The 56700-nt window shown below is 38.8% G+C and carries 60 protein-coding genes (2 of these 60 cut by a window edge); 8 read left to right on the top strand and 52 right to left on the bottom strand.

Going from position 1 to position 56700, the window contains the following annotated elements; all coding sequences use genetic code 11:
• Both AC3E7H_RS06055 and AC3E7H_RS06050 read right to left on the bottom strand, forming a co-directional pair.
• A protein-coding gene (locus AC3E7H_RS06055) for a DUF308 domain-containing protein (protein ID WP_490676245.1) crosses the window boundary here: on the bottom strand, positions 1–1031 show its 5' portion. 259 nt of this gene lie to the left of the window's left edge; the window shows 1031 of its 1290 coding nt (coding positions 1–1031); it begins with the start codon at positions 1029–1031; the stop codon falls past the left edge of the window.
• A 645-nt stretch (positions 1032–1676) separates the two neighbouring features.
• Entirely contained in the window at positions 1677–2333 is a 657-nt protein-coding gene (locus tag AC3E7H_RS06050; protein ID WP_075228753.1) for a hypothetical protein, read from the bottom strand.
• A gap of 238 nt (positions 2334–2571) precedes the next feature.
• On the opposite strand from AC3E7H_RS06050, the gene AC3E7H_RS06045 reads away from it, so the two are divergent.
• Positions 2572–3105 (top strand): hypothetical protein, encoded by a 534-nt coding sequence (locus AC3E7H_RS06045; RefSeq protein ID WP_060955215.1) that lies wholly within the window; start codon positions 2572–2574, stop codon positions 3103–3105.
• Positions 3106–3286: 181 nt separating this feature from the next.
• Here AC3E7H_RS06045 and AC3E7H_RS06040 read toward each other — a convergent pair whose 3' ends face one another.
• From AC3E7H_RS06040 to rpsL, 11 genes are all read right to left on the bottom strand, one after another.
• Complete coding sequence (locus tag AC3E7H_RS06040; RefSeq protein ID WP_490676244.1) at positions 3287–3847, bottom strand: DUF6287 domain-containing protein; 561 nt, start codon at positions 3845–3847, stop codon at positions 3287–3289.
• 219 nt (positions 3848–4066) lie between these two features.
• Entirely contained in the window at positions 4067–5095 is a 1029-nt protein-coding gene (gene queA, locus AC3E7H_RS06035; protein WP_490676243.1) for a tRNA preQ1(34) S-adenosylmethionine ribosyltransferase-isomerase QueA, read from the bottom strand.
• Positions 5096–5134: 39 nt separating this feature from the next.
• On the bottom strand, positions 5135–6043 hold the full coding sequence (locus AC3E7H_RS06030; RefSeq protein ID WP_049504432.1) for a LysR family transcriptional regulator: 909 nt from the start codon (positions 6041–6043) through the stop codon (positions 5135–5137).
• 171 nt (positions 6044–6214) lie between these two features.
• On the bottom strand, positions 6215–6445 hold the full coding sequence (locus AC3E7H_RS06025; protein ID WP_049504434.1) for a GlsB/YeaQ/YmgE family stress response membrane protein: 231 nt from the start codon (positions 6443–6445) through the stop codon (positions 6215–6217).
• 9 nt (positions 6446–6454) lie between these two features.
• Positions 6455–7696, bottom strand: a complete 1242-nt coding sequence (locus AC3E7H_RS06020; RefSeq protein ID WP_490676242.1) for an aminopeptidase — start codon at positions 7694–7696, stop codon at positions 6455–6457.
• A 20-nt stretch (positions 7697–7716) separates the two neighbouring features.
• Complete coding sequence (locus AC3E7H_RS06015) at positions 7717–7893, bottom strand: hypothetical protein (protein ID WP_490676247.1); 177 nt, start codon at positions 7891–7893, stop codon at positions 7717–7719.
• Positions 7883–8560, bottom strand: a complete 678-nt coding sequence (locus AC3E7H_RS06010; RefSeq protein WP_490676241.1) for a hypothetical protein — start codon at positions 8558–8560, stop codon at positions 7883–7885. Before AC3E7H_RS06010 ends, AC3E7H_RS06015 begins: the two co-directional genes overlap by 11 nt.
• Before the next feature lie 37 nt (positions 8561–8597).
• Positions 8598–12992 carry a PolC-type DNA polymerase III gene (locus tag AC3E7H_RS06005; RefSeq protein ID WP_075228760.1) on the bottom strand — a complete coding sequence of 1465 codons (4395 nt, stop codon included), beginning with the start codon at positions 12990–12992 and terminating at the stop codon, positions 8598–8600.
• A gap of 113 nt (positions 12993–13105) precedes the next feature.
• Positions 13106–15187, bottom strand: a complete 2082-nt coding sequence (gene fusA / locus AC3E7H_RS06000) for an elongation factor G (RefSeq protein ID WP_490676240.1) — start codon at positions 15185–15187, stop codon at positions 13106–13108.
• 277 nt (positions 15188–15464) lie between these two features.
• The gene (gene rpsG, locus AC3E7H_RS05995) at positions 15465–15935 is read right to left on the bottom strand and encodes a 30S ribosomal protein S7 (protein WP_000087876.1); all 471 of its coding nucleotides are present in this window, start codon (positions 15933–15935) and stop codon (positions 15465–15467) included.
• Positions 15936–15954: 19 nt separating this feature from the next.
• Positions 15955–16371 (bottom strand): 30S ribosomal protein S12, encoded by a 417-nt coding sequence (gene rpsL / locus AC3E7H_RS05990; RefSeq protein WP_001142333.1) that lies wholly within the window; start codon positions 16369–16371, stop codon positions 15955–15957.
• A gap of 342 nt (positions 16372–16713) precedes the next feature.
• On the opposite strand from rpsL, the gene AC3E7H_RS05985 reads away from it, so the two are divergent.
• Both AC3E7H_RS05985 and AC3E7H_RS05980 read left to right on the top strand, forming a co-directional pair.
• A complete protein-coding gene (locus tag AC3E7H_RS05985) occupies positions 16714–17154 on the top strand; it encodes a LytTR family DNA-binding domain-containing protein (RefSeq protein ID WP_000776713.1) in 441 nt (146 codons plus the stop codon).
• Complete coding sequence (locus AC3E7H_RS05980) at positions 17151–17609, top strand: DUF3021 domain-containing protein (protein WP_000744349.1); 459 nt, start codon at positions 17151–17153, stop codon at positions 17607–17609. The genes AC3E7H_RS05985 and AC3E7H_RS05980 overlap by 4 nt, the downstream gene beginning before the upstream one ends.
• A gap of 40 nt (positions 17610–17649) precedes the next feature.
• On the opposite strand, the gene mutS is transcribed toward AC3E7H_RS05980, so the two are convergent.
• Positions 17650–20184, bottom strand: a complete 2535-nt coding sequence (gene mutS / locus AC3E7H_RS05975) for a DNA mismatch repair protein MutS (RefSeq protein ID WP_490676239.1) — start codon at positions 20182–20184, stop codon at positions 17650–17652.
• A 47-nt stretch (positions 20185–20231) separates the two neighbouring features.
• Positions 20232–20678, bottom strand: a complete 447-nt coding sequence (gene argR / locus AC3E7H_RS05970; RefSeq protein WP_001231485.1) for an arginine repressor — start codon at positions 20676–20678, stop codon at positions 20232–20234.
• 141 nt (positions 20679–20819) lie between these two features.
• On the opposite strand from argR, the gene argS reads away from it, so the two are divergent.
• Together argS and AC3E7H_RS05960 are read left to right on the top strand one after the other, a co-directional pair.
• Positions 20820–22511, top strand: a complete 1692-nt coding sequence (argS, locus tag AC3E7H_RS05965) for an arginine--tRNA ligase (RefSeq protein ID WP_060955204.1) — start codon at positions 20820–20822, stop codon at positions 22509–22511.
• 478 nt (positions 22512–22989) lie between these two features.
• Positions 22990–23238 (top strand): hypothetical protein, encoded by a 249-nt coding sequence (locus AC3E7H_RS05960; protein ID WP_006146258.1) that lies wholly within the window; start codon positions 22990–22992, stop codon positions 23236–23238.
• 33 nt (positions 23239–23271) lie between these two features.
• On the opposite strand, the gene AC3E7H_RS05955 is transcribed toward AC3E7H_RS05960, so the two are convergent.
• The 13 genes from AC3E7H_RS05955 to AC3E7H_RS05895 all read right to left on the bottom strand — a co-directional run bounded on the left by AC3E7H_RS05955 (position 23272) and on the right by AC3E7H_RS05895 (position 32186).
• Positions 23272–23481 carry a hypothetical protein gene (locus AC3E7H_RS05955; RefSeq protein ID WP_060956354.1) on the bottom strand — a complete coding sequence of 70 codons (210 nt, stop codon included), beginning with the start codon at positions 23479–23481 and terminating at the stop codon, positions 23272–23274.
• A 69-nt stretch (positions 23482–23550) separates the two neighbouring features.
• Complete coding sequence (gene nrdI / locus AC3E7H_RS05950; RefSeq protein WP_049527317.1) at positions 23551–24018, bottom strand: class Ib ribonucleoside-diphosphate reductase assembly flavoprotein NrdI; 468 nt, start codon at positions 24016–24018, stop codon at positions 23551–23553.
• A gap of 72 nt (positions 24019–24090) precedes the next feature.
• Positions 24091–24624 (bottom strand): ABC transporter permease, encoded by a 534-nt coding sequence (locus AC3E7H_RS05945; protein ID WP_049510093.1) that lies wholly within the window; start codon positions 24622–24624, stop codon positions 24091–24093.
• A 62-nt stretch (positions 24625–24686) separates the two neighbouring features.
• Positions 24687–25973, bottom strand: a complete 1287-nt coding sequence (locus tag AC3E7H_RS05940) for a response regulator transcription factor (RefSeq protein ID WP_490676238.1) — start codon at positions 25971–25973, stop codon at positions 24687–24689.
• A 2-nt stretch (positions 25974–25975) separates the two neighbouring features.
• On the bottom strand, positions 25976–27649 hold the full coding sequence (locus AC3E7H_RS05935; RefSeq protein ID WP_075228771.1) for a sensor histidine kinase: 1674 nt from the start codon (positions 27647–27649) through the stop codon (positions 25976–25978).
• Positions 27627–28241, bottom strand: a complete 615-nt coding sequence (locus AC3E7H_RS05930; protein WP_075228764.1) for a YesL family protein — start codon at positions 28239–28241, stop codon at positions 27627–27629. Before AC3E7H_RS05930 ends, AC3E7H_RS05935 begins: the two co-directional genes overlap by 23 nt.
• Before the next feature lie 613 nt (positions 28242–28854).
• Entirely contained in the window at positions 28855–29061 is a 207-nt protein-coding gene (locus AC3E7H_RS05925) for a CsbD family protein (RefSeq protein ID WP_070459618.1), read from the bottom strand.
• Positions 29062–29098: 37 nt separating this feature from the next.
• Positions 29099–29716 carry an Asp23/Gls24 family envelope stress response protein gene (locus AC3E7H_RS05920; RefSeq protein WP_075228765.1) on the bottom strand — a complete coding sequence of 206 codons (618 nt, stop codon included), beginning with the start codon at positions 29714–29716 and terminating at the stop codon, positions 29099–29101.
• Positions 29717–29727: 11 nt separating this feature from the next.
• Positions 29728–29898 (bottom strand): DUF2273 domain-containing protein, encoded by a 171-nt coding sequence (locus AC3E7H_RS05915; protein WP_075228766.1) that lies wholly within the window; start codon positions 29896–29898, stop codon positions 29728–29730.
• Between the two features lie 11 nt (positions 29899–29909).
• Positions 29910–30473, bottom strand: coding sequence for an alkaline shock response membrane anchor protein AmaP (gene amaP / locus AC3E7H_RS05910; RefSeq protein ID WP_075228767.1), 564 nt, complete (start codon positions 30471–30473; stop codon positions 29910–29912).
• Between the two features lie 85 nt (positions 30474–30558).
• Positions 30559–30798: a GlsB/YeaQ/YmgE family stress response membrane protein gene (locus AC3E7H_RS05905; protein ID WP_006149342.1), complete on the bottom strand. Its 240-nt coding sequence runs from the start codon at positions 30796–30798 to the stop codon at positions 30559–30561.
• A gap of 423 nt (positions 30799–31221) precedes the next feature.
• Positions 31222–31560: a Cd(II)/Zn(II)-sensing metalloregulatory transcriptional regulator CadX gene (cadX, locus tag AC3E7H_RS05900; protein WP_490676237.1), complete on the bottom strand. Its 339-nt coding sequence runs from the start codon at positions 31558–31560 to the stop codon at positions 31222–31224.
• Between the two features lie 11 nt (positions 31561–31571).
• Positions 31572–32186, bottom strand: a complete 615-nt coding sequence (locus AC3E7H_RS05895) for a CadD family cadmium resistance transporter (protein ID WP_000615750.1) — start codon at positions 32184–32186, stop codon at positions 31572–31574.
• Positions 32187–32214: 28 nt separating this feature from the next.
• Between AC3E7H_RS05895 and AC3E7H_RS05890 the strand changes: the two genes are divergently transcribed.
• On the top strand, positions 32215–32388 hold the full coding sequence (locus tag AC3E7H_RS05890) for a FanG protein (protein ID WP_083936654.1): 174 nt from the start codon (positions 32215–32217) through the stop codon (positions 32386–32388).
• A gap of 203 nt (positions 32389–32591) precedes the next feature.
• Here AC3E7H_RS05890 and AC3E7H_RS05885 read toward each other — a convergent pair whose 3' ends face one another.
• The 8 genes from AC3E7H_RS05885 to AC3E7H_RS05850 all read right to left on the bottom strand — a co-directional run bounded on the left by AC3E7H_RS05885 (position 32592) and on the right by AC3E7H_RS05850 (position 38417).
• Positions 32592–33857, bottom strand: coding sequence for a tyrosine-type recombinase/integrase (locus AC3E7H_RS05885; protein WP_075228102.1), 1266 nt, complete (start codon positions 33855–33857; stop codon positions 32592–32594).
• Positions 33858–33953: 96 nt separating this feature from the next.
• A complete protein-coding gene (locus AC3E7H_RS05880) occupies positions 33954–34214 on the bottom strand; it encodes a MerR family transcriptional regulator (RefSeq protein WP_075228103.1) in 261 nt (86 codons plus the stop codon).
• An 81-nt stretch (positions 34215–34295) separates the two neighbouring features.
• Entirely contained in the window at positions 34296–35567 is a 1272-nt protein-coding gene (locus AC3E7H_RS05875; protein WP_075228104.1) for a replication protein RepA, read from the bottom strand.
• Between the two features lie 151 nt (positions 35568–35718).
• Entirely contained in the window at positions 35719–36474 is a 756-nt protein-coding gene (locus AC3E7H_RS05870; protein ID WP_075228105.1) for a helicase HerA domain-containing protein, read from the bottom strand.
• Positions 36474–37004 (bottom strand): hypothetical protein, encoded by a 531-nt coding sequence (locus AC3E7H_RS05865; protein ID WP_075228106.1) that lies wholly within the window; start codon positions 37002–37004, stop codon positions 36474–36476. Before AC3E7H_RS05865 ends, AC3E7H_RS05870 begins: the two co-directional genes overlap by 1 nt.
• Positions 37005–37010: 6 nt before the next feature.
• Complete coding sequence (locus AC3E7H_RS05860; RefSeq protein ID WP_075228107.1) at positions 37011–37442, bottom strand: hypothetical protein; 432 nt, start codon at positions 37440–37442, stop codon at positions 37011–37013.
• Between the two features lie 83 nt (positions 37443–37525).
• Positions 37526–37822, bottom strand: a complete 297-nt coding sequence (locus AC3E7H_RS05855; RefSeq protein WP_075228108.1) for a hypothetical protein — start codon at positions 37820–37822, stop codon at positions 37526–37528.
• A 139-nt stretch (positions 37823–37961) separates the two neighbouring features.
• Positions 37962–38417 carry a hypothetical protein gene (locus AC3E7H_RS05850; protein ID WP_075228109.1) on the bottom strand — a complete coding sequence of 152 codons (456 nt, stop codon included), beginning with the start codon at positions 38415–38417 and terminating at the stop codon, positions 37962–37964.
• A 225-nt stretch (positions 38418–38642) separates the two neighbouring features.
• Between AC3E7H_RS05850 and AC3E7H_RS05845 the strand changes: the two genes are divergently transcribed.
• Positions 38643–39596 (top strand): hypothetical protein, encoded by a 954-nt coding sequence (locus AC3E7H_RS05845; RefSeq protein WP_075228110.1) that lies wholly within the window; start codon positions 38643–38645, stop codon positions 39594–39596.
• Between the two features lie 25 nt (positions 39597–39621).
• Here AC3E7H_RS05845 and AC3E7H_RS05840 read toward each other — a convergent pair whose 3' ends face one another.
• On the bottom strand, positions 39622–39957 hold the full coding sequence (locus AC3E7H_RS05840; protein WP_047206714.1) for a helix-turn-helix domain-containing protein: 336 nt from the start codon (positions 39955–39957) through the stop codon (positions 39622–39624).
• 154 nt (positions 39958–40111) lie between these two features.
• Here AC3E7H_RS05840 and AC3E7H_RS05835 point away from each other — a divergent pair, with 154 nt between their 5' ends.
• Positions 40112–42808 carry an SEC10/PgrA surface exclusion domain-containing protein gene (locus tag AC3E7H_RS05835; protein ID WP_490676236.1) on the top strand — a complete coding sequence of 899 codons (2697 nt, stop codon included), beginning with the start codon at positions 40112–40114 and terminating at the stop codon, positions 42806–42808.
• 391 nt (positions 42809–43199) lie between these two features.
• Here AC3E7H_RS05835 and AC3E7H_RS05830 read toward each other — a convergent pair whose 3' ends face one another.
• From AC3E7H_RS05830 to AC3E7H_RS05760, 15 genes are all read right to left on the bottom strand, one after another.
• Entirely contained in the window at positions 43200–44465 is a 1266-nt protein-coding gene (locus tag AC3E7H_RS05830) for a tyrosine-type recombinase/integrase (protein ID WP_490676235.1), read from the bottom strand.
• 111 nt (positions 44466–44576) lie between these two features.
• Positions 44577–44834 (bottom strand): MerR family transcriptional regulator, encoded by a 258-nt coding sequence (locus AC3E7H_RS05825; RefSeq protein ID WP_000339502.1) that lies wholly within the window; start codon positions 44832–44834, stop codon positions 44577–44579.
• Between the two features lie 13 nt (positions 44835–44847).
• A complete protein-coding gene (locus AC3E7H_RS05820) occupies positions 44848–45951 on the bottom strand; it encodes a CHAP domain-containing protein (RefSeq protein WP_490676234.1) in 1104 nt (367 codons plus the stop codon).
• A gap of 16 nt (positions 45952–45967) precedes the next feature.
• Positions 45968–46192, bottom strand: coding sequence for a hypothetical protein (locus AC3E7H_RS05815; RefSeq protein ID WP_003005653.1), 225 nt, complete (start codon positions 46190–46192; stop codon positions 45968–45970).
• A gap of 1 nt (position 46193) precedes the next feature.
• Positions 46194–48077: a conjugal transfer protein gene (locus AC3E7H_RS05810; RefSeq protein WP_490676233.1), complete on the bottom strand. Its 1884-nt coding sequence runs from the start codon at positions 48075–48077 to the stop codon at positions 46194–46196.
• An 11-nt stretch (positions 48078–48088) separates the two neighbouring features.
• Positions 48089–50593 carry an ATP-binding protein gene (locus AC3E7H_RS05805; protein WP_490676232.1) on the bottom strand — a complete coding sequence of 835 codons (2505 nt, stop codon included), beginning with the start codon at positions 50591–50593 and terminating at the stop codon, positions 48089–48091.
• Between the two features lie 13 nt (positions 50594–50606).
• A complete protein-coding gene (locus tag AC3E7H_RS05800; protein WP_006149323.1) occupies positions 50607–51017 on the bottom strand; it encodes a conjugal transfer protein in 411 nt (136 codons plus the stop codon).
• Positions 51018–51019: 2 nt separating this feature from the next.
• Complete coding sequence (locus AC3E7H_RS05795) at positions 51020–51244, bottom strand: TcpD family membrane protein (protein ID WP_001095596.1); 225 nt, start codon at positions 51242–51244, stop codon at positions 51020–51022.
• A gap of 9 nt (positions 51245–51253) precedes the next feature.
• On the bottom strand, positions 51254–52249 hold the full coding sequence (locus AC3E7H_RS05790; RefSeq protein ID WP_414282476.1) for a conjugal transfer protein: 996 nt from the start codon (positions 52247–52249) through the stop codon (positions 51254–51256).
• A gap of 11 nt (positions 52250–52260) precedes the next feature.
• Entirely contained in the window at positions 52261–52818 is a 558-nt protein-coding gene (locus AC3E7H_RS05785; protein WP_490676231.1) for a conjugal transfer protein, read from the bottom strand.
• 1 nt (position 52819) lies between these two features.
• Positions 52820–53053 (bottom strand): hypothetical protein, encoded by a 234-nt coding sequence (locus AC3E7H_RS05780; RefSeq protein WP_045759896.1) that lies wholly within the window; start codon positions 53051–53053, stop codon positions 52820–52822.
• 14 nt (positions 53054–53067) lie between these two features.
• Entirely contained in the window at positions 53068–54300 is a 1233-nt protein-coding gene (locus AC3E7H_RS05775) for a replication initiation factor domain-containing protein (RefSeq protein ID WP_414282474.1), read from the bottom strand.
• Positions 54301–54507: 207 nt separating this feature from the next.
• The gene (locus AC3E7H_RS05770; RefSeq protein ID WP_490676230.1) at positions 54508–56196 is read right to left on the bottom strand and encodes an FtsK/SpoIIIE domain-containing protein; all 1689 of its coding nucleotides are present in this window, start codon (positions 56194–56196) and stop codon (positions 54508–54510) included.
• Between the two features lie 13 nt (positions 56197–56209).
• Positions 56210–56671, bottom strand: coding sequence for a conjugal transfer protein (locus tag AC3E7H_RS05765; RefSeq protein ID WP_277839082.1), 462 nt, complete (start codon positions 56669–56671; stop codon positions 56210–56212).
• Positions 56672–56692: 21 nt separating this feature from the next.
• Positions 56693–56700, bottom strand: the 3' end of a protein-coding gene (locus tag AC3E7H_RS05760; protein ID WP_224212471.1) for a cytoplasmic protein. Its footprint extends 289 nt past the window's final position; the window shows 8 of its 297 coding nt (coding positions 290–297); its start codon lies beyond the right edge, outside the window; the stop codon is at positions 56693–56695.

The raw sequence follows: 56700 nt of genomic DNA, 5'->3' as shown, positions 1-56700 counted from the left end.
TCTTCCGTTTTAATTTTATCTGCGCTTGGCTCCCAAGGAATCGTTAGTTGTTTTAATTCAGCTAATTTTTCCTGAACCGCTTCTTCCATTTCCGGTGTCAAATCTATTCCGTAACCAAATAGCGTTTTTTGACTCTCCCGTTTACATAAGTCAATGTACTTATCACGGTCACAGAAATATAAGACACCATCTCCTACCATACCAAATAAGGTCTCAGATGACGGATCATAGTTGCCATAAGAAATAACACGGCCCTGATAGAAGATATCCACATGACCAATAGCTGAAAACAGGGAGGTCTCAGCTGTATGAACAAAAATTTCTAGCTCTGCTGTCTTACCAGACTTCACTATTCCAAGATGGATATCTTCTTCCTCATCAGCATTTTCCTGCATGAATTTGTTGATTTTTGCTAAAGTACTTGCAGGGATGAGAGCGGCTAGGGCAATAGGTAAGCTCATTCTGACACGACGTTTGAGATGGTTTTTCCCAATTTCCTTTTCAAATAAGAAACCGTCACGGATATTGGACACACCATAAAGGCAAAAATAAGCCCCTAAAACAAAGAGTTGAAAGACAGAATTTCCCGTAGAGGACAAAAGACTAGTCCCACCAAGAAAAACTAGTACGAGTCCATCTAGTAAGAGACGAAAACGAGGTCGAATTTTGTTTTTGCGGTAGAGAACATAGGTGACAAGGTTGATACTAGCATGAAAAATCTGATAAACTCCAATCACAAGAGCAAGGACATAAATCGGCACATCCGTCGCAAGATTGGAACCAAGCAAATATCCCAGCACTAACAATTTAACCAGTGCAACTCCCAAGGTGTCCGTTGACTGACTTTTTTTGAAAATACGTAATACTAAATCTAAGACCGTTGCTATCCAAGCTAAAAACAGAACCAGTCGAATAACCGTCACTGGCAACCAAGTTCCCGTGACCATCAAGATAAGACCTAGCAGAACAAACAAGAAACCCTGAACAAGTAATTTCTTACCTGTCAGACCTAAAGAAAGAATTTTTTCCATAAAAGACCTTTCAAAAATAATAATTAAGCCCTTTGATCAAATTGACTGGTAAATAGCTGACGGCACAAACAGCCTGTGCCAGCAAGACATGGCGACTGACTGTAGCAATGTCACCATCTTGTCTTTTGCACTTCTGAAATTTGTTTTATTGAGTCGAAATCAGAGCTTTTAAAAACTAGCTAAACTTGAAAGCTAACCATAATTGCTAGATAAAAAAGGTGCAACCAATCCTTCTTGTAAAGGTAGGAAAGAATTATATCCATTCCATTAATTATTTATATATTACCTATTGTGACACAATACTCACTATAATTCAACTTTTTACCTATTTAAAACCATAAAGCCTACATAACTCTTTGAAGAGAACAAAAATCTGAATGTAATAAGATAGTACCCATTACCCATATTATAATTAGATTATGAATTGAAGCTTTTTGGAACTAAAATTAGGAATAATTGAGAAAGTAGGGAGGGAAATTTTGCTTTTACCCCATTTTGAAATAATTTCATTTTAGATTTTTCTAAGTTTCTTTCAAAGAGCCTGCAGGGGGCATCTAAACAACAGGAAAAAGCCTTGAAATCAAGGCTTTTTTGTTTTTCTAAAAGATTTTCTCTAGATATTTAGCAGAATCCCAAGATAGTTTCTCAATGTTCCACTTCTTCCTTAAATCGTACTTTTCCTTGACTATATAATCCCATAATCTTCACAAAGCGAACTGGATTGTTTTGGTTATACAAAAGAAATACTGAAAAGAATAGCAAGCCAGCCAACCACAAACCATAGCTTTCATTAATCGGTTGACCAAATTTTAGAGGAAGAGTCAAGAAATACAAAAAATAATAGATGGACACTATATTTACTGCAAAGCGGGCAAATCGAAAAGGTAAAGCAGACAGTTGTCTAGGATCAAACTGATTTTTCACAAACAAATTATGAGATGCGGCATAGTAAAAGACTTTCTCTGTCCTCGGCTGTGCTTTGCGAACATTTTTATAGAGTGCTCGTTCAAGTAAAGCAACCAACGAGAAAAACTGCATCAACCAAAATAGAAAAATACAAGCTAGACTAAACCAGTTGTAGACACCAATAAACTTGAGGGAAAAGAAACCCGAAATTGCAGGTCCACCTGCTAGTAAGAGAATGACCAATTCAGGAATAAAGGAATTCGTGTCACCAGCTTTTTCAGTATTGAGCAACTTACTCTTTGGAGCAGCTAAAGCCTCTCCTGTCTTTTGGTCATAATAAACAGCCTGTCCATCACATTCGCCGATAAAGACACGACGGCGTCCGAGAAAAAACATATTGACCTCTTTCTATTTATAAAAACAAGTCCTCAAAATTTGGAATGATTTTATCCTAGTATACCACAAACCAACTTGCTAGGTCATAGGATAACTAAGTATCGCAACTTGCTAAAAGGTTGACAGAACTTTGCTCCATAGGATATGATGGGAATACCTAGAATTTCAACTCTGCACGGCCTAGACTCCGTCTGCTGAAAAAACATTTGTGAGTTCAATTCTATATATGGAGGTTTCTATGAAAATCTATTATTCAAAATATGTCGGTGTCGGCTATCTAGTCTTTGCAGTGGGTGTATTCTTTCAATTTTTCTTTTTTCTCGCGCATGGATTAATCGACTTTTCCCAGCTTAGTCTTCTCACTGTGGTTCCAACCATTCTCTTTTTTGCTGCTATCTACGCAACGATTGCAGGTATCAAAAGACTTTCTAGTCGCAGACTCTCCTTTGAGTTCACCTTTGAAGGTATTTATGTCTATCCCGGGCTCTTCTTTTCCAAGGAAATCTTCATCCCAAAAGAAGAATTGTTGCGAGCATCGTATGTTGAAGTGGATGTCAGTGACCCTGACCATGCCAACAGCAAGGCTTACTATTTAGATTTTGACCTGAGAGAGGTCACCCAGCTAGAAGATATTTCTAAGTCAAATGTTATCGTCGATACAAGCGTCCTGATATTGCGGCTGGCCCTTAGCCTCTGTCGATTTAGAGAGGAAGAAAAAGCCGAGTTGGCAACCTATCTAAAAGAAAACTACGGCATTGATTTCTTATATTAGCAAGTAAAGAAAGCCCTAAAAACAGGGCTTTTTTGATATTATCCTTATTATCTTTCACTTTAACGTGAGCTTGCTAATTATCCAACTTAAACGTCGTATAAACTCGAATGATTTAAAATTTATGCTTCGAGAACATAAAAAAGCAAGGGCTACTCTCCACCCTCACTTCTTCTTTTCACTCTTAATTACGGTAAAAATGACTATCTTTGTCGCTTGGTGATTGGCCGATTGCCAAGACGTCTTGGCTGCCATCCGTACCAGTCAATTCATTTGCTACACCTGCTGGTGTAAAGATAAGGCGTGCACCTTCTCCACCATCGACAAGATGGATTCCTGTTGAGTAGTAGCCATCTTTTTCCTCTACTTGGCCCATTTCATATTGGAAGGTCCCTTTTGAACTTTGAATGGTTACAATTCCATCCGCTGTAACTGTCGCTGTTGTTCCTGCATAGTTTTCCCAAGTTCCCGCAAATTTAGAGTAAGCTTCTTGTGATTTTTGCTTATCTTCCTTTTGTTCTGCTTGAGTGGTTGTAGCTTCTGTCGCACTACTTGCCTCAGACTTTTGCCCCTCTTTTTGGCCAGCTTCTGTTTTACTTGCTGAAGCTGTCGTTACTTGAGTTGTTGTTTCCTTCTGGTTTGAAGCTGAAGTATTCTTGTCAGTCTTTCCTCCACAAGCAGCAAGTGTCACCACAGCCAACAAGGCAAGAGCTGAAAGACTGGTGTAGCTCAATGTTTTTTTCATGATAATCTCCTTTTAAAATGATGACCCAGTTTAGTCTGAGTCTAAAATGGCTAGTCCGAAATTACATATATTTTTGACGGCCAAGCCCTAGTCTTCAGTGTATCATTTATTTGTCTATAATTCAATAGTTATTTTGGTAACTTTGTGTAAGATCAAGCAAAAAACTGATCCAAGAATGAATCAGTCTCTCTTTATATCTTCTTTGATTTTTCAAAAGCTTTAATAGATAAACATGGCATCGCCAAAGCTAAAGAATCGGTATTTTTGGCCGATAGCATGCTGGTAGGCTTCGAGGACCAATTCACGGCCTGCAAAGGCAGAAACGAGCATGACCAAGGTAGACTTCGGCAAATGGAAATTAGTAGAAAAAGCATCCACCACTTTCCAATCATAGCCAGGCTTGATAAAGATATTGGTCCAGCCAGAGTCTGCTTGGATCTGACCGTCAAACTTGCTTCCGATGGTTTCTAGCGTACGGATTGAGGTTGTCCCCACGGCAATGACACGACCACCATTTTCCTTGACCTGACGCAAGGTCGCAGCAGCTTCCTCAGACAATTGGTAAAACTCTGAGTGCATCTCGTGCTCATCTAGATTGTCGACTGAAACAGGTCTAAAGGTTCCAAGTCCAACATGCAAGGTCAAGTAAACTAGGTGAACCCCTTTTTGCTGGATCTCTTCTAGTAATTCCTTGGTAAAATGTAGGCCTGCAGTTGGGGCAGCGGCTGAGCCACTTTCCTTGGCATAGACTGTCTGGTACCGTTCACGGTCATCCAACTTTTCGTGGATATAAGGAGGCAGCGGCATTTCTCCCAGACTTTCAAGCACTTCTAGGAAAATCCCCTCATACTCAAAACGGACAATACGACCGCCATGGGTTAATTCCTCGGTCACGATTGCGCTGAGGCGACCATCACCAAAGACAACTCGGGCACCAACCTTGAGACGTTTGGCTGGTTTCGCCAACACTTCCCATTCGTCTCCAGCTGTATTTTTCAAGAGTAAGAGTTCAACGTGTCCACCTGTTTCTTCCTTTTGACCATGAAGTCGTGCTGGCAAGACGCGGGTGTCATTCATAACTAGGGCATCACCTGGCTCTAGCATCTCGATAATAGAGTGAAAATGGCGATCTTGAAATTCTCCAGTCTGGCGATTGACCATCAAGAGCTTAGAGGCATCACGCTTTTCCAAAGGCGTTTGAGCAATTAGCTCCTCTGGCAAGTGAAAATCAAAATCATTGGTATTCATTGGTGTCATATTTCCTTTTCTTTTCTAATGTACTTATGATTAGCTATCAAAACGAACTTCTTCAAGCAAATACTCGATGAAACGTTCACCCATCTTAGACAAGCTTGTTTTCTCATGCTGGATATAAACCAATTCAATAGGATCATCAATATCAAGCGGAATCGAAACAATATTGTCTCCATTAAGATTACTGTTAAGGATACCTGTCGCGATGGTATAACCGTCCAAACCAATCAAGAGATTGAACAAGGTCGCACGGTCACTAACCACGATGGATTTCTTGTGGTGTTCCTGTGACAAAATCTCTTCTGAGAAATAGAAGGAATTATGGGTTCCTTGGTCATAGCTCAAGTATGGGAAGTCTTCTAGATCTGCCAACTGCACCTTGTCTCTTTTAGCAAGAGGGTTGGTCTTGCTGACAAAGATATGGGGTTGTGCTGTAAAGAGATGATGGGCAACCAGATGATTGTCATCCAACATCTTCGAAAGAACATCTCGGTTATAGCTATTTAAAAAGAGGACTCCGACTTCACTGCGGAAGTTCTTGACGTCATCAATGATTTCCCAGGTTCTGGTTTCACGCAAAAAAAGCTCGTACTTTTCCATATCGCTTTTCTTAAGCAAGGAAACAAAGGCATTGACCACAAAAGCATAGTGCTGCGAAGACACACTAAAAAGCTCGCGATGAGCGATTGGGTTCTTATAGCGTTCTTCTAGAAGTTGCGTTTGCTCGACAACCTGACGGGCATAGGATAGAAATTCCATCCCATCACGTGTGAGGGTGATTCCTTTAGGATTTCGGATAAAAATCTCAATTCCCATCTCATTTTCTAGGTCACGAACTGCATTTGACAGACTAGGCTGAGTAATGAAAAGTTGCTTGGCAGCTTCATTCATCGAACCAGTCTCTACAATTTTGATAATATAGTGTAATTGTTGAATTCTCATGCTTTTATTGTACCATACTTGAGGCAATATAAAAAGAACCAGTCACTGAAAGCTCTGTGGCAAAGCTTAGATGAGTGCTTTCAAATGACCTTATCTAGCACTTTAAAAAGAGGTTGAAACAATTCCAACCTCCTTTAATCTTTATTATTATACAAGCTTTTTAATCGAAACTTAGCTTCCTCTTTCCCAGAAAATGGCTAGCAAAATCATAGCCCCGAGAACTGATGGAATAATGGCTGTACCGCTTAGGCTTGGTCCCCAAGAACCAAAGATTAATTGTCCTAAAAAGGCACCAATCCAACCAAGAAACATTTTCCCGAAGCAGCCCATTCGTTCGCCACGATTGGTGATAGCTCCTGCTAGTAGTCCGATTAAAAGCCCGACAAACATACTTCCAATCATAGTTTCTCCTTAAATTGCCCAATCTCCATTGCGGAAGAGTGGTACGCGTGTTCCATCCTCACGGATACCATCGATATCCATTTGACTCGAACCAATCATAAAGTCAACGTGAACATCAGAACGGTTAAGTCCTGCAGCTTCCAGCTCTTCTTCGCTCATCTCTGCTCCACCAACAACGCTAGTTGCGTAAGCTGCACCTATAGCCAAGTGGTTAGAAGCATTTTCATCGAAAAGGGTGTTAAAGAAGGTAATCCCTGACTGAGAAATTGGACTTGGATCTGGTACCAAGGCACACTCACCCAAGGCACGCGCACCAGCATTCTTAAAGACAAGGTCCTTCATAACTTGATCACCTTTTTCAGCAGTGATATCAACGATTTGACCATTTTCAAAGGTCACTTTGATGCCTTCGATGATATTCCCATTGTAGCTAAGAGGTTTTGTAGAAGTGACATAACCATCTGCGCGACGGAAGTCAGGAGCTGTAAAGACTTCTTCTGTTGGCATATTTGGCAAGAATCCTTCACCTTGAGCATTGATGGCTCCGGCAGATTCCCAAACGTGGTTCTTAGGCAAGCCAAGTGTCAAATCAGTTCCAGGAGCAGTGTAGTGAAGGGCTGAGAATTGCTCTTTGTTGAGCATATCTGCCTTACTCTTAAGAATGGCAGCGTGTTCTTCCCAGGCCTTAACAGGATCTGCTTCGTAGACACGGCAAGTTTTGAAAATTTGGTCCCAAAGGAGATCAACTGCTTCTTCATCGCTTGCAGCATTAGGAAAGACCTTCTTAGCCCACTCAAGTCCAGCAGCGGCCGCCACAGTCCAGCTAACCTTGTTGGATTGAGTTGCGATACGCATTGGCTTCATGGCAATTCCCATAGCTTTTGCAGAAGCTGAGAGCTTTTCCGCATCCACTCCGTTCAAGGCACCTGGATCAGAAGAACGAACACCGAGACGACTTGCTTTGTTTTCAAGAAGGTAGTTCATCTCAGCAATCTTGTATTCTGGAACATTGTCCAAACGCTCCATCGGCGCGTGAAGGAATTTTTCACGGTTTACAAAGTCATCTGCCCATTGAACGATAACTTCGTGCGCTCCAAGTGCATAGGCTTCTTTGACAATTAAGTGAGCCAACTCACGTTGCTCCACATCGATGGAGAGAGCCAAGGTGTGACCAGGTTGCACGTTCACTCCGTTTGCAACCAAAAGCTTAGCGTATTTTTCTAGATTTTCTTTAAAATTTGGTAAAACCATCTTGTTTCTCTTTTCTATTTTTATTTTTCTTTCAAAGCAGAAAATAATCCTGCTAAAGCAATAGCACCTGACAAGAGTACTGTCGATAGAAGAATTGTCTGATCAGCAAGTTCCAATTGGTACTCAAATACCTTCTCAGCTGGCTTGTCTTCCGCAAAAATTCTTAGTTTCATGAAATGTCCTTTCTTATTCTTCATGCTCTCCTAGGTAGAGGCGTCGTGCCTCTGGACTATTTGTGAGGATATCTATATAGGTTTCATAGTCATCAGGTAGAGGCTTTCCTAAAGAGATATCTTGTTCTGGATTTATATTTTTCCCATAAAGAAAGCAAAGATAGAGACGTTCGTTGAGTGTTGGAAATACTTCAATAGACATATGTTCAGCCTGACCTACCCGATCCCAATCTTGTTCTTTGATATCTGGTATGATATAAGCTTGGAAAAGTCCCATAAGTGGATTATCTTCTGGTTGTCCACTGTCCTTATTCGCCAGAACCAAAGAACAACGTCTACCAAAACCAGCAAGTTGGCGCTCACTTCCCTTTACCGAAACAGTAATAGGATGCCCTCCAATATGGCTATAAATCCATTCTTTAGGCAGTTCATAATCTAACAGGGGGTTCACTTCTTTAACAATCGTTACAGGACTATAGCGTAGAAACTGGCGAGTAACAGCCTTACAAAAGAGGATATCTTCCTCTTTCAAGGTCACTCCCTTCCAATTATTTTCCTCGTTAAAATGGTTGAAAAATACCAGATAGGGATCACGCACCATTTGTGCTAATACGTAAACGCCATTTCGCAAACGTATGGAAATAACTTTCCCTGGTTTCCAGGGTGTTGCTCTTTTTTTCTTTTCCATCATGATACAACCTCAAACCTACACAAGACATTTCAAACTCTTAAAACAAATCATCAAACAAACTCAACTGATTATCCTCTGGCATATTGCCGAGAATTCCCATTTCATCCATCTTTTCAACCAAGGTTGATGAGAGTCCACCACGTTTGCGGAGTTCAGTTTTAGAGAGGAATTCTCCCTCTTGACGGGCACGAACCAGTTGCTTGGCAACGTTCTCTCCTAGTCCATCCATAGCGACAAACGGTGGGATGAGGGTATCTCCGTCGATGATGAATTCAGTCGCATCACTGCGATAGAGGTCTAGTTTCCCAAATTTGAAACCACGTTCCCACATTTCATTGACGATTTCAAGCGTTGTGTAGAGGTCAATTTCTACGTTGGAAGCTTCATTGTTCTTACGCTTTTCAGCAATTTCTTGCATCTTGCGTTTAATCGCATCCAAGCCTGCCCCCATGGTCTTAATGTCAAAGGCCTTGGCACGGATGGAAAAGTAAGCACAGTAATAATAAATCGGATGGTGAACCTTGAAGTAGGCTACACGCAAGGCCATCATAACGTAGGCTGCCGCATGGGCTTTAGGGAACATGTACTTGATTTTTCCACAAGATTCGATATACCACTCAGGCACATTATTGGCCTTCATGGCTTCGATATAACCATTGCGCTCTTCTTCTGAGATTTTAAGCCACAAGCCCTTACGCACTCGCTCCATGATGGTAAAGGCCATCTTTGGATCTAGACCAGCGTGCATGAGGTAAACCATGATGTCATCCCGACATCCGATAACGGTTGAAAGGTCCGCAATCCCTGCCTTAATCAAGTCCTGAGCATTTCCTAACCAAACGTCTGTCCCGTGAGACAAACCAGAAAGCTGAAGCAACTCCGCAAAGGTCGTCGGATGAGTTTCATCAACCATCCCTCGAACAAAGTTGGTTCCAAATTCTGGAATCCCCAGCATACCCGTCGGCGTCCCGATTTGTTCAGGAGTCACACCTAGCACATCCGTCCCAGAAAAGAGGGCCATCACGCCTTCATCATCCATAGGGATTTCATTAGGGTCAATCCCAGACAAGTCCTGCAATTTCCGAATCATAGTCGGATCATCATGTCCTAGGACATCGAGCTTGAGGACGTTCTCATCAATATCGTGGAAGTTAAAGTGAGTAGTCTGCCATTCAGCAGTGACATCATCTGCAGGATACTGTACTGGAGTAAAGTCATAGACATCCATATAATTAGGGATAACAACGATTCCTCCTGGGTGCTGACCAGTCGTCCGTTTGACACCGGCAGCCCCTTGGGCAAGGCGCTCTACTTCAGCTTCTCGGTAGAATTTGCCATAGTCACGCTCGTAACCCTTGACAAATCCATAGGCGGTCTTAGCAGCCACCGTACCAACCGTTCCTGCACGGAAGGCATATTCTTCCCCAAAGATATCACGAACATCCAAGTGGGCGCTCGGTTGGTCTTCACCTGAGAAGTTCAAATCAATATCAGGTACCTTATCCCCATCAAAACCAAGGAAGGTCTCGAAAGGAATATCCTGTCCATTCTTGCTGAGCTTGTGGCCACAGTTTGGACATTCTTTATCTGGCATATCAAAGCCTGAACCGTAGGAACCATCCGTGATAAATTCACTGTACTGACACTGACCACAGACATAGTGAGGAGAGAGAGGATTGACCTCGGTAATTCCAATCATAGTCGCAACGAAACTAGATCCGACAGACCCACGGGAACCAACCAAGTAGCCTCGTTCGTTTGAACGATGCACTAGCATCTGCGAGGCCAGATAAATCACAGCAAATCCATTCCCCAGGATAGAAGTTAATTCCTTTTCAATTCGTAAATCAACGATATCTGGCAGTGGATTTCCATAAATCTCAAAAGCTTTCTTGTAGGTCAATTCGGCGACCGTTTCCTCAGCCTTGTCAATGAAAGGTGTATACAAGTCTCCTTTAACGACCTCGACAGGCTCAAAGATCTCTGCCAAGGCATTGGTATTTTCAATGACAATCTTACGAGCCAAGTCTTCTCCTAGAAAGGCAAATTCGTCCAACATTTCATTGGTCGTTCTAAAATGTGCCTTGGGTAGCGGAGCTGGTTGGGCAGCTTCTCCATGACCGATCGTTCGGTTAATCATGGCTCCCTGACCTAGACTGCGGACGATGATTTCGCGATAAATTTCATCCTCAGGTTCGATATAGTGGACATTTCCTGTCGCAAGAACTGGCTTACCAAGACGGTATCCGACCTCAATCAAGCTCTTGATGATAGTGTGGAGCTCCTCCATATCCTTGACCTGCTCTTTGGCAATCAGAGGTGCATAGATAGCAGGAGGCATGACCTCGATAAAGTCATAGTATTTAGCAACTTCGACTGCCGCATCTACCCCTTGTGACACGACTGCATCAAAGACTTCTCCTTCTGTACAAGCGGATCCCAAGATTAAACCTTCTCGATGGGCATCTAGCACCGTACGTGGAATTCGTGGAACTCCTTCAAAGTACTGGGTATTTGAGAGAGAAACCAGTTTAAAGATATTTTTCAAGCCCACCTGATTTTTCACATAGATGGTCGCATGCTTGACTCGAGCTTTTTTATAAGAATCTGGACTGATTAAATCAAGGTTCAATCTAGCCAAATCTGTCACACCATGTTTTTCTGCTACTTCTTTGATAAAGATAAAGAGAAGACGGCCAGTTGCTTCCGCATCATAGTTGGCCATGTGGTGGTGTTCTAGAGCTACACCAAAACGTTTGGTCAAGGGTCCCAAACCATGTCGCTTGTACTCTGGATAAAGATTTCTAGCGAACTCTAGCGTATCGATGACAGGCTGAGTTATTTTTGGAAGACCATGACGTTCATAATTGGCATTCATAAAACCAACGTCAAAGCTTGCATTATGGGCGACAAGAACGGTATCCTTACAAAATTCTTGGAATTCTTTCAGAACTTGAACCAAGGGTTTAGCATTTTTTACATGGTCATCCGTAATTCCAGTCAACTCAGTAGTAAAAGCTGACAAGGGATGCCCTGGATTGATAAATTCATCAAACTCAGCGATGATATTGCCCTTATACATCTTGGAAGCCGCCACCTGAATCAAGTCATTATAGATAGCAGATAGACCTGTCGTTTCTACGTCAAAGACCACATAGGTCGCTTCTGACAAGTCCATCTCCACTTCGTTATAGACGATAGGGACACGGTCTTCAACGATATTGGCTTCCATCCCATAGATCAGCTGGATACCAGCTTTCTTAGCTGCCTTATAACCATGAGGGAATGACTGCACATTGCCGTGGTCTGTGATTGCCACTGCTTTGTGGCCCCATTTCGCTGCTGTTCCAACGATTTCCTCGACCTCAGGAAGTGCATCCATGGTCGACATGTTGGTATGGGCATGAAACTCAACGCGACGCTCACCTTCTGGCATCAAGTCCTTACGTTCATAGTGAACAACTTCCTGCACATCTTGCACATTCATGGTCAAATCTCGTGTAAAATTATTGACCTCGACATTTCCTCGAACACGGAGCCAAGAATTTTTCTTGATCATGTCAAATTTCTGAGCTTCTTCTTCATTTTTAACCCATTTTTGCATGGAGAAGCTAGATGTATAGTCCGTCATCTTGAAATTAATCAAGACACGCCCCGTTCTAGTCACCTTTTGCTCAACATCAAAGACAACACCTTCAAAAACCAGACGATTTTCCTCGGTATCGACCTCGATCATTGGAGTAATCTCCGCCTTGTCAAGTTTAGGTTTTGCAGCTGCCTTCTTGGCTTGAAAATCAAAGACAGGTTTGTCCTCAACTGGAGGAGGCGGTGCCATCTGTTCTAACTGTTCCATAGCCCGAAGAGTTTCTTCATTGGCTGCTTGGATAATCATTTGATTTTCAGAATGGAAAGCTTCCTGCTCTTCCTTTGTTAAATCTTCATTTTTCTCTAAATGGCATGTAAACTTAGGAAAACCAAAGAGCTCAAGTTGTTTGCTAAGATTTGGCAAATGGTTTTTTCTAAAATGCTCTGTATCTGCTGCTTCAGAGGCCTCAATAATCAACTGATCATTTTCAAATCGAACCTGAAAATTCTGATAAATAGAACGAAAACCTTGACTAGCACAAGGACCTTCCGAAAAAGCCTCTCGATAGTAGACTTGTAAAAGTTCTCTAGAAAATTCCTGATTTCTCGTTTTTATCTCAAAACTAGCCTGATTTCCTGTTTTCGAGAATTCTTCTTTCAAGCCCCTTTTCAACTCTAGAAAAAGTTCAAAAGGCAAGATATTTTCAAAAACAAAACGAAACTCCCAAACTTTGCTTCGTTTATGAACAATAACTTGTTCTATTTCAGCCTGAGAGAAGGCCTCATGATTTCTCATTGCAGCGGGTATTCCCAACTGATTCATTAAAATTTCAAAAGTGGTTGACATCCATTTTCCTCACAATATACTCCTTCTATTTTACCATATTTGAGGTACTTTTTCCTATTTCTACCAAACAGAAAAAGAAGCCACAAAGTGACTTCTTTTCTAGTGACGACAAATTAGTCTTCACCTTTGTTTTTCTTAATGATTTCTTCTTGTACTGACTTAGGTACATCTTCGTAGTGGTCAAATACCATCATAAATGTACCACGTCCTTGTGATGCAGAACGAAGAACTGTTGCGTAACCAAACATTTCAGCAAGTGGAACGTAAGCACGAACGATTTGGCTGTTACCGTGTGCTTCCATACCATCTACACGTCCACGACGAGCAGTTACGTGACCCATAACATCACCAAGGTTTTCTTCTGGAACAGTGATTGTTACAAGCATCATTGGTTCAAGGATAGCTGGTTGTGCAGTCTTAGCAGCTTCTTTAAGTGCAAGAGATGCAGCGATCTTGAAGGCAGTTTCAGATGAGTCGACATCGTGGTATGAACCATCGTAAAGCTTAGCTTTAACGTCAACCATTGGGTAACCAGCAAGAACACCGTTAGCCATAGATTCTACCAAACCTTTTTCAACCGCTGGGATAAATTCACGAGGAACCACACCACCGACGATTGCGTTTTCGAATTCGAATCCTTTTCCTTCTTCGTTTGGAGTAAATTCAATCCATACATCACCGAACTGACCTTTACCACCAGACTGACGTTTGAAGAATCCACGTGCTTGAGTAGAAGCGCGGAATGTTTCACGGTAAGATACTTGAGGAGCACCTACGTTCGCTTCAACTTTGAACTCACGACGCATACGGTCAACAAGGACGTCAAGGTGAAGCTCACCCATACCAGAGATAACTGTTTCACCAGTTTCAACGTTTGTTTCAACGCGGAATGTTGGATCTTCTTCAGCCAATTTTTGAAGGGCGATACCCATCTTGTCTTGGTCTGCTTTAGATTTAGGTTCAACCATCAATTGGATAACTGGTTCTGGAACGTTGATTGACTCAAGGATGATTTTAGCTTTTTCATCTGTCAACGAGTCACCAGTTGTAGTGTCTTTCAAACCAACGGCAGCAGCGATATCACCTGAGTAAACAGTGTCGATTTCTTGACGGCTGTTAGCGTGCATTTGAAGGATACGTCCGATACGTTCACGTTTACCTTTAGAAGTGTTCAATACGTAAGAACCTGATTGAAGAACACCTGAGTAAACACGGAAGAATGTCAAACGACCTACGAATGGGTCAGTCATGATCTTGAAGGCAAGAGCTGCAAATGGCTCTTCATCAGATGCTGGACGAGTTTCTTCTTCATCTGTATCTGGGTTGATACCTTTGATCGCTGGGATGTCAAGTGGGCTTGGAAGGTAGTCGATAACCGCATCAAGCATCAATTGAACACCTTTGTTCTTGAAGGCAGAACCACACAATACTGGGAAGAATTCAACGTTGATAGTCGCTTTACGGATACCAGCTTTCAATTCTTCGTTAGTGATTTCTTCACCTTCGAGGTATTTCATCATCAATTCTTCATCAGTTTCAGCAACTGCTTCGATCAATTTTTCACGGTACTCTTGAGCTTGGTCATGGTATTCAGCTGGAATGTCTTCTTCAAGGATATCTGTACCAAGGTCATTAGTATAGATTTCAGCTTTCATCTTGATCAAGTCGATGATCCCACGGAAGTCATCTTCAGCACCGATTGGCAATTGAATTGGGTGTGCATTTGCTTGAAGACGATCGTGAAGTGTGCTTACTGAGTAAAGGAAGTCAGCACCGATTTTGTCCATTTTGTTTGCAAATACGATACGAGGAACTCCGTACTCAGTTGCTTGACGCCAAACTGTTTCAGTTTGAGGCTCAACACCTGATTGTGAGTCAAGAACTGTAACCGCACCGTCCAATACACGAAGAGAACGTTGTACTTCGATTGTGAAGTCCACGTGTCCTGGTGTGTCGATGATGTTTACGCGGTGGTTGTTCCATTGAGCTGTTGTCGCAGCAGATGTGATAGTGATACCACGTTCTTGCTCTTGCTCCATCCAGTCCATTTGTGACGCACCTTCGTGAGTTTCACCGATTTTGTGGATTTTACCAGTGTAGTAAAGGATACGCTCAGTTGTAGTTGTTTTACCAGCATCGACGTGAGCCATGATACCGATATTACGAGTTTTTTCAAGTGAAAATTCGCGTGCCATGAGGTTTGTTTCTCCTATATTTTTTTATTTCTATTCTATTATAACACGATTTAATAAAAACGGATAGGCAGGACCTACCCGTTCTCAATGTTTTCATGTTATTGTTGGCTTCAACTTGCGGAATGGTAAGCTGAGTTGTACTCGAGCTAAAGTTAATTAGCCGATTTGAGCCGGAACGGGATGCTGTGTGAAAAAGATAAACTTCCTTGTATTCGTCGAATACTGCGCCAGTTTCCTATTTTCACTTTGCATCCTTGCCGTTCCTAGCATCATGATTTTACCAACGGAAGTGTGCGAAGGCACGGTTAGCTTCAGCCATACGGTGAGTGTCTTCACGTTTCTTAACTGCTGCACCAGTGTTGTTAGCAGCATCCAAGATTTCTTTTGCAAGACGATCTTGCATTGTGTGTTCACCACGAAGGCGAGCGATTGTTACCAACCAACGAAGTCCAAGTGTTGTACGACGTTCTGGACGAACTTCAACTGGGACTTGGTAGTTAGAACCACCAACACGACGTGCACGTACTTCAAGTACAGGCATGATGTTTTCCATAGCTGTTTCAAATACTTCAAGTGCATCGTTACCAGTAACTTCTTTGATTTGTTCAAAAGCACCGTAAACGATTGAAGCAGCTGTACCACGTTTACCGTCAAGCATAACGCGGTTGATAAGACGAGTAACTAATTGTGAATTGTAAAGCGGATCTGGCAATACGTCACGTTTTGGAGCTCTATTTTTACGACTCATTTCTCTTTATCCCCTTTCCTTATGCTTTTTTCGGACGTTTAGTACCGTATTTAGAACGGCCTTGTTTACGATCGTTAACACCTGCAGTATCAAGTGCACCACGGACGATATGGTAACGTACCCCTGGAAGGTCTTTTACACGTCCACCGCGAAGAAGCACCACACTGTGCTCTTGCAAGTTGTGTCCGATACCTGGGATGTAGGCAGTAACTTCGATAAGGTTGCTCAAACGTACACGAGCAAATTTACGAAGGGCAGAGTTAGGTTTTTTAGGTGTCATTGTCCCAACACGAGTTGCAACACCACGTTTTTGTGGTGAAGAAACGTTTGTTTGAACTTTTTTATGACTGTTGTAACCAACGTTCAAAGCTGGTGATTTAGATTTTTCTACTTTTGATTTACGCGGTTTGCGAACCAATTGGTTAATTGTAGGCATCTACATTCTCCTGTGTTTTTTTATTTTTGGTGATGATACACTTGGTGACAGCTATCATCTGTGTGTACTTTTGCAACATTTGTCAGCACGTCCCTGTACACTCTTGAGAGACCAAAAGTAAAAAGTACCGTCTATTATTGTACCACGTTTTTTCTATTTTTGTCAATATATTTCTTCTTATTTTTTGACTTCTTTACTCTAAAAATTCTATGAAAACGGTCACCTGCCAGATAGACTCTTCAACCGACCACATAGACAAAGCTTCTTGTAATTGTCTAAAAAATGGTGTTTAATAGATTTGTAAGCAAGAGATCTCTATTACAAATTTATAAAGGAGAAATTATGAAACTCAGACTTGATATTGATCAGCAATACACCGAAGAGCGAATCATCATAGAAGCACCATCTTTGTCCCCTAGAGTTCAAAAAGTTCAAGACTTTGTTCAATCACTGGATCAAAACGAAACTCTTAAAGGAAAATTCCAAGACCAGGTCTACTTGATTCAGATTAGTAAAATTCAACGTATATATATTGAAAATCGCAAGGTCTTAGCCGAGACTGATCAGCAGACATATACTCTTGATATCCGTCTCTACCAAGCAGTTGACATTTTGCCTGCTTCCTTTATCCAAATTTCCCAATCGGAAATTGTCAACATCGATGCTATTAGTCATCTAAAACTAACCTCTAACGGCTTGATTGAAATCTATCTAAAAAATGACAGTTTCACCTACTCATCTCGCCGTTACCTCAAAACTATTAAGGAGAAATTAGAACTATGAAAAAACAACTATTTCACGATGCCACAACTGGTATCCTCATCGGCCTCATCCTATCTATTATCTTTTCTTTTATCTTTTCACCAAGCAACTACGCACCACTTAGCCCCAACTCTTTGATTGGCCAATTCATGATCCAACAACAGGTACATGGCGCTCTAGTTTTGCTCTACTGTTCTATCATCTGGGCAGCTATCGGAGTCCTCTTTAGTTTTGGTAGCCGTCTCTTTGCCAAAGACTGGAGCCTTCTTCGTGCTACTGTCACTCACTTCTTCCTCATGCTATTAGGTTTTGTTCCTCTAGCAATTCTGGCAGGTTGGTTTCCACTTCGCTGGACTTTCATCCTTCAACTCATCCCAGAGTTTGCCATCGTCTATCTCATCATCTGGGCGATTCTCTATAAAAGAGAATCAAAGAAGGTTGCCCACATCAACCAATTATTGGCTCAGAAGAAATAATGCAACAGAAACCCACTCATAGGACTGAGTGGGTTTTTGCTTATAATTTTTGCTTCCATTCTAACAAGAGGTTCATGGCCTGCATCGGTGTCATATTGTACACATCTACTTTAGCCAATTCTGCTAGGATAGGATTTTCTTCCGCCGAGTCAAATAGGGAAATTTGTTCAGAGACTGCATGTATTTGTTTCATTGGAGCAGGACTTTCCTGACCTTGACTCTCTAATTGAGTTAAAATTTCATCTGCTCTTTTCAGCAAGTCTGCTGGCAAACCTGCAATCTTAGCGACGTGAATCCCGTATGATTTATCAGCTGGTCCTGGTTCTATCTTATGAAGGAAGGTAACCTGTCCATTTTGCTCAAGCGTAGCCACGTGAACGTTAACCAGATGTCCCAGACTAGTCTCCAAACTAGTCAATTCATGGTAATGAGTCGCAAAAAGAGTCTTGGCTCCAATATGCTCATGGATGTACTCTATGATGGCCTGAGCCAAGGCCATGCCATCATAGGTTGCCGTTCCGCGTCCTAGCTCATCAAAGAGAATGAGAGATTTCTCAGTCGCATGCGCAATGGCATTATTGGCTTCCATCATCTCTACCATAAAGGTGGACTGACCTGAAACCAAGTCATCTGCCGCCCCGATACGAGTAAAAATTGCATCAAAGATTGGCAAGTGAGCACTTTCTGCTGGCACATAAGAACCCAGCTGGGCCATAACTGCTGTCATAGCTAGCTGACGCATATAGGTTGACTTCCCGCTCATATTAGGCCCTGTAATCAGCTGGATGCTAGTATCTTCACCCATTTGGATACTATTGGGAATATAGGTTTGGGCTCCCATGACCTTCTCAACGACAGCGTGACGACCTTTTTGAATGTCAATTCGCGAATCCTGACCAAACCCTGGACGGATCAAGTGTTGATTTTCTGCTACTACCGCTAGTCCTTGTAAGACATCGACAGTAGCGATTCCTTGGGCCAGGGCTTGTAGACGTTGGATATACTTACCAACTTCTTCACGGATACGCATAAAGATTTCATATTCAAGGCTGGCTGACTTCTCACGCGCCTCTAGCATTTCTCCCTCGATACGCGCCAACTCCTCTGTCCCAAAACGCTCAGAGTTTTTCAACGTAGCCTTACGGAAAAAGTGGGCTGGTACATTACCTAGCTGCGAGTTTGTGACATGGAAATAGTAGCCATCCTTTTTATTGTAATCGATCTTGAGCGTACTGATGCCAGAGTTTTCTCGCTCCTTAGCCTCAATTTCAGCAATCCAGCTGGTTCCTTCTCTCAGTACCCGACGATACTTGTCCAAGGTCTCATCAAAGCCCGTTCGAATAATACCACCTTCGGTAATCACGTGAGGAGCCTCAGGAGCAATGGCTGCGCTAATAAGACTTTCCAATTCAGGAATAGGATCTAATTGTTCAATCAGATAGGCAAGCGCTGGTTGCTGCATTCCTTCTAAAATTGCTCGAATCCGTGGAACACTTCCCAAGGTAGTCGCTAATTGCAAAAGGTCCTTGGGATTGCTTTTCCCAAAAGAAACACGACTAGCAAGACGCTCGATATCGTAGACTCCCTTTAGGCTTTCCGTCAAATCACTACGTTCAAAGAAATAATCCAGAAAGACCTGTACAACTTCCTGACGTTCAAGGATACGGTCCTTATCAATCAAGGGACGATGGATCCAAGAGCGTAGGAGACGCATCCCCATGGCAGTCTTGGTTTCATCTAGCAACCAGAAAAGACTCCCTTGTTTCTTGCCAGAACGAGCATTTTCTACTAGATCTAAACTAGCCTTGGTTGCATAATCCATCTGCAAGAAATCCTTAATTTCATAACGGACAACTAGCTTCAAGTGATTCAACTCTCTCATCTGAGTCCGATGGACATACTGGAGAAGCTTACTGCTGGCAGCCTGTTCAACAGGTGCCAAGCGTGGATCCAGTAGATGGATGTCTTCGAATGATTCTTGCTCATAGGAAAGTACCAAATTCATTTGACGTCTGAGAATCTGTTCTTCCTCTTCAGTCAAGGCATAGCCGATGACGACTTCTCTTGCCTTAAGATTTCGAATTTCACCACAGACCAGGGTAAAATCCAATAAACCTGTCACATAAAAATCACCCGTCACCAGATCCATATAAGCCAAGCCAAATTGCTGACCGTCACGGTCGATAGCCACCAAAAAGTTGTTTTGACTATCTGGTTTACTACTATCGACGACTGTCCCAGGTGTAATCACCTGGACGACCTCACGTTTTACAACCCCAACAGCCTGCTTAGGATCCTCCATCTGTTCAGCGATGGCCACCTTGTAGCCACGCTCAACTAGGACATCAATATACTGTTGGGCTGAGTGATAAGGCACTCCAGCCATGGGAATAGGATTTTCAGCATTCTTATTGCGACTGGTTAGTGAAATTTCTAGTATCTGGGCAGCATTGACTGCATCTTCGTAAAATAACTCATAAAAATCACCCATACGAAAGAGCAAAAAAGCATCTGGATATTGTTTTTTGATATCCACATACTGTTGCATGCCAGGTGATAATTTTTCTGTCGTCATCCATTCTCTCCTTGTTAAAAATAGTCTTGAGAGAGACTCCCAAGACCTTATCTATCCTTCATCAAATCTAACAAACGATCTTCCATGAGTTTAGCAACATGCTGATCTCGGCAGATGACCAAGAGAGTATTGGCACCCGCAACTGTTCCCAAAATCCATTCATCCTTGTTGGCATCGACAACATTGGCTAAAACTGCAGCTTCACCCAATTTAGTGTGCAAAACTAAGGTAAACTCAGCTCTTGCTACACCTTCCAAATGATGGGACAAAAACTCAACCAGGTCAATCTTCTCCGTCTCATTTGCTAGTACGTAGTAGACCTTATCATTTTTCTTAACCTTGGTCAAGCCCAGTTCGCGAAGGTCACGCGACAAGGTCGTTTGCGTCACAAAAACATTGCGTGCTTCCAACCGATCCTGGATCTCCTTTTGAGTTCCTAATTTTTCCTCAGTGATCATTTGTTTGATTAACTGATGGCGTTCTCTTTTTCTCATAACATCCTCTCGAGTGAATATTTATAACATTTTCAACTATTTAATAAGAACATTATACCAAAAAAACCGAATATTTCAAAAAAATTCTTATCATTCCTCAAAATTGTGATAAAATAGAAGAAAAGTCCAAAGGAGTTTATAATGAATACAAAACAATTGATCGCTAGCGAATTGGCTAGCGTCATTGACAGCCTGGATCAAGAGGCTATTTTAAATCTACTAGAACAACCCAAAAACTCTGATATGGGAGACATCGCCTTCCCTGCCTTTACTCTAGCAAAAGTTGAGAGAAAAGCTCCACAAATGATCGCAGCAGATATCGCTGAAAAAATCAATAGCCAAGCCTTTGAAAAAGTCGTCGCTACTGGACCTTATGTTAACTTCTTCCTTGATAAAAATGCCATTTCTGCTCAAGTATTACATGCTGTTATCACTGAAAAAGAACACTATGCTGACCAAAATATTGGTAAACAAGAAAATGTTGTTATCGACATGTCTAGTCCCAATATTGCTAAGCCATTCTCTATTGGTCACCTGCGCTCAACTGTTATCGGAGATAGCTTGTCACATATTTTCCAAAAAATCGGTTATCAAACGGTCAAGGTCAACCATTTGGGAGACTGGGGTAAACAGTTTGGGATGCTAATCGTTGCCTACAAAAAATGGGGCGACGAAGAAGCTGTAAAAGCTCATCCGATTGATGAACTTCTTAAACTCTACGTTCGCATCAATGCTGAAGCTGAAAATGACCCTAGCTTGGATGAAGAAGCACGCGAATGGTTCCGTAAACTTGAAAATGGAGACGAGGAAGCTCTCGCACTTTGGCAATGGTTCCGTGATGAAAGTTTGGTGGAATTTAACCGCCTTTATAATGAATTGAAGGTTGAATTCGACAGCTACAACGGGGAAGCCTTCTACAATGACAAGATGGATGCAGTTGTAGATATCCTTTCTGAAAAAGGACTTTTGGTCGAATCAGAAGGTGCCCAAGTTGTTAATCTTGAAAAATATGGAATTGAACACCCAGCTCTTATCAAGAAATCTGACGGTGCAACTCTCTACATCACACGTGACTTGGCCGCTGCCCTTTACCGTAAAAACGAATACCAATTTGCCAAATCGATCTATGTCGTTGGTCAAGAACAATCTGCTCACTTTAAACAACTCAAGGCCGTCTTGCAAGAGATGGGTTACGATTGGAGTCAAGATATTGTCCATGTTCCTTTTGGATTGGTAACAAAAGAAGGCAAGAAACTCTCTACTCGTAAAGGGAACGTTATCTTACTAGAGCCTACTGTCGCAGAAGCCATCAGCCGTGCCAAAGCGCAAATCGAAGCCAAAAATCCGGAACTTGAAAATAAAGACCAGGTTGCTCATGCTGTTGGAGTTGGAGCCATTAAATTCTATGACCTTAAAACTGACCGTACAAATGGATACGACTTCGACCTTGAAGCTATGGTATCCTTTGAAGGTGAGACTGGTCCTTATGTTCAATACGCCTATGCTCGTATCCAATCTATCTTACGCAAAGCGGATTTCAAACCAGAAACAGCTGCCAACTATAGCTTGAATGATCCTGAAAGCTGGGAAATCATTAAACTCATCCAAGATTTCCCACGTATTATCAACCGTGCGGCGGATAACTTTGAACCTTCTATCATTGCTAAATTTGCAATTAGCTTAGCGCAAGCCTTTAATAAATATTACGCTCACACTCGCATCTTGGATGAAAGTCCAGAACGCGACAGTCGTTTAGCCCTCAGCTATGCAACTGCAGTTGTCCTCAAAGAAGCCCTTCGTTTGTTGGGTGTAGAAGCACCAGAGAAGATGTAAATCGTTACAAGAGACTGGAACTAAAGTTCCTAATTGTTGGACGCTAGCCGCTTTTATGCGGACTAGCTAACTGCTTCACTAGTCATGGTTCCTAAATTAATCGATTTAGAGGGCCACGACGTCGTAAATGAGGCGAATTGCCTAAACGCTTCACTAATTCACCTAACCAAATAATATCGATTTGGTTAGGCTCATGTCGTAGACTTTTAATCACTTTATTGTAAAGCAGTCTAAATAACTAACGCCAAATCCTATAGGGGTTTTGGCTCGGCGCTTCACTAGTCTTTCGATAGAAATATTATCGATTTCTACCGAAAGACGTCGTAATCTTAAAGTTACTGGAACTAAAGTTCCTAGTCTCTTGACGGCAATCGCTATATGGTGAATTGCCTAAACACTTTACTAGAATGACTTGAAAAGCGGAGACTCTTCGCTTTTCTCTTGCTATTCATTTCTTTATCACTTAGGGAGAATTTTTATGAGCCAATACGCTTATATCTTAGTTGTTATTAGTCTTCTTTTTCTCTTTCTTGTCAACAAATATGAAAAAGAGAAACTTCAAAGACTGCTTCAGGACCAACTATTGAAAGATCAAGATTTTCGTGCAACTATCAAAGAAAAAATCCAAACGATAGAAAATATCAACGATGTCATTGATTACGTGAATAAAGGCTACCGTTTAGGGATCCCCATTTCAAAAGAAATCGTTGACGAAATTCGCAACTAACAAAAAGACTCGAGATGCATTTCTCGAGTCTTTTTATTTATTTCTGACAGCTAAGATTTCTACCAGGATAACAATCCCTAAGGATACCATGGTTCCAAATGGTGCTGCATTTTCATCAAAAATTTTCTCAGAGAACCGTAGCAGAGCAATCGCTAATAGTAGCAAAGCACTGCATAGCATAATATCCTTGAAGCTTGGTTTGCGTTTTATATACTTTAAAAATGATTTCTGTAGTTTACTCATTTCGATTGTCCCCTTTGAAGTAAATCCTTTATCCATAGAATAAAACTCTTCCTCAGAAAATCTAGCCTCTTACAAAGCTTCTAATTCATAGAGTTCTGCAATAATCCCTGCGACCTTCTTGATATCTCCCAGCATTCCACGCATCTCAAAGTCAGCTAGAACGGGGAAACCAAAGCGCTGGCTGTATTGTTTAGCCGTCAAACAGTATTGGTTGTTAAAATTACGATTACCGGATCCTACAACACCAAAACACTTGCTGGCATTGTCACCGTAAGCGATAAAATCACCTACTGGAGTAGTCAAAATCTCCACATCACCATTATCAACACCATTGCCACCTTCTAGATAAGTCGGTAGAAAAGCCACATATGGGTTGGTCATTTCAAAGAAATCTTCTCCTTCCTTGACCAAATCTTTAATATGAATTTTTTCTACTTCAATGTTCTCATACTGTTCTAATAGGTAAGCCTTCAATCGTGTTACGAAACTCTCCGTATTGCCACTCAGACTGATGTAGACCAAGGAAATTTTTTTCATTTTCTCCTCCTTTTTTGAATCATAAAAAATAACTACCAAGATTGTATCTTGATAGTTATGCTTTGTCAACTCTTAGGCAAGTTCTTCCTCTTCTTGAGTTTCTGTTAATTCTTTTTGCTGACGCCACATTTTATAGAAGACGATTGCTAGGAAGATAACATTGAGTACGATCCCAAAAATAGCTGAACCTTTGGCACCAAGCTCCGCTCCCATACGGATGTTAGGGTCTGTAAAAAGTGAAACCGCATCCTGAACGCCGATAAAGTTGTAGATAGAACCAACGATGGCAACGAAGACATAAGCAAGATAAGTGTAGTTAGCCAATTGAAGGTTTTTACGAATAAGGAAAACCAAAGCCACAACAACCAGAATAACAGATAAGACAACCAAGAGAATGCTGAAGACAGAATGACCATGCTCCGATACCTTAATGGTGTAATCAACGAGCTCCTTAGCATAAGTAGCATTAACACCTGATGCTGATGTTTCTAGATTGTTCATACCCTCCGCAGTAGGTACTGGAGATATGATTCCAAATAGTGACATTGCTGAGAGTAAGGCTGAAAAAATCAGTAATACCCATAGATAGATTGGTTTCTTTTTCATCAAAGCAACCCCCTTATGTTTTTTTAGTTTATTATAGCATATTTTAACAAGCAAAACAAATCTTATAAGTTTGCTTCCACCTGTTTACGGTAGGCTTTAGGAGACTTCCCACATAGTTTTCGAAAGACCTTATAGAAATAACCAACATTACTGTAACCAACTGTATAACAGATATCCTCAATACTATCATTGGTAGATAGCAAGAGCTGCTGGGCAGCCTTAATGCGTTGCTTATTGAGAAGCTCCGCAAAGGTTGAATTGGTTTCCTTCTTGATTAGCTGGCCCAAATAAACGGGATTGATAAAGAGATCCTTGCTGATATCCTTGAGGGAAAGTTCTTTTTTGTAGTCTCTACCAATGACTTCAAGCACACTAACTACATTTTCATTCATGCGGTATTGGCCAAAGAAGGAAGTCAAGGTCTCCTTGGTATAAGCGACTAAGTCCTCAAAAGTTGTAATGGCATGGATGTTCTTGACAATATCTGTCATGTCGTCTGCTTTCAGATGTTCAAAGAGATGGAAAACATCCATAACAAACTGGGTAAAGAGCTGCTTGGTAATGGATACCCTTGGTGTATTTTCAAGGACAATCTTCTCAAGCAAGGTCAATTCATCAATAATCTGCTGAAGATTTCCCTGGATGATCACTCGATAAATGGGTTCGTAGTAAGAAAAGAGACTTTCAGACTGATCTAAATTGACCGAACCATAAAAGAGAGTCTTTTCAATATCACGCTTCCACTTTTCAAAGTTGATTTGATAAGAAGCTTCAAAAGGCATGACCAATAAGCCCTCAAATTCCTGATCAGCAAGGACGATCTGCCAGTCTTGACCTAGAACGTAGTAAGGAATGGCATAATTTCCTTGTTTTTCTTTTGAAAGTCCAATCCACCAGTTTTCTTTTTGGCTGAGATGAGTCTTGAAAGCTTCTTCATCGAGTTGCTGACTCAATATTTCGGGCTCATGAGATTGTTCACCAAGCTGACTGGCAATCTTTTCAAGCAAGCGTTCAAGCTCAACCTTATCGACTGGTTTGACCAGATAATCAACGACATTGAGATTCATGGCTTTTTTGACATAGTCAAATTCTTGATAGCCTGAAAGGAGGATATAGTAAGCATTTGGCAACAACTCCTTCATCTCTCCAATCATCTCAAGCCCTGTCTTGTCAGGCATATTGACATCAGAAATGACAATATCTACGGGATGTTCTCGAACGTAGTCCAGAGCGTCGTCAGCATGATTGGCTGTTGCAACGACTTCCATATCCCACTTATCAAAAGGAATCAAACGTTTGAGACCTTCTGTAATCATGTACTCGTCGTCCACTAAAAGTACTTTATACATCTTTATCCTTTCTCTTCATTTTGAATGGTGATTCGATAGCGAACACCTTCTTTTTCAACTGATTCTACATTGATATCATATCGGTCGCCAAAGTAGAGTACAAAGCGCTCATGCACATTGACAATCCCAATGGACTGGCGTTTCCCACTATAATCCACCGTATGTTCAAAGGTTCTCTGAGCTAATTTAGCTTGGATCTCTGCTAGCTTATCAGCAGGCATTCCGCGTCCATTATCCGTAAGCAAAATCTCAACATAGCCATCTTTTTTCAAAGCCTTGATACTGATCACATTATCTGTACGTCGATGATCAACTCCGTGGGCAAAATAATTTTCCACCAAGGGTTGGAGGGTGAATTTTGGAATGCGCATTTCTTCCAATCCAGGGTCGATTTTAAATCCGTAAGCAATGGATTTTGGATAACGCACCATACAGAGATAACTGTACTTCCGACAAAATTCCACTTCTTGCTTTAATGTTGTTTCTCGCTCATCAGAGATGTTGTTACGCAAGAGACTACTGAATTCGTAGATAATATCCGCTAGTTCATTTTGGTTCTCCATGACCGCGTACATCCGTAGAAACTCCAGAGTATTGTACATGAAATGTGGATTTATCTGAGCTTGTAGAGCGCGCATATGGGCATCTTTTTGACTCAGTTCAAGTTGATAAATATCATGGATATTTCTCTCCAATCGATCCAACATATCATTTGTCGTCTCAGCGATTAAAAGTAATTCCTGGTCTTTTTTCGTGAGATCAATTCTTTTACCTTGCTCCCCTTGCGCAATATCATGGATTGTTTCCACTAGATCAACAACTTGGGTTTGATACTTCGAAAATGTTTTTTTCAAGGTTACATATAAAATAACGATAAAGAGGAGACTCAAAGCAAGAATAAAAATCGAACTAAAGATACTCCCACTAAGGACATAATCCCTAGGAACCGCAACCTGAACCTGATATCCATGAGCTGTCTCATCTTGCAACCATTCCTCTCGATTACTTTTTTCACCTTGGTGAAACATATCCGTTTCAAAAGGAGAGGTGATGCTCACAGCAATTGGGATATTTCCTCTGGTATTGTCAATAGCCTTATAAAAAACATCGGAAGATACAGAGACATAAATAACACCAAGAGCTTGATCCGATACTGGATCGGATACGGGAATGGCGAAACTATTGGCATCTGGCTTGAAGGCATCTGCAGAAACCTTGTAACCACTACGATTGTCCCTCTTCGAAACATAAACTTCTGTCGAGTCTTCCAAGACAATGGCTACACCCGTTACAAAATCATTGCGCACATAAAGGTCATCGATATTTTCATAAATGGATACAGAAATATAGGGTGATGCTTTACGCTCCAGTTGCCAATAGAAATAATCTGGTGTACTGAGGCTAAAATACTTATAGATTCCCTCGATTCGCGCTTGATTATCTACTAGACTTTGGGCTGAACGCGCTGATTCTCGATAATAATACTCAACCTCGTTCACCGTCCGAGTCAAAACCCGCTGGGAAACCTGTCTTGCTTCTTTTTCGCGACTATCCCAGTTTACATAAGAAATCAAAAGAGCAAAACTAGCAATGATAACAATCATCACCCAACTATAGGTTCTAAGGAGCGAATGAAGCCAAAATTGTTTCATTCTATTTGGACGCCAATTTTTCATGAATGTTTTCATAAACAGGCTCCAATAAATCACTAATAAAGAAATGCCACATTCCAATCCCTACAAAAATGATAAGGGCTGGCATATAGAAGCCAATAATGGCTAACAAGACGCTACCAAGAAGAACTTTAGCCACTGCTGACAAGCTCATAAAAATTCCGATAAAGGCAAGCTTTAAGGTATTTTGATAGGATAAGTCAAAATAAACTTGCAATTTTAGAGAAACTGTATAAGCCAAAAATACCAAAGCTACCAGAAAGATATTCAGAAAAGTCGCTGCCAAGTGGATAATGGTCTGATGCGGCAATTGGATCATGAGATACAAACCATAAATCAAGATCAAGTCAAGTCCCATAAAGGTGTAGAAACTGAGATTGCTTTTAACAAAATTGCTCTTGTAAAGAGTCCAAGCCTCTTTAAAACCATAGGCACGGTAAGAATAGCCGTGTTCCGCAAATAAACTCATGAGAGTTGCACTAGCTGGCGCTATACCAAAAACCACACCTCCCGCTAGTGTCAATAACCAAAAATAAGCTGTAGCTATCATCCCCAAAAAGAAACGATGAAAGACTAGCTCAATAAAATTTCCCACGGTTTGCCTCCAAAAAAATAATCTAGAACTATTATAACATATTTCAAGCGCTCTCAAAAATAGGAGGAGAGAAAAGGCAGTGAGAGTTGAACTTGCTACCTTTTAGAAGCAAGTTCGGAGCAGGTATCCATCCTTGTCAAATAGCCAAATGTTAGTTTATAAAGGATAAATATAATTGTTTAATAATGTTATTTGTGCTATAATAAAGATAGATTGAGATACCGATTAATGACCAAAGGAGTTTTCGGAAAAGATAAACATATTTGCAGATTAAATACTTACTATTCAACTTATTTACTGGATTAACAAAATAACGAAAGGAGTATGAATCATAACTTTAAGAACTACTTTGTTTTGTGTTGCGCTTGTATTGACTCTTTTCTCTGATAAATTGTTCAAACAACAATATGTAAAAATCGGAAAAATAATTTGTGCTATAATCTTATTAGTCGCTTCATTATCATATCTGTTCTAAGTTATTTTAAGAATACAGGAATTTGTTTGTCCTGTATTCTTTTTTCTCTATAAAACGTGCATTGATAAAAACGAATAACAAAAACACCCCCTAACTGGGGGTGTTTTCGAGAAAAATAGCAAGATTACCTAAATTTAATTATTTAGCATCATCTTTATGAAGCATGTTTTTTACACCTTCAACGACACCTTCTACAGCATCTTTTGCATCTTCAGCAACTTCTTTCACTTTAGAAACAACTTTTTCAGCAGCTCCTTCTTTTTCAAGTTCTTTATCGCCGATCAATTTGCCAACGCCTTCTTTAACAGATCCTGCTGCTTGGTTTAATTTTTCTTCTGTAGACATAAGTATATCCTCCTTTTATTTTTTTCTAAATTAGTAATTAGTGAACACGTGGTTCTGCTTTGGCTGCAGCGTCTTTAACAGTTTCAACGCCTTCGCCAACTTTTTCTTGAACGAATTCAGCGCCTTCGCCAAGTTTTTCTTGTGCTGCTGCGACACCTGAACCGATACCAGATTTCACTTTAGACAATTGTTCTGACGCGAACTCACCTGTTGATTCTGCCACGTCAGTTACACGGTCTTGAAGGCTAACTGAGTCTGCTTCATATTGTTCTTTAGTTTTGATGTCAACAACATTAACGTTAACTTCAACTACTTCTAGATCAGTCATTTTCGCAACTTCTGATACGATAACGTCTTTGATTTCCTTGTATAGAGTTGGAACGTTTTTTCTGTACTCTACGATAACGTTCAAGTCAACTGCTACTTGTTCTTTACCAACTTCAACGTTAACACCGTGTGTTACATCGTTAGTATTGACAAGTTTTTCTGTAAGATTTGAGAAAAATCCGCCATCAACATGTAATAGTCCTGGGACTCTTTCTAGTGAAAGACCGATGATTTTTTGAATAACTTTATTTTCGTAAGTTAATTCTCCTCGAACATCTTTAGAAACAACATCTTGTTTTTTATTTGCATTTTTTTCTACGTTTGACATATGAAACTCCTTTATTTATTTAAATAATTCTTCTGTACATAGTATCCCAACCAAATTCCTAAAGCTCCACAAATTAAAACAAACATCGTTTTAAAGAAACCAAAGGATAGAATGAGGCAGGCTAGAATAATACCTACTACTCCACATAGGATTGGGTATTGATATTTTTTAAACCATTCCATTTTTTACTTCCTTACTTTACACGACTAACAATTTTCTTAGCTGCTTTTTGAGGGTCATATTCTTTCACTGAAACTTCCAGTTTAACCTCTCGTTCAATGCCAAAGAATTCTTTCAATCCTTGAGTAATTTCATTTTGAACTACTTCAAATTTGTTAGCAATGTTATCTGAAAGAACAGTTGTACCTTCTACAGAAACGAAACATTTCTTTTTCCAAGTTTGTACTTTGATTTTAGGCTCTTTAACTAGCTTATGATCAAGAACCAAACATCTAACAAATCCTTCGATAGCTGAATTCTTTAGTTTTAATTTATCGTCTTTAGTTCCAAGTTTTATTTCCAGATATTGTCTAGGATAAAACAGGATTACTAACATCCATAATAAAACTAAGATAGACAGGCCTAGAAGCCCCCAAAATACATATCTAGCGAGATAATATTCAAATGATGTCTGTCGCCAGCTAGTCAATTGAATTCCTAAATCACTAACCTGGTGATAATCTATCAAAATAGGAAGGAAAATTGTCAAGATTAAAATACAGAAAATAAGTAATAATATTTTCTTTGATTTTGACATATAAAATCCTTTCAATTAGTGCAACAAACCATAGCTTTACCCGTCATTATAAATTAAAAACTATAGTCTGCTTTCGAGTAAAACATTAACCTTTTTTACCCAAAAAGAACGATACCACAGAAACTACAATCACTGCACCAACAATAGATGGGATGATAGCCATACCAGCTAGTGATGGTCCCCAAGTGCCAAGGAGTGATTGACCTACTGATGAACCGATTAAACCGGCAAATATATTAGCAATTACTCCCATTGAGCCACCTTTTTTAGTGATTGCCCCTGCTGCAAGGCCGATAAAGCCTCCTACAATAATGGACCACAACATAATATGCGATATGCGCCTCCTTTCATAACCCAATATATCTAGGTTAAGTATAGTATATCAAAATATGAGAGCGCATTCAAATTATATGCTCACGAATATGTGCTTTAATAAATTTAAAAACAATACAAAAACGCTCTAGTCATTGTGACTAGAGCGTTTTCCCTATATCCGAACATCTAATTTATTTCACAAAAAATGTAGTCATTCGGTTGATTTTTTTGCAATACATTGAAATTGGAAAAAAGAAAAAACGCTTAAAATAAGCGTTTTTCTTATGTATTGATTCGAATTGAATGCTTACTTCACTTCTATAAAAAGATTAAATAATTTCTATTTTAGCTGTTAGAAACGTTGGTACATCAATGTTTTTAGAATGCTACATAATAAAAGGTAGAGTGAATGGTAGAGTAGTAAAAATAGTTGTTATCCTAGTTGATTAAAAAAATCTCTGATTTCCTCATCTTTTATAAAATAATATATAATTTTCCCCTCTCTTCTAGTGTCCAAGATGTTTTGATTGGCTAGTTTACGAAGATGGTGGGAGGCAGATGCCATACTGAGATTTAATAAACAGGCTATATCGCAGACACAGAGTTCTTCGACGGCAAGGAGATAAAAGATGATATTTATCTGTTTATTATTGGTAAATTTTGATAAAATGCGAAGTGATTTTTGGACTTTTTCCTTTTCAAGGTAGTTCGTTGCGGTTGTAACATTTTGTTGATTTATAACATCCACTTGACAGATACTATCTTTTTTCATAATATTTTCTCCTAGCCTAATATAGTCCATAGTATGTCAAAACTGTTATTTTCAATCAGGATATATATCCCCAATCCTAAATAAACAACGGCAATAAACCATCTGCTATATTTCTCCAAAATTTCTCCAACAGAAGAGACTTGTGCCAATTTTTGGGCAGAAAAAACCAAGAGATAAATCATGACTAGAAAGGTAAGTAAAGCTACTATCAAATTTGCTAAATTTAAGGTAGTAAAATATGGAACAAAGACACCAATATTGTCAGCACCACAACTTGCAAAAGTAATCATAGCGACTAGAAATATCAGGTTTTTATTATCTTTGCGCAAACCTTCTTTGGCAATAGCTTCTCCATCAGAATCTCCTAAAAGCAAAACTTTGAGACCTAGGAAAATTGGAATCAAACCGAGTAAACCTAAAATCTCTTTACTAGGAATATAATTTAAGACAAATGCAAAAAGCAAACTTAGCAATATTAGACTAACAGAGCCTAGAAATTGTCCTAAATAGATGTTAATGATGTCTTTTCTGCTTTTTCTTTTGGCAAAAAATAACATTAGGATAATAAGTAAGTCTACGGCTGTCCCAGAATACAGTATTATTGAAGTAACAACATTTTGAATCATAAAACACCTCATTCAAATATATTTTTGAATGTATTTTAACATTAAACTTTGTAGATGTCAACTTCAGCTCCATCAAAATATAGATAAGAAGGTAGTGTACCAAACATTAAAAAGCCCTGCCATCGAAATGATAGCAGGGCTCAACTTCAATATCCAGATGATATATTTATCTAAAAAAGGTAGAGTTTGGACTGAAATATAGTGAAATGTATTGAAATTGAAAAAAGAAAAAACGCTTGAAATCAGCGTTTTTCTTATGTATTGATTCGTATTGAATGCTTACTTCACTTCTGTAAGGAATACTTAAAATCTATTTTAGTTGTGATAAACCCTATTAAATCAATGTTTATAAGCTATTGATTTGGATAAAACTGTCAGAGGTTGCCAAAAAGGTTGCCATGAATTTTATGAGGTTAGCTCCGCAATTTTATTTAGATAAATATCTACCGCTTGTGTTTGATTTTTAGGGGCAAGCTCGGCATATATGTCCATAGTAGTTTTGATAGACTTATGTCCCATGCGAACCTGTAACTCTTTCCAATTCATACCAGCATTTAACATCATTGAAGCGTGTGTATGACGGAATAAGTGAAAACCATAGTCAGGTAGATCAACTTCCTGTAATCGTCTTTTGAGTGTAGCACGTTCATTCCTATCGCACATATAGTTTCCGTAAATTGTTGGGAAAATCAACTTGCTTTTTGAAAGACCGTTCTTCTTGAAATAAAGATTCATTTCATCATGGAAGTTTTGAAGTTGCTCAATAATTTGGTACGGAACAGCTATTTTTCTATTGCCCGAATCAGATTTAGGAGTATTTTTACAAACAACCTTTCCTTTTAATCCTAACTTAGGGTTTGCATTTTTCCATACAAGAGTTTTAGTGACTAATATTTCAGAACTTTCAAAATCAAGGTCATATATAGTCAAAGCTAATAGCTCATTGATTCTCATTCCTGAAGCAAGTAGACTGTCGCAGATAACTTTAAATCGCCGATTAGCTCTAGTATTAGGTAAAGTATCGACGAAATTTAGCCAGATAGTTAAATCTTCATCATGAAGAACCATAATGCGTTTTTGATTGCTTTTTGGTTTTGGTGGAATCTTGATAGATTGAACAGGATTATATTTGAGTTCAAAATGCGTTATTCCAAAATTAAAAATCTCTCTTAACTTGTGGGCGATTGCTCCAAAATCTTTTGCACTTCCTTTTTTAGCTCGTTTATTACCGGCATCGACAGATTCTTTAGATTTTTGGGCAAGCTCGTTAATCCATTTTTGTATATCGGAAGAAGTGATTTTATCTGGTTGATAGTGTCCGAATTTGGGGAGGATATAGGTGTCTAGATAGTTCCTCACTCGGTTTAGAGTGTTATCTGAGCTGACCCAAGTTTCGTAGTTGGAGAACCACATTTCAGCTAGATCTGACAAGGTAGCAATGCTAAAAGTTTCTTTCCTTGTTGAACCACTTTCTTCCCAATCAATTTTAGCTTGAATAATTTTACGATCTAAGGATCGTAGGGTTTTAGCTGTTACAGTTGTTTTTACAGGTTTTCCAGTCTTTATATCTAAGCCTAGATAGACGCTCTTTACTGAATAACTAATCTCGCCATTATCCTTTACTTTCTTGAGGACGTTTTTGCCTTTATGGGTGATTTTTTCTATATTCATAGTTGCTCTCCTCAATCAATCGAAGAATTGAAAAAAGCTAAAATAGATAGTATCTCACTTTCTTTTTTGATACTTCTATTCTAGCACATTTCACTTTTAGTTGTGGCTTAAAAACTCTAAAACAGTATCAATATGATAGTAAACGGTTCTAGTACCCTCAATAGGTGGTTCTAAACGTTTTAGACCTCTATTTTCCCATGACTTTAATGTGTTAGGGGAAATACTGAGCAAATCTAAAATCTCTTTTTGTGTGTAGATGCATGAACTTCTTTTTTCGCTGTTCAAATTCTTTAGCATTTCAATGATAGTGTGAAGCAGGAGTTCTATTTGCTTCATTTCATGGTAATCTTGTGACATACTATTCTCTCTTTCTTTGCAACAATAATCGAAATATGGCATAATGGTAGTAGAGATTAGCCTTGGCTTATCTCGGAATACTTATTTGCTATTACTTTCTGATTTGGATGGTTTGGAAGTAGTAGCATTTTTTCTTCGATCATTGCTTGGGTTCATAGAACTGTGAAATGCATCCTTTTCGAAGTCATAGTTTAATACACTTGGATTAAACTTATCGAATAGGTATGCAAATTTTTCAATTTGTTCCTTGCTGTATCTATCGAACTCTTCAGGTGTAAATGTAATGGTTTTATACTTGAAGCTATCATCATTTTCTTTAGTTTTGAAATGAAAGATAACCTCAGTAAGTCTCCGTTGTAACTGTTTATAGCTATCAACTTCTCGTTGACCCTCTGCTACCATTAAGTCATAAGCTTGTTTTGGAGTGAAAATTGATGTGATGTGGATTTCATTCCAAAGAGCGATTGTATTTGTGTAACGGGCGTGTAGCTGAATAGGGTAAACATCTGTCACCTTAAGAAATTCTTTGTATGGCATGCCCTTGAATTCATCCATAAAAAGTATAGATTCAGCGCAATATAGGTCAAGCCCACCATTGTCAAAGTCAGTCCAGATATACACATTATCCCGACCATGTTTTTTCTTTAAATCAACTTGCGTGTGCGATTTTCCATCTCCAGACTCTCCCACATGCCAGTATACTGCCATTTCTTTTTCGTCTGGAGTATGAGAAAGTCGATACTGAAAGAAGTGTTCACGAATCATTTTAGAGTATTTACGGAACTCAAAGTTACTCCCCATAATTTCTTCAGGAGTAGCTCCGTTCTCTATTTGTTTCTGAATGTAATCAAATTCACTTCGGTGACCTTGATTTCCAGCTCTAAGCTCACCGTGAATCTTCATAGGTACTACAATAGTATGTGCCTTTTCTTCATGCTCTCCGCTTTTTTCAAGGTAAGCAATGACTTGCTCTCTGGTTCCACGGGTAACTTCTATATGTATAGTGGGATAGAGTTTTTGAAGAGCCGAGAATCGGAAAGCTTGTTTATCTTCAAGCACCATGTGACAATGATGAGTTCCGTTGTCACCGATTTCATAGTTAACAGCGCAGACAACGTTTTCATTTCGTGCAATCCACCGTTCCATTAAGAAATAGACAATTTCCTCGGGGCTGAGAGGTTCATCGGTATCTGGAAGGGACTTGCGAAACTCTTGAATTCTTTTTTTAGTTTTTTCATTGTATGTATCGCTATCAAAAAAATCTGATTTCTTATCGAACAACTTATCAACGTTGTTCAGAACACAACAGAAACTACGAGCGCGAAAGTCAGATGAAACTTTATAATTTGTCATGAATCTTCTCCTTTGTCACTTTCTTATTGTGACAATTTTATATCCAATTATACTAGTTATAGTAATGTTTTAGTTAGTTTGTCATGTTGTCATGAAGTTCGGGGTAATACTAGCCCGAACTTAGCCAGCTAAAGCTGGCGAGGCTGTAAGCTTATCCTTCGCCTGAGGGGCTACGGGCAACAGCCTCCTCGCTTTTTGGTAGTCCTCGATCTAGTAAGCCAGTTATTAAATATGTTGCTTTATCTATATCTTTAATAGTATAGGTTCTAGCTTCAATAACGAACGAACCATCAAACTGAATATTAACTTCGCCTTGGGATTTATTGCGATTAACCTCGTCATCAGGGAACAGCATCTGTTTAGCTTGGGGACTTAATCTTCCAATTGAAATTTTAGAGGAAAAATTTTCCCTTCCACCAGGAGGAAACAAGGAGGAATCCCCTCTTTGACAGACACATATAATGTGATAATTGATCTGTCTTGATAATCGTAACAAATTCCCCATTTTCTGTAAAAACTCCTCTTTGTCAGCTTTTTTGGGAATGCTTTCAACTGTACTTTGATATTCTTCAAATATCAAAAAGAAAGGAGGATATTTTTGGTTAGGATTAAGTCTACGATTTTCAAAAATGCTATAAGCTTGCCGAAAACCATCGTAAACGGAATCACCAAGATACACATTATCTAATTGTCTCCACTGCCAATAGTCTATTCCTTGTTTGTAATCAAGTATCATAATAGAAGCATCATCTGAATGAATTTTTAATATACTTAGTATATATTTAATGAAGTAAGATTTCCCGCTATTTGTTGGTGCGGAAATGAGGAGATGTGGAAAGCGAGTGCAGTTCCATTCAATAGGTTCGTTGCTACTTTCTTTTCTCAGTATATTCAATTTAAGTGTCATCAAATTTCTCCTTCGTCATCGTAGAGGGGTTTAGCCTGACTGTGCTTAAGACGATTTAAATCTTCTTTATAGATTAGATTAATCTTGAGTTTTAAATAAGGTTCTTCCTCTACCATGTTAAACATAACATCAAGGTTATCATTGTAACTACGTACCGTTTGACGTAGCTCCATTTTCCAATCATCAAAGTCTTGTTGAACTGGCATTTTTGATAACCAGAGATAGAAATCTTGTCTCTCTCGTTGTATCCCATTTGGGAAATGAATTGTGTTCAGATATATACTGAGCTTTGAAGCTTGATGTATAAGCTCAGCATGAAAATCTGAATAATAGTTTTGTTCTTCTTGAGAGTCAATAAATAACTTTAACAAATGTTGAATTTGCAAGTTTGTGTTTTTGATAGCTTTCGGAAGTAATTCTTCACGAGGCAATGTATAGACAAGAATAATCATATTAACAAATACAAACCCTGAGTATAGTATTAAAAATATGGATATTAAGTAGAGTACTGACTGTAAAATGTAAATCATTAAAGTTTATCTCCTGTTAAACGCTTCGTTATACTCTAACGTAATATTCAAACGTAACTTATCATCTGTCCACGATTCAAAATCGTAGTAAATTATCATCCCATACGGGTAGCTATTTGTTGTATATGAAACCATATCATATAGTTTTTGAGCATGCTGTTGTTGAGCTGTTGTGATAAAAGGGTTTTCTCTTTGTTTTAATAGCAGAGAGTCTTTTTTTACAGCATAACTAGGAACAAGTGCTTGTAAGTCTAGATATCCTCTGCTCTCATAAGATATATATTCAAACTTACTCACTAGATTCAAACGATCTTCTAGACTTAAGTTAACTAGTTGATCGCTCCCCAGTATTCCTAGCAACTTTTCACACTCTTTGACACATCGATCAAAAGTAATCGAAGGATTTTGTCTGATTGCCTCTTCAAAAATTTTTTTCATTTTTTAAACTCTCCTTGTAATTTTTTTTTGTCAGCACGAAGAAAATTAAGCAGTTGGTGCTCTAGCTCTTTTTAGAATCATACTTATTCCTCTATCGTTGCTTTCTCAGCTTTAATAGATAACGCTGCTCTATTATTAGATAGATAAGCTGAAAATGTTACACGTTGTAATCTTAAATTGATTTTTTCATCTAGATACGGAGTGTATTCTGAAACTGTCGAATTGTTAACTTTTATGATTCTAGTAATATATTTTCCAGAATCATTTCGAAAACCAACATCCAGTTTTACGTTTCCAGTTGCCTGTTTTGTTTCAAAGTCTATTTCTTGACTCAAACCTAGCAAATTTACAGTTATAAGAACTTCTTCACATAAAAGCATTTTTTTTAATTCCTTTCGCCACAATCTTTACATATTACTACTGTGTAGGACTTGTTCAGCAATAATAATTACTACAGAGTATTAGGTTATTTTACATTGGAATCACCACCTTTATAATCATTTTATATTTTTATTTAGATTAAAAACTCGCCAATTTCATAAGATTTTTGAGAAATTTATTATAAGGTTTGACTAATTCACAACTATTATCCCAAAAGAAATAATTATAAGCTTCTATATATCTTCTTTGGAAATGGTTATTTGTAAAAATTTGAAGAACAAATGCTTTATTAATTGTATGTAGAGAAAAAATTCTTTGTAGGGTTCGGCTACTGATAGTTGGATAACCATATTCATTTTCAGGTATTCCAAGATCAGTACGATATTTTCTAAATTCCTCAGAATTATCATACTGCATTAATACATCATAGAATGCATAGTTTTTTGGAGGCTTCCTGGTATAAAATTTACTATAGTATTGAAAAGTGAACCAGATACAAGTTATTTTTGCAAGATAATCAAAATCTTCATTTTTTATTTTCGCGGGAATAACTTTAGGGTTACAACCTATTTCTTTAAATCTTTGTAAATCCATTCTTTTAACCTCTTTATTGCAAGTTTTAGATCGCTGTATAGAACTTATTTCAGAAACATTGATAATAACATTCTAGAATTAATTTTATTACAAACAACGATCTTTTTTTGATTATGTTGCTATTATACATGTTAAAAAAATCACAATATTTTGTATTTCCCCCTCATCCCAATAGCTTTTTTGGTATAATTAATTTATAGTAGTGTATTGGGGAGGGGAATTGATATGCAAAATAATATTTCATGTTTTGAAGTTTTAATAGAATTATATGAAGAAAACAAAGCATTACAAAATGAACTAAGAATTATAGTACATGATATTGAAATTTTAAAACAATATATTTACTATTGGAAAAGTTATAAGTTGTTAAGAGATATAAGAGAAGCATTTATACCTAGGAACTTTTCAAGCTCTAATAAAAGAGGTTTTGTAGAAGATTACTGTGGAGAGAGTAAAAAAACGGATTGGAAAGTTTTTTCAGTTAAGGGAACTACAAAATTTGTAATTTCTTTACTTTTTCAAAAAATTAAAGTTGAGTCAGAAACTATAACTGATATGTTAGAGGGGACAGTAGATGATTTTTTTGAAGACAAAGAATCGGAATTAAGTGAACTATATTTGACTCAGCAAGATCAAGGTTTAATTCGTAGTTGTCTAGCTTTTGCTAATAAATACAAAGCAATAAAAGGTAAAAATACTAGATATAGTATATTTGAGCTCTCTAGTGAGCAACTAGACGATATGAAGTCTTTTTTGCTAAAATTTCTTATGTATTCACAGGATGAAATCGATTTTGATATTGATTATTCAACTCTTGAACAATATCTGAATAAGGCTAATTTTTTAAATATATTAGAAGAATTAACTGTTAGTTTAATTGATTCTAAAAATAGTAGTGAAGAACAAACCAATATTTGGCAAATTATGCTTTTCCTTGCTAAACTACGTATAGCAGTTACAGATTCGGGACCTTTACATCCGAGGGAAATCACTAAAGATAAGGGTAGAAATAATTTTTTAGAATTTTCAACAAAAATGACTCTTAATGAATTAAAATTTGAAACTGAAAAACTACAAAAGGAACTAGAATTATTGTTCGCTCCGCTATTAGATAGTCGTTTTATTTGTAGTAGTTTATATGAGTTCTTTTTTGAATGTCGAGGGAATTTAACAAAATAAAAAGCCAAGTTCAAAAATACTTGGCTTAATTTATTTGCTTTAATATATCTCGGAGAGCTTTTATAGTAGGTTCTCTTTTTTCTGTTGGTAGGTTTCTAATATCTTCAATGAGTTGTGAAAATTCTCCGCTTTGATTTTGATTTTCAATATTAAAAAAAGTATTCATATCAACTTCAAGCGCTTGTATGATTTTTTCAATGGTCTCAAGCTTAACGTTTAACTGTTTATTCTCTAATCTATAGATATAGTTGAATCCCAGATCAGCCTTTTCTGCTAGATATTCTTGTGTCATCCCGCTTTTCAGTCTTAGAAGTCTGATTTGTTTTGCAACAAATTCTCTTAAATTTATTTTTTCAGTCATGATAGTACCTCATAACTATCATACAAGTTTATCCCATTGAATAAATCGCTGTCAAAAGACTGAAATTACAATAAAAATAATATTTAAAAGACTGTAAAATATGGTATAATATTATTCATAAAACAGTCTTTTAAGACATAAAGGAGTTTATACGATGGAATCAAAAACACAAGGTCACGGAACCATCAAAAAATTGCGTACTGGTGCAGTTATTTCAACGCTTGCAATCTCGGCTTTAGGGGTATCTACTGGGGTATCGGCTAGTGAGACTGAAGTTGCAGTTAATGAGCCAGCAACTAGGGTAGTTGCTCAGGACGAGGTAATTGCTAAAGTTCCTACGCAATCGGACGTGGATACGGCTAAGGCTGAATCTGATAAGGCTAATCAGGATGTAGCTAAGCAAAAAGAAGTTGTTGCATCTACTGAAGCAAACATTGCTAATGCTGAAAAGACTATTGCTGATACTACTAAGAAAGTAGAAGAGGCTGAGTCTGTTACACCTGAAAAGGTTGCTGAGGCTAAGGCTGACGCTGATAAAAAAGCCAACGAGCTTGCTACGGCTGAAAAGACTGTAGCTGATGCTGATAAGTCTGTTTCGGCTACTGCTGAAAAGGTTGCTGACCAAACTAAGGTAGTATCTAATGCTGAGAAAACTGCTACTGATATGGCTAATAAGGTAGCTGACGCTCAGAAAAAAGTAGATTCTCTTTCATCTACTACTGATGTTGCTCCCCTTGAAAAAGAGGTAGCTACGCTTACTAACCAAGTTAGTGCTGACACTCAGGCAGTAGAGACTGCTCAGGCTAACCTTGACAATGCTAAAAAGGCTCTAGCCGATAAAGACCAAGCTATAAAAGATGCTCAAACTGGGGTATCTAGTGCGGAAGCCACTCTTACTCAAGCTACTACAGCCCTTGCTAATGCTAAAGCTGACCAATCTAACAAAGATAAGGCAGTTACTTCTGCTAAATCAGCTCTTGATGTAGCTAAACAAGGTGTTACTGAAACAACTACATCTTCTGAAACAATGTACGATGTTCCTAAGGCAACTTACTCTCCAGCCTTGTCTGATGAGTATATTAAGGCAATTAAAGCCCTAGCTAATGGTACAGGCAATGTTCTTGATGTTATGAAGGCAATCAATAAGCCTTATACTGACGAGAAAACAGGTGTGAGTGCCAATACTCTAGGTGGGTATAACTTTACAGGTAAGTATTTCTACAAAGGTAAAGATATTGCTTATGGTAGTGAAGACACAGATAAAACAGAGATTGTTGATTTCCAACACCTATCTAAAGAGCAAGCGACTAAATTAAGTTTGTATGCAGCATCTATCATTAACGATTTGCGTGCTAAGGTTGGTACTGCACCTCTTAAAGTTAGTGAAAGTTCTGTTGAATTGGCAACTCAGTTTAACCATTATGCAAATCCTTTTGAAAAGGTGACAGATGGTAAGACAAGTCCAAACTATACAAAAACTCTAGCTGAGAAGTTAGCTATGGGTAAAGAATCAGCTAACTTTGACTTGGATGCACTAGGTATTCGAGCAGAGAATATCCCAGATTACGCAGGCAAAGGTACTCTTTCAACTATGGCTCAAATCAAGCAAGTTGTTTATGAGGGTATTGTTCAGACAGTTATGTCTGCAACAAGTACAAGTTCTAGCGAAGATCTATATAGTGGTGCTTTGTCACTTCTAGGTTTCCGTGATACCGATAAAACCAATCTTGGTGTAGGTCTAGGTTTTGGTTATAGTCAGCTTGGGGTAAAATATGAGACTAGTTTCACTCTCTCTCCTACTAAAGAGGTAACTACAACTACCCAGAAGGTAGACGCTAAGGCAGTTGAAACTGCTCAAAAAGCCTATGACGACGCAGTTAAAGCATCTGAAGAAGCTAAATCAGCAGTTCAATCAACCCAAACTGACTACACTAACGCTGAGACAGCTCTTGCTAATGCTCGTAAAAACCTTTCAGATGTAGTAGGCAACAAGATTGATGTTCCAGCTCTTGAAAAGGCTCTTGCTGATGCTGAAGATAAACTAGCGCAGGACACTAAATCTTTGCAAACTGCTAAGGAGTCGCTTGCTCTAGCTAAATCAAACGCTACTGACAAAGCTAAGGCTCTTACTGATGCTAAGTCAGCTCTTGAGACTGCTAAGGAAGAACAATCAGATGCAGATAAGGCTCTTGCTACTGCCAAAGGTGAATTGGAAGTCCTTACTAAGGCTCATGATGTAGCAGTCTTGGCTCGTAAGTCAGCTGGTCAAGACCTTGCTCGTAAACGTGAAGCATCTAAAGAGGCTACTGATACTCATACAGTTCTTGAACTCGCTCTTACACACCGTGATGAAGTCCTTAAAGCTTTAGATAAAGAGCTTACGGATGCTAAATCTAAGCTTGGTGTACTTCGTGCTGAGTTGGAAACTGCTAAGGAAGAGTTGACTCGTCTTGAGGGTATCGCAGAAGCTAAGGCTCGTGGGTATGAGAACTTTAAGCAACTTAAAGCCGACCATGACGCATACCTTGCTGAACAACAACGCTTGCAGGCTTTGAAAGACAAAGAAGATGCAATCCGTAACGCAGGTGGTCAACCTGTTGAAGTTACTGATGCTAACGGTAAGGTAGTTGATGTTGTGGATGCGAAGGCTCAAAATAAGGCTGTAGTTGCGACAGTAGGAACTAAAGACGATAAAACATATCAAGCTCCTGCAAAAGCTACAAATGCAAAAGCAGAATCTAAGAAGCAACTTCCAAATACAGGAACAAAGGAGACGATGCTAGGCTTATTAGGTTTTAGCTTATTAGCAAGTTTAGGATTAGGGTATACCAAAAAGAACTTAAGAAAGTAAAAAATAAAAAATAAAAAATCTTCTTACTTATTGTAGGAAGATTTTTTTGGATTCCTAAAATTTATTGAAAAGACTGCGCTATTCCAACAATTTTTAGGAATGAAAAAAGTCCTAGAAAATTCTTAGGACTTTACATTCTTCGATTGTTGACTTTCTTTTTTATTTCAAAAAAGGTTGCCAAAAAGGTTGCCATAGAACTGATTTCAAATGATTTGTAATGAAATTCAATGTTTTAAAAATCGCATGAAATCAATGTTTTTCAGTATGTACTGAAATGTAATGAAACCTTATTTAACTTCTGTAAGGGTTAAATAATCAATCTGTAATCCTTGTCAAATCAAGGAGTACAGGCTTTTGAAGTAAAAAGGTAGTGATAAAGGTAGTGATTGTATTAATCCGTGAGTTCTTGTAATTTATCCAGAAAAATATCAACTGCTTCGAATTTTTTCTTTGGTGCTAGTTCAGCATATGTATCCATAGTTGTGGTAATAGACTTATGTCCCATCCTATGTTGTAGCTCTTTCCAGTTAGTTCCGGCATTGAGCATCATAGAGGCATGTGTATGTCGGAATAGGTGAAACCCATAATTTGGTAGTCCTAATTCGATAAGTCGTTTTTTTAGAGTTGCACGCTCATTTCTATCACACATATAATTTCCATAAATCGTTGGAAATATCAATTTGGATCTTGGTAAATGATGTTCTTCAAAGTAGAGACTCATTTCTTGATGAAATTCTCTTAGTCCTTCTAAAGTTGATATTGGAACAGCAACTCTACGATTACCGGCATCAGTTTTAGGAGAATTCTTACAAATAATCCCTCCTTTTTGGTTCAATTTTTTATTAGCACTTTTCCACATTAAAGTTTTATTGACAATGATTTCATTAGTTTCAAAATCAAGATCAGTAATTTCTAAAGCTAATAGTTCATTGATTCGTAGTGCTGAAGCCAGTAATGTATTACAAATGATTTTAAACCGCCGATTTGCTCGCGTGTTTGGTAGTGTGTCAAGGTAAGCTAACCAAAGTTTTAAATCCTCATCATGAAGGACCATGATACGTTCTTTAATAGCTTTGGGTTTTGGTGGTATCTTGATTGTCTTTGCAGGATTGGTTTTCAAACCGCAATTTGTTATTCCAAAATCAAAAATATCACTCATTTTATGTGCCATTGCACCAAAATCTTTTGCACTGCCTTTCGGGGCACGTTTTTTTCCAGATTCAATTGCTTGTTTGGCTTTTTTTACTAATCGATTTAGCCATAATTGAATATCTGATGCTTCGATCTGCTCAGGTTTATAATTGCCAAATTGTGGAATGATGTAAGTATCTAAGTACCCTCGAACACGGTTTATTGTGTTTTGCGAAGATACCCAAGTTTTAAAATGGCTAAACCAAAATTCAGCTAAACTTTCAAAATTACCAATTTGGATAGTTTCTTTAATAGTTGACCCAGATTTTTCAAATTGAATTTTGGATTCAACAATTTTTCTATCTAAAACTTTTAATGTTTTAGCAGTGATTGTTCTTGTAATTCGCTTACCAGTCTTAATATCTGTTCCGATATAAACACCTTTGATTGAATAGCTTATTTCACCGTTCTGCTTGGTAGTTTTTATAACTTTTTTATTGTTGTGTTGAATGGTTTCTTTATTCATATTGCCTCTTAATTCGGATATTTAAAAGACTAAAATAAGACCCTCACCTTCTTTTAAGATGATATTATTTTAGCATATTCCTGAGTTGTTTGTTGCATTCCTGCTTTACTATTAAGTTGATAGAAATTTAATGATGTCTTGCCGTTTATAGTAGACGGTTCTCGTTCCTTCAATAGGTGGTTCCAGACGAGCTAGTCCTTTTCTTTCCCAACTCTTCAGCGTGTTAGGTGATATATTCAATTCTTTTAGAACTTCTTTTTGAGTTATAATTTCCAAGTGATTGGAGTTGCTTTTTTTGTCAAGAAGGTTCACCAATACTTGAAGAAGATTTTCAATTTTATCTAGTTTTACTTGTTGTAGTGCATCCATATAATTATCCTTTCTAATGTCCAATAACATAGGTAAATTGTTTGGCAGTTTCTGCATCAAATGTGCGATAGCTGACTATTCCAAGTCCCTTAAAATTCGATTCGGATATAAGTATAGAACCATCAGATTTAACTTGCTCTACAAATGCTACGTGACCGTATACTGGATCTGCCCCAGCTTGACTTGATGAGAATGATAGTGCGGAGTGTTCCGTAGGTGTTTTCGTGGTTGAATACCCAGATTTTTCCATCCATTGATTCCCATTCCCCATATAGGGGTCAAATGTAATTCCTAGTTGTTTTGCTCTGTTAAAAACAAACCAAGTACATTGTCCCCAGGGATAGCTACTAGCTATATAATTGGTCGTATCAATAGTTTGCGTGATGCTATATCCTGATGGAATTTCGCTTGAGCTGATTCTAGTTCCAGTATCATTTGTTTCCTTCGGAGCTGTTGGAGTTCCTCCATGTTCATCTATATACTGATCGAGTTTTTGCATGGTTTCTGCTCTCCGTTTTCCGGAACCGCTAGTGTCTGTAAAATATACTCCACCATCTATAGAACTATTAAGAGTTCCATTCGCATATTTGAGAGCTTTATCATCCTGTATTTTAAAGGTTTCGTTTTTGTTTCCAATAATTGTTTGCTTAGTTAAACTAACAACTGCTATATCATCATTAAAGTTCTTCGCGTTGTCTGGATTGGAGTCAAATGCACCAAAGCCAAACATATTGGCTCCAGGATTAGTGGCTACTCCAGCAGTTCCAAGGGAGCTTTCATTCAGTGCGATCGCAACGATTCCACGGACATCAAGATTAGATTTAGCTTCCCATTCGAGGAGTTTTTTCCCATTAATTCGGTTCTTATCATAGGAGATTCCTAACGTATCTAAAAAGCCGTCTAATTGCTCTGCTGTAATACCGAAGCGATGAACCAGTAGGTTGTGAGTATAGGGATCTCCATCTGACCAGTGATCCGCATAAGTCACTCCATTTTGGGATTGGGGTGAGCCATTCGTTCCACCACCTCCGACAGCTCCCATAAGGATAATGATAATGAGGACCGGTAGAAAGAGAGGAATGAGACCAGCTAATAGAAACCATTTTAGTTTTTTCATCGAATCTCCTTTCTAGTTAATGTCTTATATAAGCAGTGAACAGGACAGTCCCAAAACGCCATTTAGCATCTAGAACGACTGAATAGGACTTGGCCTGTAAGATAATTTGGTCTTGCTCTTGTTCTGTGACTGGAAATAAAAGAAGGAAATCGACTGAGCGTTTTCCTTCTTGGTAGGCCTGATAAAGAGTTTCTTCAAGAACTCTTGGAAAAGAAGTTCTTGAGCGTATTTTGGTATTCATATCATTCTCCTCTGAGTTGTTTTAAGCGTTCTGTTAATCGGTCTCTTCGTTCAATATTGGCTCTCAATTTATCATCTCGTGTCATGGTTTTTCTGTAAGCACGAGTGAAGGCATTCGATCCTTGAGCTTTATACATGGCTTGAGGGTCTTTATATTCCTCTAATTTGCGCTCAATACTATTAATGCGGAGTTGTTTAAATGGAGAAATCCATTCTTCTTTAAGAGTTTGGAATTCCTCGCTTGAACTTGGTGTTGGCTCCACTGTGATTGGGGATTCCATTGAAGGAGTTGATGTTTTTTCTTCAATTGGTTTAATCCCCTCAAGTGTTGCCTTTGTTTTCGGAATGCTTGGTTCTGGGGCATCTGGACTTACTGGAGTCTCAAGTGTTTCTGTTGGGTGCACTTCATCAGGTTGGTGCTCTGATTCCTTATTGGTAAAGAAAGAACCAACATTTTGGAAGTGACTTTTGGCATTCATAATCATTCCAGCTCCAAGACCAGCACTAGCCAAGGCAAAGTTCCCAAGGTGTTGAGCAGATGAAAGACTTCGTGATGGTACTTGCGAAGCCACTTCTCGAGTTTTTGTGATCCCACTTTCAACTTTGTTTCCAATATCACTTGCCACCATTCGAGCTTTGGATCCAAGAATGAATTGGAGCAATTCAGCTTTGTATTTCCATAGAAAGAAATATACGAGTCCTTTTGAGACAACTGAAATGAGTAGTTTAAAGACAAGACCAAAGATAATCAAGGATGGGAGTGTTTTAAGAATGCCATCAAAGCCTGTAATGATAATGTTTTCGATCATTTTTTCAATATAGAAGACTAATAGAGTTAATAGACTTGTGATAGCTGGGAAAAGTAACCCACCAAACATGACTTTTAGAACTCTAAAAATCAAATCTTGCATTCTGGGCACAAAGGACATCAATAGCACAATTGGGAAGAGCAGGATCATCATCAGGACGAGTGTCTGAGCAATGACATTTAACATTTGAATCAAAATAACAGGTATCGCTAATACAAAAGCGTCAAAAATTTTAAATATGACATAAAACATACGAGTAAAGATGAAATCAGGCATTGCCGAAACCCAACGGTTCTTTTCGCCATCGTCATTAGCTCCATTGCCTAGTTCATCTAGATATTTGGAGCGGTCTTTCGATTTAACCGCTTTAAAGTTTCCATTTTTATCTCCTGTTCCTAGTACCTTACTATCATCAAATGCCTCTTCCTTCCCATTTTGACTGTTCTTATATTTCCCATTTTCTTGTCCAGTATTGACAAAGACATAGGCTTTATAAGATGTTTCTGCTATATAGCTATCTGCCATAGAATCACCGATTTTGATCGTCTTATTTTTTCCATATTCTACTTTAATATGAGTGATATTTTTAGTGACCTCTTTAGAGACATTATTGATTGTATCAAGCAGATAAAGACCACCAGAAGTCCCTGCAACTGTTCCAAAGTAACCAAAGCCAAGGATGAGAACTAGAAAAACATGAAGGAGTGTTCTTGAAAAGGATCCTTTCGAAAAGAAATATTGATAAAAAAGGTAGAAAGCTAAAATCAGAAGCAACATTGAAACGAGTGATTGCTTGGCAACTCCACTTCCATTTGAACCGATAAATCCTTTCCAGATACTCATTGCTCCATTAAATACATAGTTTTTATAGCTAGAGTAGAGATCAATTTTTTCAAGAATTCGTATCAGCAAAGAAAAGAAGCCCACCACTGCGTTTAGAATGAAAAAGAAGAAGTTGACGAAAAGCTCATTAATCAGAACCCAAGCCCCGTTAAAGGAAGCGAACCCAGTAGGCTCCATGTAAGACTTGAGAGAGAAGATATCAACTCCCCTTAGTTTGTCAAAAGCTTCTTGCATGGATTCACCTCCTAACTAGCGTATTTATTTTCAAGGCTTGATGATACCGTAGCTTTCATTGGTTTTAGAAGCATATCAATATCTTCAAAGATGTTGTGTACGGAAATCATATTGAGATTGCCATACACGTCATAGTATAGGCATTGACCAGAGATCATATTGTCAATCCATTCGAGATTGCTTTCATTGACTTCGAGATTGACATGTTTTAAGATATCTTCTCGTTCAGACTTTTCATAGAAAGCAAAGATAGTCCCAAATCCCGTTGTATCATCGTCATTTTCTGCATCATGTACAGATTGAGTAATCAGTGCCAAGGTATTGTTTTTGGAGCGTCCAATCCGACGCATATTTTTGATAACGGCTTTTCCTTCTGCGGACTTCATAAGAATCCATGCTTCATCAAAGAACTCAATGGTATCTTCATTTTCATTTCGTTCTCCAAAGTGAGTACAGAAAGCACCCAGCGCAAACATGAGGGTAATAGAGTTGCGTTCGTGATCTGAAATTTTTGTGGAATCGTCCTTTGGTAGTTTGAGGTTATTGACCTCTAGAATGGTCACTCTTGATTCATAGTTAAGTCCTTGAGTGGTTCCATCTGAAAAGGCTAGTTCCAAGATAGAGTTTGTGACAATTGAGGTCAGATAACGACCAACCGAAGCAATTTCAGAGGAAGTAGAGTCTCTCAGAACTTTTAGGACGTGTTTAAATCCGACTTTCTCACCAGCGACTCGTTTTTCTACAATCGCATTAATAGCTTCTGTGATAGCTGTTTTTTGATCCATCGTGACATCATCTACAGCTTGTAGTAGAAACTCGAGCATATTTTTGGCAACCTCTACAGCTTGTTCTTTATCTAGAACAACAATCGGATCTAAGACTCCGTGGTTTGATGGAAGCGAGCTATCTAGTGTTACAAAGTTAAAGTTCTCGATCTGTTTCTTGCGTTCAGGATAGAGACGTGCAAATTCAGGTGAGTTGATCACTTCTTGGTAGTGATTTCTAAGTTCACGTTTAGGGTCGATATAAAGGGTTTTAACATTTTGTAAAGCCACACTTAAAAAGATGATCTGAGCGAGGAAAGATTTCCCTTGTCCTGTTGCACCCGTAATGATGATATGCGGGTTCTTGGTAATCTTTCCAGCTATATCTTCTTTATTTCCCACTGTCGCATTGTAGAGGACAATGTTCTTTGAGGAATCAATAGCTTTAGCGATATTGTCCCAACGGCCTGTCCAGTTATCTACTCGGCCAATATACCAACCGATACGGTTTCCAGAAGAGGTATTGGTGAAGGGCATGAGTTCTGAAAAACCGCGAGCTGTGACCATATGCGTCCAGGTGCGAGTTTTCTTTTGAAGATTTTCTCCATAGAGTAGAGCTTGAAAGAGATAAGGTCCGTCTTGAGAGGCTTCACTAATTTCAACCCCCATATCGTCAAAGTAGTTTAAAACCACTTGTCGTCTTTGTCGGAGTTGGTTCACGCTAGAAGCAGAGACGATAAGATAGGCTCCGTATTCAATGATATCCTCCTTGTTTCCGACTTTCTTCATTAAGTCTTTTAGGGAGATGGAACCCATGATGATCTCGTCTTGTTGGACAGTATCGGTATTTTCTGCCTCTTCCATAATGTTTCTGTAACGTGTATTCGAACGTCCCATTCGACCCTTGATTTTACCAGTATCAATGAATTCTGCTTTAATTCGTAGCTCAACGGGAAAGTTTAAGCGTTGGATAAATTCGCCCAGGTGAAAGCCGTTGAATTGAACAGGAAATTTACCTACAGGAAGAATCGTCACAAAGGAAGATCCATAAGGGCTTTCTAGCTTGAGGAAGCCACCTTTTAGGACTTTGATCAAGGTGTCTGTGATATTGAATTGAGCACGATTAGCGAGTACCTCTTTCTTGTAGTGAGGGATATAGCGAAGGTACTGCATCCGCTGGTAATAAAAGAGTTCTTCATTTGATAACCGTTTTGCCCGAAGGACGGAGAAGGCTTGAAAAATAGTGAATTCATCACTTTTGTAGTCTTCATACCATGTGGGACTTAATTCATATTCATAGCCAAGACCTTTTGCGATTTTTTCAGTAAACTCATTAAAGCTCTCATAGGCCAAGTCTTTGACGGTAACTCCATGATTTTGTTTGCGTAAAGTCACTCCCACGACCCAGTCAAACTGATAAGGGATCTCCATTTCGTCTGTTAGTTGATCTACCGTGTAAAGAAGAAGTTCTTCCCCTAGTTCACGACTATCATCTGCTAGAGCATCTGAGAAGTCCCGCATTTTCTCTTCTAAGAGATAATCTTTAGGGATCAGAGATATTTCAAAGAACTTGTTTTTCTGGAGCTTCTTCATCATTTGAGCAACCGTAATTTTATGTTTGCCCTTTTTCTCATCATCCGTAATTGTGATTGGAGTGTTTGGAATACGATAATAAGCAACGACGGTTTGATCTTTTTTGAGAGCTAGATTTTCATGTGTTTCCCTAATAGGATAAGTTAAAGTAATACTCATAGGTCCTCCTTTTCTATAGATTTGTTTTTTCAAAGACAATTTCTTCTACAGGCTCTATTCGATCTTCGTGGTAGATAGCTTTTTTGTTTAGCTTAAAATCCCAGAAGTAAATCAGGTAATCTCCGATAAAGACGTGCATCTTTTTACCGTGAGGCTCGTATTCAGTATAAAATTTGGCCAATTTGTAAGGGAGATACCAATAGAGCAAGAGAGAAATTGAGTGAGTAATTTTTGCGAGTGGCACAAAGATAAACCCTCCAAAGAGTAACATGGCCACAAAAACGATGATAAAGACAATGAAAAAGGACAACTGCATGGGTGTCGCAAAGTACCATAGTCGAGTGCCCTTTTTTGTCTTGATTTCTTGGATCCAATAAGGAGCATTTAGGCCCTTACTGTAATCATAAAGTCTTTCTTCGTTCATACTTAAAGTCCTGATTCAATACCGAAGAGTCGTAGGAACCAGCCGACTGCTTTTAGGATATCTTGTCCTTTCGCAATTGAAACAATAACGGCATAGAAACCAACGACAGAGAAGAGTTGAAGCCAAGAACTGTTCCGCCAAGCCTTGATTGCTAAGAGCACGGCAATAGCTGTTAGGATCCAAATTCCATCACCCTGAAGGAAGGTTCGTAGATTGTTTGTATTCATAAAGTTCTCCTATTCTTTATCATTTGCATAATTCAGTGGAATGGTGTGTTCTAGTTTTGTGACATAGTAGGTCTTTTCTTTTTCTGAGAGGGTGAAGGTGAAGTTTTCCGAGTGAGTGGTACCTCCAACTTCAAAGGTAGCTTGGACATAAGCGATTAAATCATCACCGTCCTGTTTGAGATAAGTGTAGTCGATCGTTTTGAAAGTGCTATTTGCGATGATATCCACATCCTTAGCAATCAGATTAAGATTATCTTGGCTTGTGGTGTAGTTGGTAAAGAAGACCTTGAGGAATTTGTCTACTTTCTTTCGCTCACTGTCTGAAAAATGATCATTGGCAGTGAGTTGGAGCTTATCATCTTCGCTAAAGTGTCCAGCTTGTGAGGATTCAATGGCAGAAAACCAAGGAAGGCCAGAAACGTAATATTTTCCATCTTTTTCATCAAAAGGAATATTGAAACCTGTCACAATTTCTTTTTCTTCTGTGTTGTTATCCCGATGGATGCTTTCCTTGTATTTAACCTTATAGGTCGCAACTTTCCCTTCTACAGTCACTAACTGAGAATAGACAAGTGAGCTGGGATTTCGAACTTGCCCTTGAGATTTTACATCAGGGATGAAATTGTAAAATTTATTTAAGTAGTCAACTTGAGCTTTTTGTTTATCGCTTTCTTGTGGAAGAGTGAAATAGGCATAGACGTAGTCATTCAAGTAATACTGGAGTTTATAGTCATATTTTCTACTCGACTCCATAGGCTGTGTCTGTTGCTTTTGGGTGGATTCTACTTGGGCTTGTAGTGTACTTACCTTATTTGAGAGTGTGATAGCACGGATAGATCCCAAGAAACCAACAAAAAGGAGGAAAGAAATTCCTCCTATGACTGCGATATTGACGGTCTTTTTATTGGTGACTTTTAGCTTTGGTGGGCCTCCTTTTTTCTCTACCTTTTTAAAGTGTGAGAGATATTCTTTTGCTTGAAGCAAATAGCGTTTGGCTTTATCCATAGATCCTCCTTTTAGAGAGTAGCGAGTTCAATGAGCTTTGAGCCTTTTGCATAGAGGCGCTTATTGGCTTTTTCAATCTCGCCATTAATGTAATAGTAGCCTCGTAGCTCCGTTTGAAGTTGTTCAATCAGGTCAGGCTTTAGGTCTTTGGCTTCTTCTTTTTTTAGGAGACTATTTAATTCTCCAGCTTTGGTCCAAGCCTCTCTGTGGTCTTTCTTTTTAAGCAATTCTCCCAGTTTATTAGTGACTTGAGAGACTTTCTTTTCAAAAATAGTTTTAGTGGCCATTTCAATTTCCTTTCTAAATGTTTCTTGGTTATCTTTGATGGTCTTTTGAATATAATCAATCAGTGAGGGGCGCATTTTCTTATTTACGCTTAATACTTGACCATCTAGTGTGAAACAGGCATGTTCATAGTCATAGAAACCTTTCGCATCTGGTGGTTTTTCAGTAGATCTTCCAGCGCATTCATAGTAGAAGTCCTTTCCTTTTCGTAAGAGAACGTACATATGCCAGAATTCATGTTCTGGAAGAAGCAGAAAATCTGCTTGATAAATCTTCTTCAGCATCTCAAGAAGCCTCAAGCAGGTCGTCGTAGCCTAAAGCTTGGTAGATAAAATCTGAATCGAACCAGAGCCAGTCATTGATTTGTCCTTCTGTTGGTGTATCACCAGAGAAGATATCTTCACAAATGACAGTTAGGGTATCTACTCCACCACGTTCACGGACAGTGTTCAAGGTGGTTAGTCCACCAGACCAAGCTTTAAAGTTGTCTAGTGAATTGATTTGAACTTTGTATTCCATATTGCGTTTCCTTTCTAGTGTTCATAGTGTTTATTGGCTTTGAGAAGTCGTAACATGGCTTTCCCTCGATCTGTGATCTCTCCGCTGTTTTGAATCATCTTCATGTATTCTGTTTGGAGGATCTTGTCTGCTTCAGTGACTAGTGCAAGGGAGTTAGCAACTTGGTAGGTTAGCCAGCGAATCGTTCGCTCAATACTGTATGGTTGTGGGTTGGTTGAGAGTTTTAAGGGTTCGACACCCCCAAAGAGCCGTTGCCATTTTTCATCAGGTTTGTAGGCTCCGAAGCGAGTGAGACCATCATAGACTTGGATTTCTTTGTTTATGATACCTCGTGCGATTTCTCCGAGATCTACACCGTTGATATATTCCTCCACAATGCCTTGAGATTTCTGATCTGAGAAACGCAATTCATAGCGATTCCAGATACCAAAAATCTCCAAGGATTCGTCCAAGGAGATGTTTTCCATTCGAGCTATTTCATAGCGCTTTTCATAAAAGTTGAAGTAGAGTTGACTTTGACGGCTCCCAAAATAAATGGACAAGCCGTGATTCGCTTCCATGTCTTCATTATCTGTGAATGATCCACCACCTGTGATATTCCATTTCTTGATCGTATCTAGGACAATCTCTTTGGAATAGAGTTTATCAATCAATTTAGGAATTTGAATTTGTTCGTCCTCGTGACCATACCCCTTATAGAGTTCATCTAGAGCGATATCGAGACGTTTTACCCGAACATCTTCATAGGAATAAAGAATGTTTTGAAGAAAGATCTGCCAAGTGATCCCCTTGTCTTCTAGAAGTAGTTCTAACTCACGGCATCCTTGCCCGGATAGTTGAAGACAAGTTTGGTAATCATTGGTCACAGACTTATCAAAGAAATCAAAAATCCAGATGTTCCCTCGTTGCCATAAGTGGGTATAGTTCATAAGGCGAGTTTCTTGGTCTGTAAATTCGCTTAGGTGGCAGTGAAGGAAGTTTTCACAGAAAGCGTCTAAATCCTTTAATCTAGGAAAGGTCAATCGTAGATAGTCGATTTGAGCCCGAAGACTGTTTTTATCGCAATCTTGATAGTAACCAAGTTTTTCTTTAAATTCTCTAAACTTATCAATCGTCAGTCCTCTTTCGCCTGTTTCATAAGAGCGGTAGGTTCTTGTAGGTAGATTAACAGCTTGTGCAAATGCTTTTTGACTAAGTCCTGTTTGTTTTCTGAAATTTTTAATATGAAAAGGACTAATTTTGTCCATTCATCGCAACACCTCTTTCTAACGAAGTGACACACTTTTTTGACGAAAGTGACACACTTCATAAAAATTGAAAACCCAACTCCCATAAGGAATGAGGAGGGGTGGACTTGGCGTTTTTGCCAAATGTAACCCCCCTATTAGAAAACGGGGGTTGAAGTTTCATCATGGCCTAGAAACTTCGGGCTACGGTCTGCGCCTGACCTGCGGTCAGGCTTGCCCTTGCCCTTGTCCTAGCCCATGATGAACAATCGTCGCTTCAACTGCTTTTGGATAAGACCTGCGTCCCCCCTCTTCAAATTGAGCGAGGATTTCAAGAAGAAGTTTTTCTTGAAAAGGATCCACTAGAATAGCGGATACAGTCCGTTCAAAGATGATCCCTTGTTCTGTTAAGAGATAGATAATCTTGCGTAAGGTTGGCATTTTAAGATTTTGTTCGTCTGCGAATTCTTTGAGTGGTCTCTTGTTTGATTCGTTTTCTATAGCCTCCTCTTCCTCTATAGGATCAATTGTTTCAACTGGTGGTTTATATTCCTCAAATACTGAGAATTCTTCTCCTTCAAACTCCATAATCGAAATTTTAGAGTAGGCATCATAGAAGGAAAAACCTTGATCGAGTGGTACATAGGGAGAGAAAAACTCACCAGCCAGCTCACCGTTGTTTGCGATATAGCCCCGTCCTTTGACCTTGACTCCATTGATTTCATCCAACTTTTTGAACTCTTTGGTTTTATTAGCATCTCCAAACATCATGTCATATCCTGTTGATTCTAAATGACCGACGGAAAGACGCTTCATAAAGTTATCCCGAAGAGCAGTTTTGATAAATTCCCCATCGGGCCGTTGCATAGCAAAGATGATAAAGACTCCAGCTTGACGACCTTCTAGAACTAATTGTGAGAGGTATTCCATGAGTTCTGACTGTTGGCTATAGTCACGATCAATCTTGGCCATGAGGGCTGCCCACTCGTCTACCAGGATGAATTTTGGTTTCATGTCATAGTGAGTAAAGTTCTTTCCAGCTTGGAATCTTGGCGAAGTGGACATCCGCTCATAGCGTTTTTCCATGAACTCTACATTCTCTTTAAAACAGTTGATGATATCTTCCTTACTAGTATAAACACGGCCATGAAAGACTGGAATTTTCTTTAATCCAGCTAGATCAGAATTCTTTGGATCACAGATATCAACAAAGCCAATTTTAGCTAGTGCATAGATTATAGTCATGAGAACAACTGTTTTTCCTCCACCTGTTCCACCGCCAATGAGAAGATGCGGTTCTTCAATATAATCCCAAGATACATCTTTCATGAGCTGGAGTTTGGATCCCTTGACTTTTACTTCATCAATTGTGATTCGGCTATCAATTCGGTTAATAGCAATTTCATATTTGATAAAACGGTTATCAAAGGTTTTATTACGAAAGTCCCCGTTAAACATGACTTCAAGCGTAGCTCCCAGATTTAAAAAGCGATCTTGGAACTTATTGCCTTCTAGAATGAAGCTCACTTCAATCTTGTAGCGAGACTGTTTGATATACACTTGAGGCAAGGTGATTTTTTCAATGATCTTGTTTTCACGTCTGACCTTTTTAACTAGATAAAGGTTATTCTCTAGCAAAAAGCGTGAAAGAATTCGAAGGCTATTGAGCTTTTGAAAAAAGAGCATCTTCCTGTAGCAAACTCGATTAATAAACCAAGCAAGAAGCAAAGAAAAGAGAAATCCAGCTCCTAGAAAATATCCTTGGGGTAAAGGATGGACTTTTAATTCTTCTAAATGTATGTAGCTGTAGTAACTAATAGCCAACAAAAAAGGAAACCACCAGATAAACCATGTGATTCCCTTTAGTTTACGATGAAAAACTCGAACTCTTTTTCCCCGATAGGTAAAGAGTTTCATTCTGCATCACCTCCTAGTTTTCCTTCTTATTTTCTACCGGTTTGTTTTCTTTAGTCGGTGCGCCTCCAGTTTTTTTCTTGATTTTAGAAGCAAAGAGCTTATAGATATCATTACGATTGACGTGGGTATGAGTGATAACAATATCTTCCAATTCAATCTCTTCTCGGTATTTAATGCCCAAATCTTCAATTTCAGACTCAGACATATCTGCAATTGTGAAAAAGAGGGTTTCATGCTGGACAGAAGAGTGAATCCCTACGACAATTCCACGGATCTCACCTGTATTGACTTGTACAAATGATCCATCAGGATTTCGTTGTGAACGATCCACTTCAAAGATGATATCAGGGCCCTCAATGCCTCGGAAAGTCAGTTTTCCAAGGACAGCTGGGACATCTAGTCCATCTGTAATGACACGATAAGTCTTGTCAGCAATTTGTAGTTTTTCTCCGTAGTTTAATCCAATTTTAGCCATGTGATTTTCTCCTTTAAATTCTTATTTTT

Source organism: Streptococcus sp. SCPM-O-B-15304 (M98) (genome assembly GCF_058200215.1).
Note: the sequence above shows the minus strand (reverse complement) of the source record. Positions and strands in the feature narration are given on the sequence as shown.

What these genes read in the sequence shown, in the direction of transcription:
- AC3E7H_RS06050 (WP_075228753.1), bottom strand. Translation starts at nt 2,333, where the DNA reads ATGTTTTTTCTCGGACGCCGTCGTGTCTTTATCGGCGAATGTGATGGA.
- AC3E7H_RS06045 (WP_060955215.1), top strand. Translation starts at nt 2,572, where the DNA reads ATGAAAATCTATTATTCAAAATATGTCGGTGTCGGCTATCTAGTCTTT.
- AC3E7H_RS06040 (WP_490676244.1), bottom strand. Translation starts at nt 3,847, where the DNA reads ATGAAAAAAACATTGAGCTACACCAGTCTTTCAGCTCTTGCCTTGTTG.
- queA (WP_490676243.1), bottom strand. Translation starts at nt 5,095, where the DNA reads ATGAATACCAATGATTTTGATTTTCACTTGCCAGAGGAGCTAATTGCT.
- AC3E7H_RS06030 (WP_049504432.1), bottom strand. Translation starts at nt 6,043, where the DNA reads ATGAGAATTCAACAATTACACTATATTATCAAAATTGTAGAGACTGGT.
- AC3E7H_RS06025 (WP_049504434.1), bottom strand. Translation starts at nt 6,445, where the DNA reads ATGATTGGAAGTATGTTTGTCGGGCTTTTAATCGGACTACTAGCAGGA.
- AC3E7H_RS06020 (WP_490676242.1), bottom strand. Translation starts at nt 7,696, where the DNA reads ATGGTTTTACCAAATTTTAAAGAAAATCTAGAAAAATACGCTAAGCTT.
- AC3E7H_RS06015 (WP_490676247.1), bottom strand. Translation starts at nt 7,893, where the DNA reads ATGAAGAATAAGAAAGGACATTTCATGAAACTAAGAATTTTTGCGGAA.
- AC3E7H_RS06010 (WP_490676241.1), bottom strand. Translation starts at nt 8,560, where the DNA reads ATGATGGAAAAGAAAAAAAGAGCAACACCCTGGAAACCAGGGAAAGTT.
- AC3E7H_RS06005 (WP_075228760.1), bottom strand. Translation starts at nt 12,992, where the DNA reads ATGTCAACCACTTTTGAAATTTTAATGAATCAGTTGGGAATACCCGCT.
- fusA (WP_490676240.1), bottom strand. Translation starts at nt 15,187, where the DNA reads ATGGCACGCGAATTTTCACTTGAAAAAACTCGTAATATCGGTATCATG.
- rpsG (WP_000087876.1), bottom strand. Translation starts at nt 15,935, where the DNA reads ATGAGTCGTAAAAATAGAGCTCCAAAACGTGACGTATTGCCAGATCCG.
- rpsL (WP_001142333.1), bottom strand. Translation starts at nt 16,371, where the DNA reads ATGCCTACAATTAACCAATTGGTTCGCAAACCGCGTAAATCAAAAGTA.
- AC3E7H_RS05985 (WP_000776713.1), top strand. Translation starts at nt 16,714, where the DNA reads ATGAAACTCAGACTTGATATTGATCAGCAATACACCGAAGAGCGAATC.
- AC3E7H_RS05980 (WP_000744349.1), top strand. Translation starts at nt 17,151, where the DNA reads ATGAAAAAACAACTATTTCACGATGCCACAACTGGTATCCTCATCGGC.
- mutS (WP_490676239.1), bottom strand. Translation starts at nt 20,184, where the DNA reads ATGACGACAGAAAAATTATCACCTGGCATGCAACAGTATGTGGATATC.
- argR (WP_001231485.1), bottom strand. Translation starts at nt 20,678, where the DNA reads ATGAGAAAAAGAGAACGCCATCAGTTAATCAAACAAATGATCACTGAG.
- argS (WP_060955204.1), top strand. Translation starts at nt 20,820, where the DNA reads ATGAATACAAAACAATTGATCGCTAGCGAATTGGCTAGCGTCATTGAC.
- AC3E7H_RS05960 (WP_006146258.1), top strand. Translation starts at nt 22,990, where the DNA reads ATGAGCCAATACGCTTATATCTTAGTTGTTATTAGTCTTCTTTTTCTC.
- AC3E7H_RS05955 (WP_060956354.1), bottom strand. Translation starts at nt 23,481, where the DNA reads ATGAGTAAACTACAGAAATCATTTTTAAAGTATATAAAACGCAAACCA.
- nrdI (WP_049527317.1), bottom strand. Translation starts at nt 24,018, where the DNA reads ATGAAAAAAATTTCCTTGGTCTACATCAGTCTGAGTGGCAATACGGAG.
- AC3E7H_RS05945 (WP_049510093.1), bottom strand. Translation starts at nt 24,624, where the DNA reads ATGAAAAAGAAACCAATCTATCTATGGGTATTACTGATTTTTTCAGCC.
- AC3E7H_RS05940 (WP_490676238.1), bottom strand. Translation starts at nt 25,973, where the DNA reads ATGTATAAAGTACTTTTAGTGGACGACGAGTACATGATTACAGAAGGT.
- AC3E7H_RS05935 (WP_075228771.1), bottom strand. Translation starts at nt 27,649, where the DNA reads ATGAAAAATTGGCGTCCAAATAGAATGAAACAATTTTGGCTTCATTCG.
- AC3E7H_RS05925 (WP_070459618.1), bottom strand. Translation starts at nt 29,061, where the DNA reads ATGTCTACAGAAGAAAAATTAAACCAAGCAGCAGGATCTGTTAAAGAA.
- AC3E7H_RS05920 (WP_075228765.1), bottom strand. Translation starts at nt 29,716, where the DNA reads ATGTCAAACGTAGAAAAAAATGCAAATAAAAAACAAGATGTTGTTTCT.
- AC3E7H_RS05915 (WP_075228766.1), bottom strand. Translation starts at nt 29,898, where the DNA reads ATGGAATGGTTTAAAAAATATCAATACCCAATCCTATGTGGAGTAGTA.
- amaP (WP_075228767.1), bottom strand. Translation starts at nt 30,473, where the DNA reads ATGTCAAAATCAAAGAAAATATTATTACTTATTTTCTGTATTTTAATC.
- AC3E7H_RS05905 (WP_006149342.1), bottom strand. Translation starts at nt 30,798, where the DNA reads ATGTTGTGGTCCATTATTGTAGGAGGCTTTATCGGCCTTGCAGCAGGG.
- cadX (WP_490676237.1), bottom strand. Translation starts at nt 31,560, where the DNA reads ATGAAAAAAGATAGTATCTGTCAAGTGGATGTTATAAATCAACAAAAT.
- AC3E7H_RS05895 (WP_000615750.1), bottom strand. Translation starts at nt 32,186, where the DNA reads ATGATTCAAAATGTTGTTACTTCAATAATACTGTATTCTGGGACAGCC.
- AC3E7H_RS05890 (WP_083936654.1), top strand. Translation starts at nt 32,215, where the DNA reads ATGTATTTTAACATTAAACTTTGTAGATGTCAACTTCAGCTCCATCAA.
- AC3E7H_RS05885 (WP_075228102.1), bottom strand. Translation starts at nt 33,857, where the DNA reads ATGAATATAGAAAAAATCACCCATAAAGGCAAAAACGTCCTCAAGAAA.
- AC3E7H_RS05880 (WP_075228103.1), bottom strand. Translation starts at nt 34,214, where the DNA reads ATGTCACAAGATTACCATGAAATGAAGCAAATAGAACTCCTGCTTCAC.
- AC3E7H_RS05875 (WP_075228104.1), bottom strand. Translation starts at nt 35,567, where the DNA reads ATGACAAATTATAAAGTTTCATCTGACTTTCGCGCTCGTAGTTTCTGT.
- AC3E7H_RS05870 (WP_075228105.1), bottom strand. Translation starts at nt 36,474, where the DNA reads ATGACACTTAAATTGAATATACTGAGAAAAGAAAGTAGCAACGAACCT.
- AC3E7H_RS05865 (WP_075228106.1), bottom strand. Translation starts at nt 37,004, where the DNA reads ATGATTTACATTTTACAGTCAGTACTCTACTTAATATCCATATTTTTA.
- AC3E7H_RS05860 (WP_075228107.1), bottom strand. Translation starts at nt 37,442, where the DNA reads ATGAAAAAAATTTTTGAAGAGGCAATCAGACAAAATCCTTCGATTACT.
- AC3E7H_RS05855 (WP_075228108.1), bottom strand. Translation starts at nt 37,822, where the DNA reads ATGCTTTTATGTGAAGAAGTTCTTATAACTGTAAATTTGCTAGGTTTG.
- AC3E7H_RS05850 (WP_075228109.1), bottom strand. Translation starts at nt 38,417, where the DNA reads ATGGATTTACAAAGATTTAAAGAAATAGGTTGTAACCCTAAAGTTATT.
- AC3E7H_RS05845 (WP_075228110.1), top strand. Translation starts at nt 38,643, where the DNA reads ATGCAAAATAATATTTCATGTTTTGAAGTTTTAATAGAATTATATGAA.
- AC3E7H_RS05840 (WP_047206714.1), bottom strand. Translation starts at nt 39,957, where the DNA reads ATGACTGAAAAAATAAATTTAAGAGAATTTGTTGCAAAACAAATCAGA.
- AC3E7H_RS05835 (WP_490676236.1), top strand. Translation starts at nt 40,112, where the DNA reads ATGGAATCAAAAACACAAGGTCACGGAACCATCAAAAAATTGCGTACT.
- AC3E7H_RS05830 (WP_490676235.1), bottom strand. Translation starts at nt 44,465, where the DNA reads ATGAATAAAGAAACCATTCAACACAACAATAAAAAAGTTATAAAAACT.
- AC3E7H_RS05825 (WP_000339502.1), bottom strand. Translation starts at nt 44,834, where the DNA reads ATGGATGCACTACAACAAGTAAAACTAGATAAAATTGAAAATCTTCTT.
- AC3E7H_RS05820 (WP_490676234.1), bottom strand. Translation starts at nt 45,951, where the DNA reads ATGAAAAAACTAAAATGGTTTCTATTAGCTGGTCTCATTCCTCTCTTT.
- AC3E7H_RS05815 (WP_003005653.1), bottom strand. Translation starts at nt 46,192, where the DNA reads ATGAATACCAAAATACGCTCAAGAACTTCTTTTCCAAGAGTTCTTGAA.
- AC3E7H_RS05810 (WP_490676233.1), bottom strand. Translation starts at nt 48,077, where the DNA reads ATGCAAGAAGCTTTTGACAAACTAAGGGGAGTTGATATCTTCTCTCTC.
- AC3E7H_RS05805 (WP_490676232.1), bottom strand. Translation starts at nt 50,593, where the DNA reads ATGAGTATTACTTTAACTTATCCTATTAGGGAAACACATGAAAATCTA.
- AC3E7H_RS05800 (WP_006149323.1), bottom strand. Translation starts at nt 51,017, where the DNA reads ATGAACGAAGAAAGACTTTATGATTACAGTAAGGGCCTAAATGCTCCT.
- AC3E7H_RS05795 (WP_001095596.1), bottom strand. Translation starts at nt 51,244, where the DNA reads ATGAATACAAACAATCTACGAACCTTCCTTCAGGGTGATGGAATTTGG.
- AC3E7H_RS05790 (WP_414282476.1), bottom strand. Translation starts at nt 52,249, where the DNA reads ATGGATAAAGCCAAACGCTATTTGCTTCAAGCAAAAGAATATCTCTCA.
- AC3E7H_RS05785 (WP_490676231.1), bottom strand. Translation starts at nt 52,818, where the DNA reads ATGCTGAAGAAGATTTATCAAGCAGATTTTCTGCTTCTTCCAGAACAT.
- AC3E7H_RS05780 (WP_045759896.1), bottom strand. Translation starts at nt 53,053, where the DNA reads ATGGAATACAAAGTTCAAATCAATTCACTAGACAACTTTAAAGCTTGG.
- AC3E7H_RS05775 (WP_414282474.1), bottom strand. Translation starts at nt 54,300, where the DNA reads ATGGACAAAATTAGTCCTTTTCATATTAAAAATTTCAGAAAACAAACA.
- AC3E7H_RS05770 (WP_490676230.1), bottom strand. Translation starts at nt 56,196, where the DNA reads ATGAAACTCTTTACCTATCGGGGAAAAAGAGTTCGAGTTTTTCATCGT.
- AC3E7H_RS05765 (WP_277839082.1), bottom strand. Translation starts at nt 56,671, where the DNA reads ATGGCTAAAATTGGATTAAACTACGGAGAAAAACTACAAATTGCTGAC.